Origin of the sequence: Pontibacter sp. E15-1 (assembly GCF_022601975.1) — a bacterium.
In the GTDB taxonomy this organism is placed as follows: domain Bacteria; phylum Bacteroidota; class Bacteroidia; order Cytophagales; family Hymenobacteraceae; genus Pontibacter.
On sequence record NZ_JAKVIR010000006.1, the window covers coordinates 57,672 to 115,342 of the forward strand.

Annotated in this window: 39 protein-coding genes (2 of these 39 cut by a window edge); 30 read left to right on the plus strand and 9 right to left on the minus strand. The window is 52.9% G+C overall.

Going from position 1 to position 57,671, the window contains the following annotated elements:
- The 26 genes from MKJ04_RS05575 to MKJ04_RS05700 form a co-directional block, all read left to right on the plus strand.
- Window positions 1-117: the final stretch of a DUF5013 domain-containing protein gene (locus MKJ04_RS05575; protein ID WP_241640071.1), read on the plus strand. It extends 930 nt beyond the left edge of the window; 117 of the gene's 1,047 nt are visible here — the last part of the coding sequence; the start codon falls outside the window, past its left edge; it ends in the stop codon at window positions 115-117.
- 3 nt (window positions 118-120) lie between these two features.
- Window positions 121-387, plus strand: coding sequence for a hypothetical protein (locus MKJ04_RS05580; RefSeq protein ID WP_241640072.1), 267 nt, complete (start codon window positions 121-123; stop codon window positions 385-387).
- A gap of 633 nt (window positions 388-1,020) precedes the next feature.
- The gene (locus MKJ04_RS05585; protein WP_241640073.1) at window positions 1,021-3,231 is read left to right on the plus strand and encodes a family 43 glycosylhydrolase; all 2,211 of its coding nucleotides are present in this window, start codon (window positions 1,021-1,023) and stop codon (window positions 3,229-3,231) included.
- Between the two features lie 39 nt (window positions 3,232-3,270).
- Entirely contained in the window at window positions 3,271-4,329 is a 1,059-nt protein-coding gene (locus tag MKJ04_RS05590) for a glycoside hydrolase family 43 protein (RefSeq protein WP_241640074.1), read from the plus strand.
- Window positions 4,330-4,582: 253 nt separating this feature from the next.
- On the plus strand, window positions 4,583-4,843 hold the full coding sequence (locus MKJ04_RS05595; protein ID WP_241640075.1) for a glycoside hydrolase family 30 beta sandwich domain-containing protein: 261 nt from the start codon (window positions 4,583-4,585) through the stop codon (window positions 4,841-4,843).
- A 200-nt stretch (window positions 4,844-5,043) separates the two neighbouring features.
- Window positions 5,044-6,894, plus strand: coding sequence for an NPCBM/NEW2 domain-containing protein (locus MKJ04_RS05600; RefSeq protein ID WP_241640077.1), 1,851 nt, complete (start codon window positions 5,044-5,046; stop codon window positions 6,892-6,894).
- A gap of 373 nt (window positions 6,895-7,267) precedes the next feature.
- On the plus strand, window positions 7,268-9,487 hold the full coding sequence (locus MKJ04_RS05605) for an ATP-binding protein (RefSeq protein WP_241640078.1): 2,220 nt from the start codon (window positions 7,268-7,270) through the stop codon (window positions 9,485-9,487).
- A 735-nt stretch (window positions 9,488-10,222) separates the two neighbouring features.
- Window positions 10,223-10,474, plus strand: a complete 252-nt coding sequence (locus MKJ04_RS05610; protein WP_241640079.1) for a hypothetical protein — start codon at window positions 10,223-10,225, stop codon at window positions 10,472-10,474.
- Between the two features lie 1,160 nt (window positions 10,475-11,634).
- The gene (locus tag MKJ04_RS05615; protein WP_241640080.1) at window positions 11,635-14,892 is read left to right on the plus strand and encodes a SusC/RagA family TonB-linked outer membrane protein; all 3,258 of its coding nucleotides are present in this window, start codon (window positions 11,635-11,637) and stop codon (window positions 14,890-14,892) included.
- A 21-nt stretch (window positions 14,893-14,913) separates the two neighbouring features.
- The gene (locus tag MKJ04_RS05620) at window positions 14,914-16,926 is read left to right on the plus strand and encodes a RagB/SusD family nutrient uptake outer membrane protein (RefSeq protein ID WP_241640081.1); all 2,013 of its coding nucleotides are present in this window, start codon (window positions 14,914-14,916) and stop codon (window positions 16,924-16,926) included.
- Between the two features lie 26 nt (window positions 16,927-16,952).
- Window positions 16,953-18,179, plus strand: coding sequence for a DUF4959 domain-containing protein (locus MKJ04_RS05625; RefSeq protein ID WP_241640082.1), 1,227 nt, complete (start codon window positions 16,953-16,955; stop codon window positions 18,177-18,179).
- A gap of 67 nt (window positions 18,180-18,246) precedes the next feature.
- Complete coding sequence (locus MKJ04_RS05630) at window positions 18,247-19,449, plus strand: DUF4998 domain-containing protein (RefSeq protein WP_241640083.1); 1,203 nt, start codon at window positions 18,247-18,249, stop codon at window positions 19,447-19,449.
- A 433-nt stretch (window positions 19,450-19,882) separates the two neighbouring features.
- Window positions 19,883-20,962: a LacI family DNA-binding transcriptional regulator gene (locus MKJ04_RS05635; RefSeq protein ID WP_241640085.1), complete on the plus strand. Its 1,080-nt coding sequence runs from the start codon at window positions 19,883-19,885 to the stop codon at window positions 20,960-20,962.
- Window positions 20,963-21,667: 705 nt separating this feature from the next.
- The gene (gene kduI / locus MKJ04_RS05640) at window positions 21,668-22,510 is read left to right on the plus strand and encodes a 5-dehydro-4-deoxy-D-glucuronate isomerase (RefSeq protein WP_241640087.1); all 843 of its coding nucleotides are present in this window, start codon (window positions 21,668-21,670) and stop codon (window positions 22,508-22,510) included.
- 20 nt (window positions 22,511-22,530) lie between these two features.
- Entirely contained in the window at window positions 22,531-23,325 is a 795-nt protein-coding gene (locus MKJ04_RS05645; protein WP_241640089.1) for a gluconate 5-dehydrogenase, read from the plus strand.
- A 285-nt stretch (window positions 23,326-23,610) separates the two neighbouring features.
- Window positions 23,611-25,989, plus strand: a complete 2,379-nt coding sequence (locus MKJ04_RS05650) for a glycoside hydrolase family 127 protein (protein ID WP_241640091.1) — start codon at window positions 23,611-23,613, stop codon at window positions 25,987-25,989.
- Window positions 25,990-26,227: 238 nt separating this feature from the next.
- Window positions 26,228-27,448, plus strand: a complete 1,221-nt coding sequence (locus tag MKJ04_RS05655) for a DUF2264 domain-containing protein (RefSeq protein ID WP_241640095.1) — start codon at window positions 26,228-26,230, stop codon at window positions 27,446-27,448.
- A 397-nt stretch (window positions 27,449-27,845) separates the two neighbouring features.
- Entirely contained in the window at window positions 27,846-29,186 is a 1,341-nt protein-coding gene (locus MKJ04_RS05660) for a BNR repeat-containing protein (RefSeq protein WP_241640099.1), read from the plus strand.
- A gap of 369 nt (window positions 29,187-29,555) precedes the next feature.
- Window positions 29,556-30,827, plus strand: coding sequence for a sulfite oxidase (locus MKJ04_RS05665; RefSeq protein ID WP_241640100.1), 1,272 nt, complete (start codon window positions 29,556-29,558; stop codon window positions 30,825-30,827).
- Window positions 30,828-30,892: 65 nt separating this feature from the next.
- On the plus strand, window positions 30,893-31,408 hold the full coding sequence (locus tag MKJ04_RS05670) for a hypothetical protein (protein WP_241640102.1): 516 nt from the start codon (window positions 30,893-30,895) through the stop codon (window positions 31,406-31,408).
- A gap of 558 nt (window positions 31,409-31,966) precedes the next feature.
- Entirely contained in the window at window positions 31,967-32,977 is a 1,011-nt protein-coding gene (fbp, locus tag MKJ04_RS05675) for a class 1 fructose-bisphosphatase (protein ID WP_241640104.1), read from the plus strand.
- Window positions 32,978-33,443: 466 nt separating this feature from the next.
- Window positions 33,444-34,304, plus strand: coding sequence for an amidohydrolase family protein (locus tag MKJ04_RS05680; RefSeq protein ID WP_241640106.1), 861 nt, complete (start codon window positions 33,444-33,446; stop codon window positions 34,302-34,304).
- Window positions 34,282-35,064, plus strand: coding sequence for an SDR family oxidoreductase (locus MKJ04_RS05685; RefSeq protein ID WP_241640108.1), 783 nt, complete (start codon window positions 34,282-34,284; stop codon window positions 35,062-35,064). The genes MKJ04_RS05680 and MKJ04_RS05685 overlap by 23 nt, the downstream gene beginning before the upstream one ends.
- Window positions 35,065-35,080: 16 nt before the next feature.
- A complete protein-coding gene (locus MKJ04_RS05690; RefSeq protein WP_241640110.1) occupies window positions 35,081-36,100 on the plus strand; it encodes a zinc-binding alcohol dehydrogenase family protein in 1,020 nt (339 codons plus the stop codon).
- 10 nt (window positions 36,101-36,110) lie between these two features.
- Window positions 36,111-37,472 (plus strand): L-fucose:H+ symporter permease, encoded by a 1,362-nt coding sequence (gene fucP, locus MKJ04_RS05695; RefSeq protein ID WP_241640113.1) that lies wholly within the window; start codon window positions 36,111-36,113, stop codon window positions 37,470-37,472.
- 143 nt (window positions 37,473-37,615) lie between these two features.
- The gene (locus tag MKJ04_RS05700; RefSeq protein ID WP_241640115.1) at window positions 37,616-38,698 is read left to right on the plus strand and encodes a formylglycine-generating enzyme family protein; all 1,083 of its coding nucleotides are present in this window, start codon (window positions 37,616-37,618) and stop codon (window positions 38,696-38,698) included.
- A gap of 76 nt (window positions 38,699-38,774) precedes the next feature.
- Here MKJ04_RS05700 and MKJ04_RS05705 read toward each other — a convergent pair whose 3' ends face one another.
- Complete coding sequence (locus MKJ04_RS05705; RefSeq protein WP_241640116.1) at window positions 38,775-39,671, minus strand: LysR family transcriptional regulator; 897 nt, start codon at window positions 39,669-39,671, stop codon at window positions 38,775-38,777.
- A gap of 102 nt (window positions 39,672-39,773) precedes the next feature.
- On the opposite strand from MKJ04_RS05705, the gene MKJ04_RS05710 reads away from it, so the two are divergent.
- From MKJ04_RS05710 to MKJ04_RS05725, 4 genes are all read left to right on the plus strand, one after another.
- Entirely contained in the window at window positions 39,774-40,415 is a 642-nt protein-coding gene (locus MKJ04_RS05710; RefSeq protein ID WP_241640118.1) for an NAD(P)H-dependent oxidoreductase, read from the plus strand.
- A gap of 199 nt (window positions 40,416-40,614) precedes the next feature.
- Complete coding sequence (locus MKJ04_RS05715) at window positions 40,615-42,792, plus strand: glycoside hydrolase family 97 protein (RefSeq protein ID WP_241640120.1); 2,178 nt, start codon at window positions 40,615-40,617, stop codon at window positions 42,790-42,792.
- A 519-nt stretch (window positions 42,793-43,311) separates the two neighbouring features.
- Window positions 43,312-44,694, plus strand: coding sequence for a DUF6351 family protein (locus tag MKJ04_RS05720; protein WP_241640122.1), 1,383 nt, complete (start codon window positions 43,312-43,314; stop codon window positions 44,692-44,694).
- A gap of 656 nt (window positions 44,695-45,350) precedes the next feature.
- Window positions 45,351-48,029, plus strand: a complete 2,679-nt coding sequence (locus MKJ04_RS05725) for an MGH1-like glycoside hydrolase domain-containing protein (RefSeq protein WP_241640124.1) — start codon at window positions 45,351-45,353, stop codon at window positions 48,027-48,029.
- 213 nt (window positions 48,030-48,242) lie between these two features.
- On the opposite strand, the gene MKJ04_RS05730 is transcribed toward MKJ04_RS05725, so the two are convergent.
- The 8 genes from MKJ04_RS05730 to nuoG all read right to left on the minus strand — a co-directional run.
- Window positions 48,243-49,703 carry an NADH-quinone oxidoreductase subunit N gene (locus tag MKJ04_RS05730; protein ID WP_241640126.1) on the minus strand — a complete coding sequence of 487 codons (1,461 nt, stop codon included), beginning with the start codon at window positions 49,701-49,703 and terminating at the stop codon, window positions 48,243-48,245.
- Window positions 49,700-51,478 (minus strand): NADH-quinone oxidoreductase subunit M, encoded by a 1,779-nt coding sequence (gene nuoM / locus MKJ04_RS05735; RefSeq protein WP_241640129.1) that lies wholly within the window; start codon window positions 51,476-51,478, stop codon window positions 49,700-49,702. Before nuoM ends, MKJ04_RS05730 begins: the two co-directional genes overlap by 4 nt.
- The gene (nuoL, locus tag MKJ04_RS05740; RefSeq protein ID WP_241640135.1) at window positions 51,475-53,361 is read right to left on the minus strand and encodes an NADH-quinone oxidoreductase subunit L; all 1,887 of its coding nucleotides are present in this window, start codon (window positions 53,359-53,361) and stop codon (window positions 51,475-51,477) included. The genes nuoM and nuoL overlap by 4 nt, the downstream gene beginning before the upstream one ends.
- 5 nt (window positions 53,362-53,366) lie before the next feature.
- On the minus strand, window positions 53,367-53,675 hold the full coding sequence (nuoK, locus tag MKJ04_RS05745) for an NADH-quinone oxidoreductase subunit NuoK (RefSeq protein WP_241640137.1): 309 nt from the start codon (window positions 53,673-53,675) through the stop codon (window positions 53,367-53,369).
- Window positions 53,672-54,208, minus strand: a complete 537-nt coding sequence (gene nuoJ / locus MKJ04_RS05750; protein WP_241640139.1) for an NADH-quinone oxidoreductase subunit J — start codon at window positions 54,206-54,208, stop codon at window positions 53,672-53,674. Before nuoJ ends, nuoK begins: the two co-directional genes overlap by 4 nt.
- 6 nt (window positions 54,209-54,214) lie before the next feature.
- Window positions 54,215-54,730, minus strand: a complete 516-nt coding sequence (gene nuoI, locus MKJ04_RS05755; RefSeq protein WP_241640143.1) for an NADH-quinone oxidoreductase subunit NuoI — start codon at window positions 54,728-54,730, stop codon at window positions 54,215-54,217.
- 386 nt (window positions 54,731-55,116) lie between these two features.
- Window positions 55,117-56,079 carry an NADH-quinone oxidoreductase subunit NuoH gene (gene nuoH / locus MKJ04_RS05760; RefSeq protein WP_241640144.1) on the minus strand — a complete coding sequence of 321 codons (963 nt, stop codon included), beginning with the start codon at window positions 56,077-56,079 and terminating at the stop codon, window positions 55,117-55,119.
- Window positions 56,049-57,671: the 3' portion of an NADH-quinone oxidoreductase subunit NuoG gene (nuoG, locus tag MKJ04_RS05765; RefSeq protein ID WP_241640145.1), read on the minus strand. Its footprint extends 1,107 nt past the window's final position; the window shows 1,623 of its 2,730 coding nt (coding positions 1,108-2,730); its start codon lies off the right edge, out of view; its stop codon occupies window positions 56,049-56,051. Before nuoG ends, nuoH begins: the two co-directional genes overlap by 31 nt.

The window sequence follows — 57,671 nt, forward strand, 5'->3', positions numbered from 1 at the left end:
GTTGTAGAGTTTACTTTGGAGGAGCAAAAAGAAGTGTCGATAGGCATTGTGGTAAACTTCCCTGCCTCCGGACAGGGCTTCAAGGTCAAACGGGTACAGCTTACCAGGCTGGAGTAGTTGTTGAAGCTACTGGATCAAAAAATAAACAAATACCGGAAACTTGACAAGGGTGTGCTTATACACTTTGCTTCCAGTGCTGGCCGTCGATGGCATGAGCCAACACAGGCGGTGCAGAAGCAGGTAGACTCAGAAGGTGAATGGCAACCGCTGTTTAACGGTAAAGATATTGTCACCTGGATTGTGAAAATCTATCGTAGTACCGTTAGGGTAGAAGACGACTTGCTGAAGGTAAGCTATGATGGCTACAGTAAATTTAAGGAGGTATAATTTAAACTGTGTCATTTCCATACTTCAATTCACTGGCCCTTTTACTGTTAAAGCTTTAGCCTAACGGTAAAAGGGCCATACCCATGAGGTGCTTCTCACTTCAAGTCCAGGGGTATCCTCTCGCCAAACCAAATGGCCAGCTGCTGGGCCGTCAGGCTCCGGTTGGAGAGCGGCATGACCCATTTTTTGCTGGTGTGCTGGTGGAAGATATATATTAGTTTTAATGGTTCATCTCCTCATTCAGTGCGGCCTCGAGAAAGTGTTTTAAAATAGGGACGAAGGCTCCGTCTTTGCCGAATGTGGGTTTTGCCGCTCCTGCACTTTTCCAGAAACTAGCGCTTGATCTTTTCCAGATCCAGCGCATCTCACATAGCCTTTTCAGAAAAACACTACCCTTCTGCAAATGTCTGTAGCTGCGTATTATTTAGGGATTAGTAAAGCGCCGATTGTGTGCTGTAGTCGCATCTTTTAGCAATTCCCCCCTCTTTATGACAGTTTAGCCCCCTTTTGATTCCTCAGGCTCATTTTATTTTAGTAAATTGTTATTGTGACACTTAATAATTGATAAATTGCAAGTTGAGCGTTTTTCATGATTTGATCTGGCTCATTTTCATCTGCTTAAAAAAATTATATATGCGTGTTAGAATTGGAAAATGGTGCGGGTATTTTGCCTGCTGCTTCGTTTTAAGTTTAGTAGTGTCTGCCTGTTCTACTGTGGGCAACACAGCAAAGGAAGAGAGCAGCGTGGCTGATGGTGTGGAGTCCGGCGAGACCAACACAGCCTATCTGTTTACCTACTTCACCGGCAACAGCAAAGACGAGGAAGCGATCCGCTTTGCCCTGAGCACCGATGGCTATACCTACAGAGCCCTGAATAACAACAAACCGGTTATTCTCTCCGAAAAGATCAGCTCCACAGGCGGCGTGCGCGACCCGCATATTCTGCGTGGTGCTGACGGCAAGACTTTTTACATGGTCGTGACAGACATGGTGTCGGCCAACGGCTGGGACTCTAACCGCGCCATGGTGCTGCTTAAGTCCACGGACCTGCTCAACTGGACCTCCAGTGTGGTGAACATCCAGAAGCGGTTTCCGGGCAACGACGACCTGCTGCGGGTATGGGCGCCGCAAACCATTTACGACCCCGAGGCCGGGAAATACATGGTTTACTTCTCGATGAAGCATGGCAACGACCCGGATAAAATCTACTACGCCTACGCCAACAAAGATTTCACTGATCTGGAAACAGAGCCAAAGCAGCTCTTTTACAGCCCCACCAACAATGGCGCCATTGATGGCGACATCATCTTTAAAGACGGCAAATATCACCTGTTTTTCAAAACGGAAGACGCTGGCTCGGGCCTGAAGGTAGCCGTGTCGGCTAAGCTGACGGGTGGGTATGTGTTGCGGGATAAATTCGTGCAGCAGACCAAAGACCCTGTAGAGGGTTCAGGCGTTTTCAAACTCAACAACGGCGAAGGCTACATCCTGATGTATGATGTGTATACCAAGGGCAAGTACCAGTTCACAAAATCGAAAGACCTGGAAAACTTTGAGGTGGTGGACGATGCCATCAGCATGAACTTCTATCCCCGCCACGGTACGGTGTTGCCGATCACGACAAAAGAAGCCGAAGCGCTCATGGGCAAATGGGGAACACTGGATGCAGCCACCCTGACTCCGAAAGCTGAGGAAATTAAGAAAATAAATGTGGTGGTAGACACGGCGGAGCACAAGGTATACCTGCCTGTGAAGCCGGGCACCGATTTAAAAGCGCTGAACCCGGAGTTTCATACATTGCCCGGGGTAACTGTTTCGCCGGAAGGGGCGCAGAACTTTGCGGCCGGACCGGTAACATACACTGTTGCCATGAAAGGGAAAACACCCCAGATGTATCAGGTAATTGCCAAAGAAGACCACAACGCGATATTGGGAGGCCTGTACGCCGACCCCGACATTATATATGCTGAGAAAACGGGCAAGTTCTACATCTACCCCACCAGCGATGGCTTTACCGGCTGGGCAGGCACCTACTTTAAAGCTTTCTCCTCTACAAACCTGGTCGACTGGAAAGATGAGGGCGTGATTCTGGATCTGCACAAGGATGTGAGTTGGGCCGACCGGAATGCCTGGGCGCCCTGCATCATCGAAAAGAAAGTGAACGGACAGTATAAATACTTCTACTACTTCACGGCGGCGCAAAAGATTGGCGTGGCCACAGCCGACAACCCGACCGGGCCGTTTGTGGATTCCGGAAAAGCCCTGATCGACAAGTTTCCGGAAGGTATAACCCGCGGCCAGCAGATTGACCCCGATGTGTTAACCGACCCTAAAACCGGCAAGAGCTACCTGTACTGGGGCAATAGCTATATGGCTGCTGCCGAGCTGAACGACGATATGGTTTCCCTGAAGCCCGGCACGACGAAAATTCTAACGCCAGTCAAGTCGTACAACGAAGGCACGCACGTATTCTACCGCATGGGCAAGTACTATTTTACCTGGTCTGAGAACGACACCCGCGACGAAAACTACCAGGTGCGCTACGGCACTTCCGACTCGCCTACAGGCAAAATAAGTGTGCCGGAGAACAACCTGGTCATCGTGAAAGACAAGGAAGCCGGCATCTACGGCACCGGTCACCATTCCACCATTCAGCTGCCGGGCACGGACGAGTGGTATATTGTGTATCATCGCTTCAATTACCCCAAAGGCATTGCCATGGGAAGCGCCGCCGGCTACAACCGTGAAGTATCCATTGATAAAATGGAGTTTAACCCCGATGGCAGCATCAAAGAGGTGAAGCCGACACATGAAGGTATAAAAGCTGTCGTTGTACAGCAGTAATAGTGTGATAGCATCGGGAATAATAATAAAGCTATTATCATGAAGAAAACATTATTGCTCTACCTGCTGGCCCTGCTGTTAGTGCCGGTTGCCGGAATGAGTCAGAAGCGGGCGAAGGTGCCACGCGAAAAGGACATGAGCGCCTACCTGATGGTGTACTTCAAAGACGACACCCACGGGCTGTACATGGCCCTGAGCCAGGATGGCTACAGCTTCACGGATGTGAACAGTGGCCTACCGGTGATAGCAGGCGATACCATTGCTGAGCAGCGCGGCATACGCGACCCCTACATCATGCGCGGTCCGGACAATGTGTTCTACATGGCCATGACCGACCTGCATATCTATGCCCAGAAAGCAGGCTACCGCGATACCGAGTGGCAGCGTGATGGGGAGCAGTATGGCTGGGGGAACAACCGGGCACTGGTACTAATGAAGTCAAAAGACCTCGTACACTGGACCCACTCCATCCTGCGGGTAGACCAGGCATTTCCAGAGCTGGACGATATTGGCTGTGCCTGGGCACCCGAAATCATCTACGACGAGGCGAAAAAGAAAATGATGCTCTATTTCACCATGCGCTTCGGAAATGGCCAAAACAAGTTGTATTACGCCTACACGAACGACGACTTCACCGAACTCGAAACAAAGCCGGAGCTGCTGTTTAAGTATCCGAAAGATGTCTCATACATAGATGCAGACATTACAAAAGTTGGTGACAAATACCACATGTTCTATACCCCCCATGATGGCACGCCGGGTATAAAACAGGCTGTGTCCGGCTCCGTTAATAGCGGCTATGTATATGATCCGGAGTGGTATGACCCGGATCCCAACGCCTGTGAGGCGCCCACCGTGTTCAAGCGCATCGGACTGGAGAAATGGGTGCTGGTATATGATATCTACGGCATTAACCCGCACAACTTCGGCTTCAGCGAAACAACAGACTTTAAAAATTTCACTCATCTCGGGCACTTTAACGAGGGTATGATGAAGGCAACGAACTTCACTTCGCCCAAGCACGGGGCTTTTATACATCTTACCAAAAAAGAAGCGCAGAAACTGGCCGATCATTGGGGGTATAAAACAAAGTTTTGAAGAACGAGCGGACATATAAGTTTTATATGACAGCTGTTTAAGTGCGCAAATCGCTCTTCTGTACTACCTGTGCTGGCAGCAGTGGCTGTGGTGGTGAACCAACGCTTGCCGCATGTATAGGTTGGGCAGATGGAGTTGCCAGCCTATACCTGCACGGTCGTTGGGATGAAAGAGAGGTAGGGGGCATTGCAGTTACTTTATCAGGCCCGGTATGCACCGTCTGCAAATAGGGCGAAGCGATAACTTAAGTGCAATGGACGCCGATCAGCATATCATGGTTTCGGCCTATGCCGATGACAGCGGGAAAACGGTTGTGGTGGCTATAAATTACCAGGCACAGGAGCAGCAACTGAAGCTAAAAGGGATCGGAACAGCGAAAACATACCGCAGCTACAGCACCACTGCCACCCCAGATGATAATCTAAAGGCGCAGCCGGTGCAAAAAATAAAGGACGACAGCGTCAGCCTTCCGCCCCGGTCTATTACTACGCTTGTTATTGATGGGACTAATTAGCAGATGGCTTTTTGTAGCCCATACTTGAAATATGATACGCATGAAGAAGTTAACCCTTGCCCCTGTAGTAGCAGCCCTAACCCCGCTTGGCTTTACTCCGTGCATCGTGCAGGCCCCGCGGCAGGTACAAAACATTTCCGTACTGGTCACTAAACCCACTGCTACGGTACATCTTCAGATCATACCATTATCCTAAGCATATGAAGAAGAAAGTTATTGGGCTATCCCTCGCGCTTCTGAGCCTGACCGCAGGTATAAGTATGGCGCAAAAAGACGTGAAGCAGCAGGCATTCCATAAGTGGGCAGCCACACCGTCTATGGGTTGGAACAGCTGGGATAGCTACGGGCCAACCGTAACGGAAGAAGAGGTTAAAGCCAATGCCGATTATATGGCAAAACACCTGAAGTCATCGGGTTGGGAGTATGTGGTGGTGGACATCCGGTGGTATGTAAGTAACGACAAGGCTCACGGCTACAACCAAACCGACCCGCAGTTTAACATGGATGAGTACGGCCGTTTGATTCCGGCGACGAACCGTTTTCCTTCCGCTGCAAACGGGAAAGGCTTCAAGCCGCTTGCAGATTACATTCACAGCAAAGGCCTGAAATTCGGTATTCACATGATGCGGGGTATACCGGTGGTGGCCGTTGAGCAGAAAATGCCGATAAAAGGCAGCAGCGCCCGCGCGCAGGATATCTATTCGCCGGATGACCAGTGCCGCTGGCTCCGCGACATGTATACCATTCTGCCAGATAAAGAAGGAGCACAGGCCTACTACAACTCTCTCTTCGAATTATATGCCGACTGGGGCCTTGACTTTATAAAGATAGACGACCTCTCCTCTCCCATCTATTTTGAAGGAGAGATAGAAATGATCCGCAAAGCAATTGACCGCACCGGCCGCAAAATTCTGCTCAGCACCTCACCCGGCGAAACACCCATTAACAAGGCCGCACACGTGCAGCAGCATGCCAACATGTGGCGTACCGTAGGCGATTTCTGGGATAGCTGGCTGCAGCTGAAAGAGCACTTCGACGTGTTTGCCCGCTGGAACGAATACCGCATGCCGGGCGCATGGCCCGACGGCGACATGCTGCCAATGGGCCGCCTGAGCATCCGCGGCGAGCGCGGCGATGACCGCATGACCGCTTTTACCAAGGACGAGCAGTATACCCTCATGACCCTATGGACCATTTTCAAGTCGCCGCTGATGTTTGGCGGCGACCTGCCCAGCAACGACGCGTTTACCAACGCGCTCCTTACCAATAAAGAGGTGCTGCAGGTGCTTAACTCCAGCACCAACAACAAAGAGCTTTTCCGCACCGAAGAGCAGGTGGCCTGGGTTGCCGACGACCCCAAAACCGGAGATAAGTACCTTGCCCTGTTTAATATAGCCGACCAGGTAGAAGCGCAGGAAAACAAAGCGGTGTGGAAAAGCGCCATCATCAGCAGAGATACAAAAGGTGGCGGACAAGCTGTAAGCGTGGACATAACCGGAGCGAAAAAGCTTTACCTGGTTGTAACAGACGCAGGCGACGGGATTGAATGGGACCATGCCAACTGGATCAGGCCGACCCTTTACAATGGCAAGGACTCGCTGCAGCTAACCTCCCTGAAGTGGGACAAGGCAAAGGCTGGCTGGGGGAAAGCGCAGGTAAACAAAGGCGTGGCCGGTGGTCCGCTGGCGGTAAATGGCAAACAGTACACCGATGGCATCGGGACCCACTCGAGCTCTGTGTTAGAGTACACACTGCCCGAAGGGTATAACCGCTTCAAAGCATTTGCTGCCCTGGATAAAGCCGGAGCAGAGCAAAATGTGGGTGCCACAGTGAAATTTATGGTGTTCACCGAAGAGCCTGCAGGCCCAAAGCCGCCTGCCTCCGCCAAAGTAGTGGTGCAGCTGAAGGAGTTGGGCTTTGATGCCGCCAACGTGAAAGACCTCTGGAGCGGCAAAGACCTGGGAGAGTTTAGCGGTGAGTTTGCGCCGGAACTGAACCAGCATGGCGCCGGACTCTATCGGTTGAAAGCGGTGAAGCGGAAGAAAATATAAGGGAAAAGTATGCTGGCACGAACGATAGCAGCCTGATGGAGAAGTATAAAATCCGGTATGAGCAGAGGAATATTATAAAATTGCGACTAATAACTTCTTTGCCAACCAAAACGGACGGAAATAAAGCAGCCTTACACTTCATACCTTAGGCTGTAATAGCTTTTTAAAAGCTGGCAGGAGGTTATTGTTCTCTCCCCAACAGTGCAAAAAAGAGAATGACATTGTTAAATTTTACACAGCGTTATGATATTAATTTAAAAAGTGTAATATTAACAGTTATTCTGGCATCTATTGTAAACTACCTACTGAAATTGCATGTTCGCCAGCGGTTGCTCTAGCGTGTATTATGAGATTGTTGTTATCAATAATTTGCTTGCTTTCGTTTGGTGGCATCAAAGGATTTAATATTTTTTATCCGGATAGCATACAGTCGAGCCATGCCTTCCCGAATCTGCTGATTACCGGAATTCGGATATTCAACAAGCCTGTTACCCCGGCAGACAATATTCTACAAGAGGAGCAGAGCTTATACTTGGCGGATAATGTCATTCTGCCCTACGACAAAGCGTTTATCTCTATTGATTTTGGCGCGCTGGAGTTTACGGCCCCCGAGAAAATTTCATACGCTTACAAACTGGAGGGATGGGACAAAACGTGGAACTACACCGACAAGCACCGCACCGCCAGTTACTCTAACTTAAGAGAGGGAAATTACACGTTACGAATCAAGTCTACCAACGCTGCGGGCATCTGGAACAAGCGGGAGCGGGTCGTGCATCTTCAGGTGCTGCCGCCCTGGTACAGAACCTGGTGGGCGTATGGCGTTTATGCTGCCCTCGTGGCCGGGCTTTTATATGCCTGTAATTATTACCGTACAAACCATAACCGCCTGAAATTTGAACTCAGTATTGCCGGTGTAAAAGCCGATAAAGAAGCGGAGCTCAACGAGAAAAAGATTTCTTTTTTTACCAATGTGTCACACGAGTTCCGCACGCGCTTAACGCTTATCATAAACCCGATCAAAGAGCTGCTGGAAAGGAAGCAGGAAAGAGTTAATATCCAGGAGTTGGCTGCGGTATACCGGAACGCCCACCGCCTGATGAGCCTGGTAAACCAGGTGTTACTTTTCCGGAAGGCGGATAGTGGAGAAGATGTGCTGAAAGCCGGCCGGCTCAACATTGCTGCTGTCTGCGAAGAGGTATACCGGAGTTTTGTGCATCAGGCAAAAACGAAGAAAATAGAATATGTGTTTGCGTGTGCAACCAAAGAGATCGAGCTCTATGGCGACCGTGAGAAACTGGAAATATTGCTTTTTAACTTACTTTCCAACGCCTTTAAGTTTACCCCCGCTTCCGGAAAAATAGCCTTGCGTGTGCAGGAGGAGGAGCAGGTAATGCTCTCGGTAGAGGATAGCGGTTGCGGCATTCCTGCTGAGACCGGAGATAAACTGTTCGATAAATTTTACCAGGTATATGGTTCCGGCAAAACCAACACTGGCGGCTTTGGCATTGGGCTATACCTGGTTAAAAAGTTTGCCGAGATACACAATGGCGAGGTTTCCTACCAAAGCGAACCTGGTAAGGGCACCATTTTTAGGGTTTTGCTGCCGAAGGGCAAAGAGCATCTGCCAGCAGCGTGTAATGCAGAGGATAACGTGGAACCATCTGCTATCTTAAACGAACTGCGGGATACCCCGATTGTGGTAGACGAAGCAACTGAAAATAGGTCTGAGAATCTATTGAAAGGAGCATTAGTGACGGATAAGGACTCGCTGTTGCTGATAGAGGATAACGGTGAGATACGGCAGTATGTGAAGCAGATTTTCAGGAGCAACTATACCATCTATGAAGCCGCAAACGGGGAGGACGGCCTGGCGCTTGCCCAGGAGCACGTGCCGGATGTAATCATCAGCGACCTTAGGATACCGGGTATGGACGGCCTGGAGCTGTGCAGCAAAATAAAGAAAAACCCCTCGCTTAATCACATTCCTATTATCTTATTGGCGGCCAGTTCATCGCCTGAAGTCAAGCTGAAAGGTATAGAGAGTGGCGCGGTAGCCTATATCACAAAGCCGTTTGAGAAGGAGATGCTCATAGCCAGAGTAGAGAGCGTCTTGAAAACCCGTGACAGCCTGCAACGCTACTTCTACAACGAAGTAACGCTTAAAACCAATAAGCTGAAGATTTCAGCCGAGCACAGCGATTTTCTTGCCGCATGCATCGAAATTATTGAGCGAAACATGGAAGACCCTAACTTTAAGGTCAAGGCATTTGCTCGGGAGATGGGTATGAGCCAGTCGAACCTTTACATAAAAGTGAAAGAAATCTCTGGCAGATCAGTAAACGATTTTATGCGCCTTATCAGGTTACGCAAAGTCGCACGCCTGCTCATTGATAAGGATTACAGAATAAATGAGGCTGCATTTGAGGCGGGATTTAGTGACATAAAACATTTTAGAGAGCAATTTAAAAAGTTGTTTGGACTAAACCCCTCGGACTTTATAAAAAAATACAGGAAAACACTGCATAAGCGCTATACGCTAAAGGGCCAGGTTATCGAAGGAAAAGACAAGGCTGATGACGAAACAGTATAAGGTGTACTCTAATTTTTGAATGTCTACAGAAGTTACTGTGGGTATAAGCTCGTGTTTATCCTTTCAAGGTTGTAGGTAAACTGACCCTCTCAGTTCTTCGTGCCTCTACTACCCGCGGATGAAATTATTCTAAAACGCAGCATAAATATGCTGAATTTTGATGGAGAAACCTGCCCTGCTGTATCTGTAAAGCGGGATGAGGCAAGATGATTAATGTGTAATCGGTCTACCAAAATAGGCACCTGTAGCTATTTCCTGGGATATATAAGTGTATGGCGTTCGGTTGCTTCGCAGAATTGTATTCAATTTATTCTGTAGCGTAAATTTTTTTCTTCAAAAGTTTTATATTGTCAAATATACACTTATATTTGATTAGTCACTCACTTAGCAGAAGGTATTGGGTATGCTGTTAAGCTGTGCGGTTTTATCAGGTCTGAGTATAGCTTGAGAAGACGCCTCAAAATACTAGTCCTGAATAATTCATTGCGGATACGCCGGCATGGCTCGGATGTTTGAGAAACGATTTGCAGTTTCAGCAGTAAAGCCTAACTGTTGACCTGCAGCGTGATAACCAGAATCAAAGCAATCCTTTTGAGAATTACAGGAGAATTATTCCTGAGTAAAGCGGATATAAGAAACACCAAGACCAAGCTTCACAAGCTTTTAGGCTTGCTTCAAAATACATTTTGAATTTATATGTAATTGATTACTTACATCTCTTCTCATACTTTGGATATGACAAAGCTAAGTAACGATAAAGAAATACAAAATGCCCTTTTTAGTGGCTTCATGATGCTATTAGGTATTATTGGCAACATGGCATTGTATACTAGCTGTGCGCTACTTATAGAACCTCAAGAAGAAGTGTCAATTACAGCTCGTGAACATGAAGGGCTGCAAAAAGCTGCAGTTTTCATCTTGTCCGGCTATGCAACGGAGAGTCCTTCGTGGTATGTTTCTACTAAAGCAAAGTATAACTCGATATAAATAAGGCAGGCCGCTGGCTAAGCTTTCGCTTAATAGATATAAAGCAGTCCCCTTTCCAAAAATAGGACTGTACCACAAAATGATTTAAAAGGCATTTTGTATAGTCTTTCGAAAGGTCGTGTTTCAACAAACCCGGCTTATTCAATTAGTAGAAGAGCTATGCGCGGCACTGTTTAGAAATGCTTTTTCAACTAAAAGTCATAATAGGAGGCAAAAAGGGCCGGATCAATCGGAGCTTGTGCAAGCCTGCCATTCCAGTAGGAAAACACAATGCCAATTAGGGTGCTTTTCTCCTTACAAATAGAATTACACAATAAGATCTTTTCTCAAATTTCCGCCACCTGGCAAGTAGTGGACAATGTATGCCTAAAATAGCTGGGCACTTACAGCTATGGCGCATTTATAGGGCGTCCATAGCAACACTATACCTAAATAGAATATTGCATAAATAACCTATACATGCAGGGGCTTCATTAGATGCTATATAATTGTAATTTATTTAGGAAGTGGTATGTGGATTTAGTTGCCATGAAAACTTTATAGCAGACATTTTGCGCGGTAGTTGAATTAAAAACTTGGAAGCGGAAGCACAAGCTTAACAAATGTCTGATATAGGCCTGTTTACTGGTAAAATAAGCTTTTAAAACACGATTAATACAGATTGGTGTAAGCATGCCCCCCTTGATTTAGAAAATTCCCCCCTATCATTAAGGAGGAAGAGTCGCAGTTTTGTCTATGATTATTAGAGAATATTCCCTCTGATTATACGATTTAAGTATCTATGTGTGTTGGTATTATTTTGTGATGACCTGTAGCGTGATAAGTTCGAAAATGTAGCAATAGGCGATACCCTTAAATAAAGCAAGGGTACTGGCAATACAAGCTTCGCCAAAGGCTGATGCCGATCACAGACATACGGAGTTAAGGGATTTGATGCAGGCAGAAAATACAGTTGGATGAAAGGGGGAGGAGATAGGGAAAAACAAATTTATGTGAAAGCTGCGGTTCTGCCTGAGGAGTTTTAAGAAAAGAAATTTGAATCACGATTAGTCAAAAAGTAACCACGTGCAATTATGGGAATAAGTTTACAAAAAAAGAAGTGGCTACTGGTGGCCATGGGGCTAAGTTTAAGCTTTGCTCCTTCATATGCTCAGCGTAGCATGTATGCAAGCAGCACTCCCAGTAAGGCTGCTGAAAATAGCAGGGCGCAAACCATTGTGCTGAAAGAAGTGCCAAGAAAGCCCGAAAGAGAAGTAGGAGGCACCAGACAAACCCAGGTAACCGTTAGCGGAAATGTAGTCTCTAAGGAAGACGGCTCTGCGCTGCCCGGAGTAAATGTGGTACTCAAAGAAAACCCAGGGATTGGCGCTATCACAGATGGGAATGGAGATTTCTTGGTGTCAGTGCCTAACGGAACAGGTACACTTGTTTTCTCCTTTATTGGCTTCCTGACGCAGGAGGTGCCTATCCAGAATAAAAGTCAGATCAATATCGTATTGGCCACTGACACCAAATCGCTTGAAGAAGTGGTGGTGGTGGGTTTTGGGGAGCAGCGAAAGGCCAGTATGGTTAGCTCCATCACTTCAGTAAGAGTAGGAGATCTTAAAACGCCATCAGCAAACCTGACAAACGCCATTGCCGGACAGGTGGCCGGTGTTATCTCCTTCCAGCAAAGCGGCGAGCCAGGTATGGGAACTGACAACTCAACCTTCTATATCCGTGGTTTATCCACGTTTGGTAGCGGAAAGCGCGACCCGCTTATCCTGATTGACGGTATTGAGTCTACCCAGACAGACATGGCCCGCTTGCAGCCCGACGATATATCCGATTTCTCGGTGCTGAAGGATGCCGCCGCCAGTTCTATTTATGGGGCCAGAGGCGCAAACGGTGTGGTATTGATTAACACCAAATCCGGTAAAGAAGGCCCCGTACGCTTAAACTTCAGGGTAGAGAACCGAATATCTACCAACACGAAAAACTTTAAGTTAGCAGACAACATTACTTATATGGAGCAGGCAAACGAGGCTGCCATTGCCCGCTCTCCTAACGCAATTCCAATCTATTCGCCAAACAAGATCAATAGCACGCGCGCTGGTGAAGACCCATTCCTTTTCCCGGACAATAATTGGCTCGATCAGCTGATAAAGCCATACACCATTAATCAGGGGTATAACCTTAACCTGAGCGGAGGTACACCCAAAGGCCGCTATTATATAGCAGGTACTTATAACAGGGATACCGGAGTGCTAAAGGTGGATCCGATTAACAGCTTTAACAGCAATGTCAGGCTGAACAACTACTCCATCCGATCCAATGTTGAGTTAGATGTTACCCCATCCACGAGGCTGATTGCCAGGTTTTACGGGCAGTTTGATGATTACAGCGGCCCTATCGGAACCAGGGATGCTTGGGGTAGGCTGAGAAGCGGTGGCGAGACCACTTTTGATAATGCCTTACGAGCAAACCCGGTGATGTTTCCGGCAGTGTATCCCAAAGATAAGCTCCCTTATGTAGAGCACCCCCTCTTCGGTTCGTCTCGTACCCTGGACGGCGACGCGGTCGAAACCTCTACGCTCTTTATGAACCCTTACGCCGAAATGGTAAAGGGCTACCAGACGTATAAAAGCTCTAACTTAAATCCGCAGCTTGAGCTGAAGCAGGATCTGAATTTCCTGACAGAAGGATTGAGCGCCCGTGCGATGACTTATGTGAAGAGAACATCGTTCGTTGCCCTCGATAGGTATTATAATCCGTTTTTTTATTCTGCTACGATCAACCCGGAAGATGGAAACTATAGCATTGGCGTGCTTAATGACGGTTCTTCCACTTCTATCGGAACGGTAGGTACAGAATACCTCAACTATAACGAAATCGACAAAACGATTTCATCACAATTCTGGCTACAGGGCGCTTTGGATTACAACAGGACCTTTAACCAGAAACACGCGGTTGGCGGTTTGTTGGTGTCCTACATATCAAGCTTTGAAGCAAGCAACGCCGGAACCTTAATCCGCTCCCTGCCCAACAGAAACCACGGTGTATCCGGTAGGTTTACGTACGGCTACGACGATCGCTATTTGGCTGAGTTTAACTTTGGCTACAACGGTTCGGAGCGTTTTGCCCAGAAAAAGCGGTATGGATTCTTCCCCTCTGCAGGCATTGGCTATCGCATCTCAAATGAAGGCTTCTTTGAGCCTTTGTTAGGTGCGATACCAAACATGAAGCTGAGAGCAACCTACGGCCTTGTTGGCAACGACCAAATCGGCAATTCAGATCAGCGGTTCCTGTATATGTCTAATGTCAACCTGAACGATGGTGGGTATGGCGCTTCATTTGGTAGAAACGATGGAGCCGCAACCTATTACAGACCAGGTGTTTCCATCTCAAGATATTCTAATGATAACATATCCTGGGAGCAGTCCAGGCAGATAAACCTGGGTATGGACCTGAACTTAAACCTGTTCAGTGGAGATCTGGAACTGATCGTTGATGCCTTCAAGCAGTACAGGTCAAACATACTGCAGCCTGTTACCTACATCGATAATGCCTCCGGTTTAATGGCACCGCTTTTTTCCAACTATGGCAAGGCCGAAACTCAGGGGGTCGATTTATCAATGCGGTATAACAAGAGTGTCTCCAGAGACCTGAGCGTCGAGATGAGAGGGACGTTAACCTTCGCCACCAGCAAAGCAGTTAAGGTTGATGAATTGATTTACCCGAGCGAGCTCATGCATTTAACCAGAAGAGGGCATTCGTTGGGCCAGGAATGGGGATTTATTGCAGAGCGTTTGTTCATTGACAACGAGGAAGTGGCAAACGCGCCGGTGCAATTCGGCGATGCCGGACTGCAGGCCGGTGATATCAAGTACCGCGACATTAACGGTGACGGTGTGATCAACAACGATGACATGGTGCCGCTCGGCTACCCAAGGCAACCTGAGCTTCTCTATGGCTTTGGTACCAATATACGGTACAAAAAGTTTGACATGAACGTGTTCTTCCAGGGGTCTGCCCGCTCTACTTTCTTTATCAACCCCGCTGCCATTCAGCCCTTTGTCCAGAGTCGCGGTTATCAGAACGGTCTGCTACAGGTTGTTGCAGACGACCACTGGTCAGAAGACAACAGAGACCCTTATGCTTTCTGGCCCCGCCTGAGCACTTGGCAAATAAACTCCAATAATGTTCAGTCCACCTGGTGGATGCGTAACGGCGACTTCCTGAGACTGAAAAACGTTGATTTCGGCTACAATGTGGGCAACATAGAAAGGCTGGGGCTGCAAGGTGCCCGGGTATACTTCTCCGCTACCAACCTCTTCGTGCTTAGCAAATTCAAAATGTGGGATGTTGAGATGGGAGGTAACGGCTTGAATTATCCGATTCAGTCAGTGTATAACCTTGGTGTTAATTTTAATTTTTAATTCAGGTAATTCAAGAATACCATGAAAAAAGAATCTATACTCCTAAAAATAGCACAGCTTAAAAAGGTGATGCGCGTAACGCGGCTCCGGATGCATAAACCCGCAGGCGGAGCGAAGCGATTGAGCTGCCTTGCCATCATACTGGCGCTGTCTTTCACTTCCTGCAACGATTACCTGGACGTAGTGCCGGATAATGTTGCCACCATGGAGCATGCCTTTAAACTGCGCAATGAGGCAGAGAAGTATCTGTTCACCTGTTACTCCTTTCTGCCAAAGAACGGCGACGGGTGGTTTAACGGCGGGCTGATGTCTGGCGATGAAATCTGGCTGCCGCAGTCGAGTCAGGTGCACTGGCACCCGGCATTCAGGATTGCCCAGGGGCAGCAGAACAAAGACGCTCCCCTGTTTGATGAATGGGGAGGAGCCCGCAAAGGAAACGACGGCAGATCCAACTACCTGCGGATATGGGTAGGCATCCGTCACTGCAATATTTTCCTGGAGAACATCCGGGACGAGGACAAGGTGCCCGACCTGACGCTCGACGAGCGCACCAGATGGATTGGCGAGGTAGAGTTTCTGAAAGCCTATTACCATTTCTACATGATGCGCATGTATGGTCCAATTCCGATCCTGGATGAAGCCCAGCTTGAAGAGGAGCCAACGGCAAAGCGCATGCCCATCAAGGATTGTGTGAACTACATTTCTGACCTGCTGGACAAGTCTGTGGAGAAGCTGCCACAACGCATTGTTGACGGAAACAACCAGTTGGGCAGGGTTACCCAGCCCATTGCACTGGCCGTTAAAGCGAAATTATGGTTGTATGCAGCCAGCCCCCTGTTTAACGGAAACAGCGATTTTGCCAACCTCAGAGACAAAGAGGGAGTGGCGTTGTTTGATCCCGCTTACGATCCGACCAGATGGGTAAAGGCCCGTGATGCGGCTAAGGCTGCCATAGAGGCCGCCGAGCAAAACGGACACGGCTTGTACGAGTATCGGAACGATGTGCTGAACCTGAGCGAAGAAACGAAAACCCAGCTGAATATCCGGAATGCGGTAACAGACCGATGGGGCAAAGAGCATGTATGGGCATTGTCTAACTCTTATTTTGTAAACGAGGCGCTCTGCATGCCCCCACTGGAGAGAAGCAGCAACAGCAATCGGTTTCAGATGCAGGGAGCATGGTCAGCACCTTTGAAAATAGCTAAAATGTTCTACACCAAAAACGGTGTGCCAATCGAGGAAGACAAGACGCTGGACTATAGCAACTACATGGATCTTAGAAAAGGCGGTGCAGAAGAACGCTTCTATATTGAGCCTAACCAGACGACGGCCCGACTCAATTTTGACCGTGAACCCCGTTTTTATGCTGATTTAGGCTTTGACGGCGGCATCTGGTACATGAAAGACGGCAACGAAACCGGCAGCGATGTCAACACCTTTTTTGTGAAGAGCAAAAACAACGAGAAAGCCGGGTTTGGCCACTTCACGAACTGGAGCGAAACCGGTTACTTCATCAAAAAACTCGTGCACTGGGAATCGACTACCAGAAGCAGTAACGCGCCAACCTGGAAACAGTATCCCTGGCCAGAAGTAAGGCTGGCGGATTTATACCTGATGTATGCCGAAGCGCAAAATGAAGTAGAAGGGGGCTCGCCCTTAGCCATCGAATACCTGGATAAAATACGAACCAGAGCCGGCCTGATGGGTGTGGTAGAGTCGTGGAGCAATTTTTCCAAGAACCCCGCTAAGTATACCACTCAAGACGGGTTGCGTCAGATTATTCAGCGCGAGCGGTTGATTGAGCTCTGCTTCGAAGGCCACCGCTTCTGGGATTTAAGAAGATGGAAACTGGCGGCCGAGGAGTTGAACAAAGACATCACCGGAATGAATATTTTGGGGAAAACCGTGGAAACCTACAACAATGAGCGGGTAGTCTTCAGCCAGAAATTCATTACGCCACGCGATTACTTCTGGCCAATCGGCAACTGGGATATCAGAAGAAACCCGCACCTGGTGGAGAATTTAGGATGGTAATTAAAGAAACTGTTACGATGAAGAAAATGAATCTACGAAATATAAAAACAGCGTTGTTCCTGTGTCTGGGAATACTGGCAACAACAGCGATGGTTTCCTGTGAGGACGATCTGGAGTTTAGAGAGCCCATAGGTACGGATACGACCGTTCCGGGCAAGGTAACAAACGTAGGTGTGGAAAACATGGCAGGCAAAGCGAAAATCACCTACTCACTGCCCGACGTAAAAGACCTGCTATACGTGAAGGCTGTGTATGAACTTGCTTCGGGTAAGTCAAACGAAGTAACCTCTTCTTATTACAGCAACAGCATCCTGGTAGAGGGTTTTGCTGATACCGTTGCGCATGAGGTAAAGATTTATGCCGTTAGCCGGAGCAATGTTTCTTCTGAGCCTGTTTCCGTCACCGTTAAACCTCTGGAGGCGCCTATCTGGAAGGTGTTCAAAAGCCTCCAGATTGCGAATGCTTTTGGTGGCTATAATTTGTCTGCCGCGAACACTGATGCAGACAACGTTTCCATCATCATCATGAAAAAGAATGTTTTTAGAGAGTTTGAAGTAGACAACCAGAAAAGTGTGTTTACCTCCACAAAAAACATTCTCTCCAAGATAAGAGGCATGGACACGCTAACCCATGAGTTCAAAGTGTTTGTAAAGGACAAATGGGGGAATTCAACCGACACAAGCACACATACTATAAAACCTTTGTTTGAGGCGGAGCTTCCCAAGTCCGCATTCAGGGCTTTGGTTTTACCGGGAGATGCACCGCAGGTAACCAATGGTGCCCGTCTGGAATATGCCTGGGATGGGCGTTTAGGATGGCCATGGGTAAGCTTTACAAACCAGTTTACAGGAGGGAGCGATCCCCACATGATCACCTTCGACACCGGTAGACTATCGAAGCTAAGCCGGCTCTGGATTCGTGCTTTCCCGGAATGGGTACCGACAGAACAATTCTATTACCTGACCACCATGAAAAAGTTTGAGGTGTATGGTTCGGAAAACCCATCGCTAAGCGGCGCTCTGGACGAAAGCTGGGTATTACTGGGGTCTTACGAAGTGGTGAAACAGTCTGGCACCCCCTACGGGCAGGACACGCCAGAAGACAGGCAGAGAGGCGCTGCCGGTTTTAACTGGGAACTGGACCTGGACGCGCCGAAAGTGAGATACATCAGAATCAGATGCCTCGAAAACTTTGCAGGCGGTACAGCCCAAAGTATCAATGAGTTATCGGTGTATGGCGATACACGCGACTAGGTAAAATCATTTCCTGCTATACCTGGCAACCGACGGGTGCAGCAGCAACGGCTAAAAACAACATATCATGAGAATAATTTCTAATATACATAAGCTAGGCATAGCAGTAATCGTGTTGCTGTGCTCTGTTACCCAATTTTCCTGCTCGAAGTGGGACGACTTTAAAGAATACACCAAAGATGGGGAGATCGTTTATACCGGTAAGCTGGACTCGGTAGAGGTGTTTTCAGGTAAAGGCCGCGTAATGCTCCGGGGAGAGTTTAACGCCGATCCCAAAATCAGGATGACAAAGATTTACTGGAACGACTACAAGGATTCTATTGAGTTTCAGACTGAGGAGGTGTCGAAGGGGGCTATTTTTGAGAAAACATTTGCTGTGGACGAAGGCGTGAAAAGCTTTGTGATATACAATTATGATGGTGCCGGAAATCGCTCAGTTGCCGTAAACGCGGTAGGCACCTCTTTCGGAAGTGCTTACCGAAGAAAGATAAACAACCGTCTTGTTTCCTTGGTTAATTTCGATGCGGATGGCGTCACTATTAATTGGGAGGCCATGGATTTGTCTACCGGACCTCAGTATACCGAGCTTGAATATGCGTTGAATGGGGAGACAAAGCATATGATCATCCCTATTTCCGAAGCCAGCACAAGACTTGAAGGACTGAGCACTACGACACAAATCAAGTACAGAACCATCTTCAAACCTGAAGAGTCCAGCATTGATACATTTGCAGTCGCTTACAAAAATTATGAGATCAAATTCATCCCAAGGCTTAAAAACAACAGAGTGCCCTTTATCGCAGCCTCCAGAAAGGACAGGTGGGGTACGCTGGCCGATTGGATAACCAACGATGCCGCGAAAATACACGCTGGCGGACATGGGGGTTGGGATGATTGGAATGGCAACATCTTTAACCTGGAATCAGGTTGGGGAGCACCTGCCATCATAAATGGCAAAGTATACCAGAGCCTTGAGTTGGAACCCGGTACGTATACCTTCGAAATTTCTGATCTAATGAATACGAACTTAACGCAGGATGATAATGCCTACCTGGTTGTCGCGCTTGGAAATACATTGCCTGATGTGGAACTGGTAACTACTGCTATAGGGTATGTAAAAGTAGTTGAAGGAAAACCTGTTGGTGAGCTTCACGTGAAATTCACCCTTACGGAGACATCGTTGGTTAGTATGGGCTTTTTGACCACACAACCAGGGGACACGCCAGGCAGATTCTGTAACATCCGGGCCTTTGACTTTTATCAGAACTAATAATTGGCCAATATAGCATTGCACCTGCTTATTGAGTAAGAGCATGTTTAAAATTCATCTTTTGGGCTACAAAACGTCCATCAAGGAACCTGACTTCACCTTTTTATTGCCCCATAGCGCTGCTATGCGGCTCAAAAAACGCCTCGTCAGAACCCTTCCTGAACATTTTTCGCTTCCAAAAATGAAATTTAAACATGCTCTAAGCTTAGGAACTGCGCCTATGTAGAAGTAAGCTATAATACCACTATCAATTGATGAGCGCATCCAGCCCTGCCTTTCATTAGTGCAATTAGCCTATTGAAAGGCGCTGGGGTGGGTTGTTCTGCACAAACGCTTCCACATGCGCAGAGTCTATTTGATAACGGCATAAATACGTACCTTGGATGAGGTAAGCCTGACAGGCCCAGGCTAGCCGCCCCGAACAGTTGACAGCATGAGCAGACAGCCGCAGTACACGATTAAAGATATAGCGCAGGCGTTGGGCGTGTCTGCCTCCACCGTTTCCAGGGCGCTTAGCGATCATCCCCACATCAGCGACGAAACCAAGATTAGGGTGCGCGAGCTGGTGCAAAAGCATGATTACCGGCATAATGCCCTGGCCTCAAGCCTGCGCAACAGCAAATCGAACACCATCGGCCTGATCCTCCCACGGTTGTCGCAGTACTTCCCGTCCACGGTGGCTACGGCTATCCAGAACAAGCTGCACGGATACGGCTATAACCTCATGATCTGCCAGTCGAACGACTCGCCGGAGATGGAGCGGGAGCTGGTTAACGCGCTGTACGCCTCCAGGGTAGCTGGGCTAATTGTTTCCACCACGCTGTATACCAATGATTTTTCGGCCTTCGATATTTTTGCGAAGAGCAATATCCCGCTCGTTTTTTATGACAGGGTACCCCAGAACTATCCGGCCCATGTGGTGCTGGGCGATGATTATGCAGGGGGGTATGCGGCAACCCTGCACCTGTTGCAGCAAGGCTGCCGCCGAATCGCCCTGCTCAGCGGGCCCCTGACATGCAGAATATACCAGGACAGGTATAACGGCTATCTGGCCGCGCTGAAAGAATATGCCGTGCCGTTTGACCAGAGCCTTGTATACTCTCATGAGCTGACAAAAGAAAATGCACTAAAATCCAGTGAGGCGATCTTGTCTGGGACTGCATTGCCAGATGCCGTTTTTGCCTGCAACGACACGGCCGCCATTGCTGTTGTAAAGACTGCCAAGCAGCATCAGCTACGCATCCCGGAGGACCTGCTCGTGGCAGGCTACTCCAATGATCCCCGCGCTGAAATCATCACACCGTCTATCACGTCGGTAGAGCAGTTCCCTTATGAAATGGGCGAAAAGGCTACTATGTTAATGATGGACCTGCTTCAGAACAAAATCACGCAACAAGGCCGCTACATCTCGCTAAACACACCGGTAAAGTTGATTGCGCGTGAGTCGAGCAGGAGGGCAGGCGTGGGCGCTGTTGCCGAAAGCGGTGAGGATATGGACTCGTCAGCACAGTAGCCCAAACAGAACAGATCGAAACGACAGACAGCCGCTTAACAGGCGATGAGAATGCACCGATCTTGTCCCGAGTTGCTGTAAGGATCCGTTAGCATGGCTTTGATATCCCTCAGATTTTTATTATAATGCACTTATACCGATATCAACACCTAAGCACGCATAACACGCATTCATACTTAAGTGACTTAAGTGAAATTTCCTTCTTGAGAGGGGTGGGGTGTTTTTTGCTTCTTCCGGATGAGCGGGGCCAAAGTGTAAATACTGCTAGTGGTACTATAAAGCAGCAAAACAGGGTAGAACTGAGTCATTCGGAGGAACAGAATGCTTTTGCCACCCATGTGCTTTGTAACTGCAGCCAAGGGAAAAATGAGTGTATACTCGTTTAATTTTTTGGAAAAAGTCGGTAAAATTATTTGGTGTCAAAAAACATTTTATAATTTTAAAGAGCCAAAGCTTCAGATAATCAACAGTTTTCCTTTAAAAGGAAGCACTTTTCGGCAAAAACGCATTTCCATAACGAGGTATGATGCATTATTCAAAACAGCCTTACGCATAACGGTAGGGAACAGAAAAATTTATTCTGACTGTAGTATGCAAACGTTTGCAGGTTTTGAATAGCCACGTTTGGCGAACGCTTTCTAAGGTATTTTTTTAACACTATATGCAATCGTTTGCAGGAGTCTTTTATCATTAACAGAACAACCAATGAACAACGAAAACAACACCCGCTACGCCGTGAGCGCAGCCGAAACCAAACAAATGGACACAGCCGCCTTGCGGGAGAATTTCCTGATTGAGGAGGTGTTTGTGCCTGGCCGCGTGAGCCTCACTTATACGATGTATGACCGCTATATCGCCGGGGGGGCAATGCCGGTGGGCGAGCCAGTGGCCCTGGAGACTATGGATAGCCTCAAGGCATCTTACTTTCTGGAGCGGCGCGAGATGGGCATCATCAACATCGGCGGTACCGGCACGGTGCAGGCCGATGGCGCATACCATACCCTCCAGAACAAAGAAGCGCTATACCTCGGGCGCGGCACAAAAGAAGTGGTTTTCGTGAGTGAGGATGCCCAGAATCCAGCCAAGTTCTATATCAACTCGGCACCTGCGCACCACGCATACCCGGCCAAAAAGGTGACGCGTGAGCAGGCCGAAGTCGTGCAGCTCGGCAGTCCGGAAACCTCGAACCAGCGCACCATCACCAAGCTGCTGGTAGCGGGCGTGATCGAGACCTGCCAGCTGCAGATGGGAATGACGGAGCTCCAGAGTGGCAGCGTCTGGAACACCATGCCAGCCCATACCCACGACCGCCGGATGGAGGTATACCTCTACTTCGATGTGGCAGCGGAGCAGTCGGTGTGCCATTTTATGGGGCCACCCTCCGAAACGCGACATATCTGGATGCAGAACGAGCAGGCCGTGATTTCCCCGCCCTGGTCTATCCATTCCGGCGCAGGTACCACCAACTATACCTTTATCTGGGGTATGGCCGGCGAAAACCTGGACTACAGCGACATGGACGGCTGCAAAGTAACAGACTTAAGATAGGCATCAGACAAAAGCAGAATATGATATTACAGCAATTTGATCTCACAGGAAAAATCGCCTGGGTAACCGGCGGCACGCACGGGTTGGGTATGGCCATGGCCAAGGCATTGGGGCAAGCCGGGGCCACGGTGGTGGTCAACGGCAACTCCTCCCGCGAGAAACTGGACCAAGCCGTGAAATATTACGAGGCAGAGGGCATCAAAGCCCACGGCTTTATGTGCGACGTGACAGACCAGCAGCAGGTGCGGGCCGAGGTGGCAACCATCACTCAGGAGATCGGCCCGGTGGATATCCTGGTCAACAACGCCGGCATCATCAAGCGCACCCCGCTGGTAGACATGGAGCTGGCAGACTGGCAGCAGGTCATCGATGTGGACCTGACCTCCCCCTTTATTGTGTCGCAGGCCGTGGTGCGGGGTATGATCGAGCGCCGAGAGGGCAAGATCATCAACGTTTGCTCGATGATGAGCGAGCTGGGCCGCCAGAACGTGGGGGCTTATGCAGCTGCCAAAGGAGGCCTGAAAATGTTGACGAAGAACATGGCTACGGAGTGGGCGAAGTTCAACATTCAGGTAAACGGAATCGGGCCGGGTTACTTTGCCACCAGCCAGACCGCGCCCCTGCGCGTGGAGGGGAACGCTTTCAACGAGTTTATCCTCAACAGGACGCCGGCTGGCAAATGGGGCGACCCAGACGAGTTGGGCGGCGCCACGGTGTTTCTGGCCTCGCGCGCCAGCGATTTCGTGAACGGCCAGATCCTGTATGTTGATGGCGGCATTCTGGCTACCATTGGCAAGCCGCACGGCGAGGGGTAAAGACTGGCATCGGGTTTTTCAGACAGGCTTTGCCTGCTCTTATACCAATAGGAATACTGTATAAGTATGTATGGCTGACAGGAGCCATACCATGCCGAATGTTAGGTAGCATCTTTATAAAGATCATTAATGTTTCATCATGTACACAATGAGGAGCCAAACGCACTGTTTGGCTTTTCTTTTATTTTGTGTATATTATACACTTATTGCTAGTGTGATCTTTTACCTGATGCTTTTCTATACTGTGATTGTGTAGAGCGCACCAGATTTTATACCTGTTTATCAATGAAAAAGCCCGACTTCCTGTATAAAACCCTGAGCCTGCTGTGCTGCGCTTTGGCACCTTTTTTTGGGCTTGCCCAGAACCATACCCTGGAAAGCTTCCCGCTTTCGTCGGTGCAGCTGCTGGAGAGCCCTTTCCGGCAGGCGCAGCAGACGGATATGAAATACATCCTGGCCCTGGACCCGGACAGGCTGCTGGCTCCCTACCTGCAGGAGGCGGGTTTGCAGCCCAATGCCAAAAACTACGGCAACTGGGAAAACACCGGGCTGGACGGGCATATTGGCGGGCACTACCTCACGGCCCTCTCGCTGATGTATGCCGCCACGGGGAACACGGAACTGCAGCAGCGACTCACCTATATGGTCGATCAGTTGGAGCGATGCCAGCAGAAAAACGGAAACGGATACATCGGGGGCGTGCCGGGGGGCGAGGCCATGTGGCAGGAAATTGCCAACGGCAACGTGCAGGCGGAGTCGTTCTCGCTCAACGGCAAATGGGTGCCCTGGTATAACATCCACAAATTGTACGCCGGGCTGCGCGATGCCTACCTGATAGCCGGCAACGAAAAGGCCAAGGACATGCTCGTAAAGCTGTCGGACTGGAGCATCAGGCTCACCCACAACCTGACGGACGCGCAGATGCAGGACATGCTGCGCAGCGAGCACGGGGGTATGAACGAGGTGTTTGCCGACGTGGCCGCCATCACCGGCGACCAGAAGTACCTGGAGCTGGCACGCCGCTTCTCGCACCGCTCGGTGCTGGACCCGCTGCTGGCCGAAAAAGACGTGCTGAACGGCATGCACGCCAACACGCAAATCCCGAAGGTGATCGGCTACAAGCGGGTGGCCGAGGTGGCCGGCGACCCCGCGTGGGCAGCGGCGGCGGACTTCTTCTGGGGCACGGTGGTGAACAACCGCACGGTATCTATCGGGGGCAACAGCGTGCGGGAGCATTTCCATCCGGCGGATAACTTCTCGTCGATGGTCGAGTCGAAGGAGGGGCCGGAGACCTGCAACACCTACAATATGCTGAAGCTGTCGAAACAGTTATACCTCTCCAGCGCCTCCACCGACTACCTCGACTACTACGAGCGCGGCCTCTACAACCATATTCTCTCGTCGCAGCACCCCACGCGGGGCGGCTTCGTGTACTTCACACCGATGCGGCCACGGCATTACCGGGTATACTCGCAGCCGGAGGAGGGCTTCTGGTGCTGTGTGGGCTCGGGGCTGGAGAACCACGGCAAGTATGGCGAGCTCATATACGCCCATCAGGACCAAAACCTGTTCGTGAACCTGTTCATCCCCTCCACCCTGAACTGGGAGGCGCAGGGGCTCGAGGTGACCCAGCAGACGCGGTTTCCGTTTGAGGAAGCCACAAAGCTGCTGCTGAAGCTGAAGAAACCGCAAAAGTTCGCCCTCTCCATCCGCCGCCCCGCCTGGGTAAAGCCGGGAGGTATGGCAGTGCGCGTGAACAATAAGGAGGTGAAGGCGCAGGACAACGCAGCGGCCTACGTAACCGTGGAGCGGAAGTGGCGCTCAGGCGATGTGGTAACCGTGTCGCTGCCAATGGAGACGAAGGCTGAGTACCTGCCCGATAACTCGCGGTGGGTGTCGTTTGTGCATGGCCCCATTGTGCTGGCCGCCGTCACCGACACCACCGATCTGCAGGGTTTGGTTGCCGATGGAAGCCGTATGGGGCATATTGCCAACGGCCCCCTGTACCCTGTGGAGGAAGCGCCGGTGCTGGTTACAGACAAACAAGACCTGGCAGCGGGTATAAAGCCGGTGGCAGGCAAGCCGCTTACCTTTACCGCCTCCAGCCTCATCGCATCCGACAGGTATAAAAACGTAGAACTGGTGCCCTTCTTCCAGGTACACGACGCCCGCTACATGCTGTACTGGCCGGTGGCGAGCCCCGAGGAGATGGAGGCCCGCAAGGCGGCGTTGCATGAGAGAGAGGCCGCCAGAATGGCGCTGGAAAGCATGACCGTGGACCAGGTGGCCCCCGGCGAGCAGCAACCGGAGTCGGACCACAACTACAAAGGCGACAAAACCGAATCTGGGGTATACCGCGACCGCCACTGGCGGCATGCCAGCGGCTGGTTCAGCTACGACCTGAGGGATGCCAGTCAAGAAGCACGGAAGTTGCGCGTCACATACTTTGGCCTCGACAAAGACCGCACGTTTGACATCCTGGTGAACGGCACCCTGCTCAAAACCGTGACATTGGACGGCTCCCACGGGGACCAGTTTTTTGAGGAGGATTATACCTTGCCAGAAAGCCTGCTTGCCAAAAAAAGCAAGATGCTGCAGGTGAAGTTCGTCGCGCACAAAGGCTCCGTGGCAGGCGGTATATACGAAGTGCGGTTGATGAAATAAGACTATATATAATCCTGAAAGAGGCTGCCTCTTTTGCTTTGCACCATCAACGCCACCCAGGTGAAGACCGTGAAAATTCTGAAAAAATACGGTATACCCATTTCTCCAAAGCGTGTCTCTAAAGGATGCGCTTTGGAGATTTTTTGTTTAGCTTGAGTTTTAAGCGCAACACAATAACCATACGATGATAAGGAAATATAGACCACGGCTAACCCCAGCCACCCGAACATACTGTCTGATGCTCTTTCTCTGCCTGCAAAGTATAATGCTCCACCCGGCATCGGCGCAGCGAAAAAAGCAAACCACGAAATCCGACCGGGAGGTATGGCTGCAGCACATGGACAAAGTGGCGCGGCCTGTGCTGGAAAACCTGGCGGCAGATCAGCTGAAGGAGAAAATGCCAGTAGCCCTCTCAGACCGGATCGATAACAAAGAATCGCGGACGCAGGTGGCTTATCTGGAGGCTTTTGGCCGCGTGATGAGCGGCATCGGACCCTGGCTGAATCTGGAAGGCGGCTCGAAGGAGGAAGTGGCCCTGCGCGACCAGTACCGCCAGTGGGCCCTGAAAGCGGTGGCCAACGCCGTGAACCCCGCTGCCAAAGACTATATGCGCTGGGACGGCGGACAGCCGCTGGTAGACGCCTCGTTTCTGGCTCTGGGCCTGATCAAGTCGCCCTGGCTGTGGGAGCACCTCGACAAGCAGGTGCAGGAGCAGGTGGTTACGGCTTTTTTAACCACCCGGAGCACCGTGCCGGTATACAGCAACTGGATCCTGTTCTCCGGTATGATCGAGGCGTTCTTTGCCAACTACGGCCTGGACTATGACCCTGTGCGGGTAGAGTTTGGCATCCGGGAGTTCTCGGAGCACTGGTATGCGGGCGATGGCATGTACTCGGATGGGAACAACTTCGCGCTGGACTACTACAACAGCTATGTGATCCAGCCTTATCTGGCCGTGATGCTGGACGTGGCCGGAAAGCAGAATAACCGCTACAAGAGCTATTCCCCCACGTTCGGTCAGATCAGCAAGCGCTACGCCGAGATACAGGAGCGCCTGATCAACACCGACGGATCATACCCTGTGCTTGGCCGGTCCATCGCCTACCGGGGCGGGGCCTTTCACCACCTCGCCGACATGGCCGCCCGGCAGCAGTTGCCGGAGTCCTTAAAACCTGCGCAGGTACGCAGCGCGCTGACTGCCGTGCTACACAAGACACTGGATGCGCCGTCCACTTTCACCAAGGATGGCTGGTTGCAGATCGGGTTGTATGGCTATCAGCCGGATGCCGCCGATTTTTATATCACCACCGGAAGTTTATACCTCTGCGCCGCTGTTTTCCTGCCGCTCGGCCTCCCCGAAACAGACACGTTCTGGTCGGCGCCGCCAGCCCCCTGGACGGCCGTGAAAGCCTGGGCCGGGCAGGATTTTCCGGCAGACCACGCGCTGCACCTGCACTAAGCCGGAGCCGCGGCAGCATCCTGATCCTTTGTTGCCCTGAAACCGGGCCCCGTGCAGTAGCGTGCCGGAACAAAGTGAAAGAATTTTGACAAACGAGGCCACGGTATAAATACATCATCATGAACCAGTTATGCGTTTTTTGCGAACCCAATTTATACCGCAGATAGCGGAACATAACACGTGTCCTGGGTGAAACAGGCGGGTCGTCAGGGTCGGTTAGAAAAATATTGCAAATTTCCAGCCTCGTCCGTCCAAAGGTAGCGAAACACGCCTCTACACAGATAACAAGCCGAACGTCAGCAACAGCTGTTCTTAAAGCGTGCTGCCAAAAGGGTATGGTAACGTTTTTTAGCTCTGCCTTGCCCTGAAATGCCTCAGATTGATGACTAATTTTCCCATGATAGACACGATACGCCAACAGGTATCAACGCTGCTGTGTGCCTTGCTGCTTTTATGCTTCAGCGTAACCTCCTGTACGAGCCCGCGCCTGTCGCAGCCCACCATCACAACCATCGCCGACGGCTGGGCCAACAACTCGGTGAATACGGTGGTCTTCCGGAAAAACTCGCTCGTGACGCACAAGGGTTCTCAGTATGCCGCCTGGTATGATGCCGACCGCCACGTGGTGCTGGCCAAACGCAAGAGCGGCAGCGACACCTGGCAAATACAAAGAACGGAGTTTACCGGCAACGCCTCGGATGCGCACAACGCCATCAGCATCATGGTGGATGGCGAGGGCTACCTGCACCTTTCCTGGGATCACCACAACAACAAGCTGAACTATGCCCGCAGCCTCACGCCCGGCTCGTTGCTGCTGTCAGAAAAGATGCCGATGACAGGCCAGCACGAAGGCGTGGTCTCGTACCCGGAGTTTTACAGATTGAAAAACGGCAACCTGCTTTTCTTTTACCGCGACGGTGGCTCCGGCCAGGGAAACCTGGTGATCAACAGCTTCGACACCCACACCCGGCAATGGACGCAATTGCACAGCAACCTGATCAGTGGCGAGGGCAAGCGCAATGCTTACTGGCAGGCCCACATTGACGGGAAAGGAACCATCCATGTGTCGTGGGTATGGCGGGAGAGCCCGGATGTGGCCAGCAACCACGACCTGAGCTACGCCCGCTCCTCCGACGGGGGGCTAACCTGGGAGCGAACCACAGGCGAGCCCTATACCTTGCCCATCACAGAGGCCGCAGCCGAAATCGCGCAGCGCATCCCACAAAACAGCGAGCTCATCAACCAGACCTCCATGGGGGCCGATGCTGAGGGGAATCCCTTTATCGCCACGTACTGGCGCGAGGCAGATTCGGATATTCCGCAATACCACCTGGTATACCACAACGGCGACACGTGGAACACACGCGAGCTGGATTTCCGCACAACGCCCTTTAGTTTGAGCGGGCAGGGTACCAAGCGCATCCCGATTGCGCGGCCGCAGGTGCTGGTGAAAAACGCCGGCGACGACACCTCCATCCTGCTGCTGTTCCGGGATGAGGAAAGGGGCAACAAGGCCTCCGCGCTGGTGATCGGCAAACTCTCTGACCCCGCCTGGACTATCCGGGACCTCACGCAGGAATCTTTGGGCGCGTGGGAGCCCAGCTACGACACCGAGCTCTGGAAAGAGAAAGGCATCCTGAACCTGTTTGTGCAGCGCGTGGAGCAGGTGGATGGCGAAGGGCAGGCCAACGTGCCGCCGCAGCCCGTGCAGGTGGTTGCCTGGAAGCTGGATTTCTAACAGGACAAAACCTGGCAGGCGACATGAGGGTGTCTGATTGCCAGAATCCATATCGATACCATCACTCAAACAACGTTACTTAGTTTTTTATTGCTGCAGCATTTTGTGTAGTTTGGCGTGTAGAATCATGTGCAAAATCAGTTCAGCGCTACTGCGCCTGGTATACCTGTTCTGGAACACAGAGAAGCAGCCGAAATGCTGTTGCGGGCAATTGTCTGTGTATTGGGAAACAGGCAAAAGTGAGACTTTTCGGCAAAGGGAAATTCCCTGTGGGCGGTGAGCCAGTAAACACGTTGCGCTAATCTGATAAAAGCATGCGATTTCGTAGAGGGATATTAATTTTGAGTCAGCCATACCATGGAGTACCGAATGCAACAGACACCGCCCAATCAAGATAAAGCGGATCATACTCCTGACGCAACAGGAAGGCGCACATTTTTAGCCAAAGGCTTGCTGGGCACGCTGGCCCTTGCCCTCGGCGGCAGTGCAGTAAATCTGAAGTCGCTGCAGGCTGCGGCCCAATCGGGCTCACTGAAGCCTGCGGCTTTCAGCATGCAGGGCAAGCACCCTGACCTGGTTGTGCTGAGTGACCGCCCGTGGAACGTGGAAACCCCGCCTCACCTTCTGGACGATCGGGTGACGCCCACAGACAGGGTCTTCATCCGGAACAACGGCCTGCCGCCCGGCAAGGTAGATGCCGCCTCCTGGACCCTGACCATCGAGGGGGAGTCGGCGCGCACCAAGAAAGTGTTCACCCTGGCAGAGCTTCAGTCTAAGTTCAAGCACTATACATACCAACTGCAACTGGAGTGCGGCGGAAACGGCCGGGCGGAGTTTAGCCCGCCGGGCAAAGGCAACCAGTGGGGAAACGGCGCTGTATACTGCAGCGAATGGACAGGGGTACGGGTGAAAGATGTTTTGGAAGCTGCTGGTATCAAACCAGACGCTGTTTATGTGGCCTATTATGGCAAAGACGTCCACCTGAGCGGCGACACGTCCAAAGTGCCCATATCCCGGGGCGTCCCGATTAAAAAAGCTTTGGAGGATGAATCGTTGATCGCCTGGGCGATCAACGGCAAAGCGATCCCGGAGATGCACGGCTACCCGCTGCGCGTGGTGTTTGGAGGGTGGCCTGCCTCGGCGAGTGGCAAATGGGTAGACCGCATTGTGGTGCGGAACAAGGTGCACGACGGTCCAAAAATGAACAAGGGCAGCTACATGGTGCCCGCACGCCCCATCCCGCCGGGAGCACCTGCCCCGGACGACAAAGACATGCGCATCATTGAATCTATGCCGGTTCGGTCGCTGATCACCTACCCTAAAACCGGGGCCATAGTGAAGGGCAAAAAAACGCTGCAGGTGCGCGGCCATGCCTGGGCCGGAGACCTGGAGGTAAAGGAAATACACGTCTCTACCGACTTTGGGGCAACCTGGCAGAAATGTGAACTGGAGAAACCCGTAAACAGGTTGGCCTGGCAACACTGGAAAACACAGGTGAAATTCCCGTCAACCGGCTATTTTGAGGTATGGGCGCGGGCCACAGACACAGCAGGGGCCTCACAGCCCATGGTGGTGCCCGCCTGGAACCCCGGTGGCTACCTGAATAATGCCTGTCACCGGATTGCCATTCAAATTGCTTAAAAAGCAGCCTGAACATCCGCTGACACAACAATTCCGAATCCGGAAGTTTAAAAATTATAGCTGATTTGAAAAAACAATCAAGAGACCAGGTGATTTTGGCAGCGGCCGCTTTTGCTACGAGAAGCCGTGGCTGCGCAAAGTGGCTGCTGCAAGCTTTGCTCTGTTTGCTCCTGCTGTCTGAAGTTAGTTGCCAGGGGAAACAGGAGGAAAACCGACAGGCAACAGCGCAATCTGATCCGGCTGCCCTGGCGGACTCGGTAGAAGCTGCGGCCCTTCCCCCTCCAGACAGTGACGTGGTGGATGGCATCCACGTACCCACCGGCCTGATTGCCGATGAGGGGTATGTGTTGGTGCGCAACAACTGCATCAGCTGCCACTCCCTGAATCTGGTAAAGAACAAGCGCGCCACGCGCGAAGGCTGGCTCTCTACAATCCGCTGGATGCAGCAGACGCAGGGCCTCTGGGATTTGGGGGAAAACGAAAAGCCGATTTTAGATTATCTGGCCAGAAACTACGCTCCCGATGACATGGGAAGGAGAAAGCAGCTGACAGAGGTAGAGTGGTATATCCTGAAAGAGTAAAAGCCTGATATTCCCAAGTTTACATTAGGCCAACGCCTCAGCGCCCGACGAAGCAGGAGAAAGCGAAGTGGAAAAACATAGCCATGGCTACAGAGACATTCCTGGACTGACATTTTTGTAAATCAGGTATGATTCCCATATCAATTGCTCATCACGTATAGTCTTTCCTTTTAGGTTAGTGATATTCCTTATTTGGGAGGGTAAATTATTATTAATTGCTCCTTCCGGATGAGCAAGCCGAACTGCGCAAAATCCGTTTGATGTCGGTTTTATATATGCCTTGGCCAGCAGGCACTTCCAGATACGGGCTAGGGTTGTTTGCACGAAGGTGCCTGCCAGGAAATCCAGGTGCACAGGATTGGATACCGGGTATGGCCGGGGCAAATAAAATTCAGAAAGACTGTGGGATAGCTAACCCAGAGTGCTTACATTTACCTGTAAGAGCCGGAGCGACAGGCAAAAAAAACCCATCATTTAGGGCAAAGCTGATTTTCGCAGCTTTTGCAGGCGTCCGGCCACAAATTATCCTTTTCAAAAAAAGAAGACACTTTTAACAACATGGATGATCAATTAGCCCTACCTGTAGGCACGACGCTGGACAGGTTCATCATGAGAAAACAGGAAGAGTTCGCGTATGCCACCGGCGAGCTGTCGCAGTTGCTCCGCGACATCGCTCTGGCCACCAAGATCGTGAACCGGGAAATTAACCGGGCAGGCCTGCTGGGCGTGCCTGGCACGTATGCGCACCAGACCGTTAGAGGCGAGGAGCAGCAGAAGCTCGACATGATCGCCAACATCCGCTTTATCCGGGCGCTGCGCAACGGCGGCGAGGTATGCACCGTTATCTCGGCCGAGGATAAGCACCTGATCCAGACGGGCAATACCAAGGGCAAGTACATCGTGGCCATCGACCCGCTGGACGGCTCCTCTAATGTGGACGTGAACGTGGCCATCGGCACGATCTTCTCCGTGTACAGGCGAGTGTCTGAGGCTGGCGACGACGGCACGCTGGCTGACTGCCTGCAGAAAGGCGCGAAGCAGGTGGCCGCAGGCTATATCATCTATGGTTCCTCCACCATGCTGGTGTATACCACCGGCTGCGGCGTGAACGGCTTTACGTATGAGCCCTCACTGGGCGAGTTTTTCCTTTCGCATCCGCTCATCAGTACCCCGAGGCAGGGAAGTATATACTCCTGCAACGAGGGCAATATCGACAGCTTCCCGGAAGGGGTGCAAGCGTATGTCCGCCACTGCAAGGCGCAGCGTTACACCGGCCGCTACATCGGCTCGCTGGTAGCCGACTTCCACCGCAACCTGCTCAAGGGCGGGGTATACATCTACCCGGTTACGTCTGACTACCCGGACGGCAAGCTGCGCCTGGTATATGAGTGCAACGCATTGGCCATGATTGTGGAGCAGGCGGGCGGCAAGGCCTCCGACGGCTCCGGGCGCATCCTCGACAAGACCCCAACCGATATGCACCAGCGCACCCCACTAATCATCGGCTCCCGCGACATGGTGGACAAAGTGCAGGAGTTTATGGCGAAAGAGTCCGCGAATTTGAAATAAGCCTGAAGAAGAGGCGAAAATATCGCCACAATTGATAAGCTACGCCATACCCCTGTTTCTTTTGAATGCTCGCCCCAGAGGCGCACGTCCAGAAGAAACAGAGGTATGGCGTAATTTCGTTTAGGGGGATATGCCATGTTTCCCGGGTATGCAATCGCGCCGCCCGGGGCAGACAGCGTATGGTATGGTTTCGCTGCCGTGCCATACCCCCTCACCAACTCCAAGTTCCTGCAAGGCCACCAGCAGGGTATACCAGCATCACCTTGGCCGAAGAACTGCGCAGCAATGCTGTGTTCTAGACTCCCCTACCAGAAGGTTAGGATTTTTGCTCAAAGATTTTCAATTTACTGAAAGGTCCATCTGTCTGATTTTCAGCAGCAACAGCATGCACAACCGTTTGCCTTGAACCATTGGGTATTTCCTGCTTACTTGCTTTTATCAGATCGTGAATTTTAGCAAAACCGCTATGTTACTTGATTCTCACCAGCACTTTTGGGTATACGACCCGCAGGACTTTCCCTGGATCTCAGATGAAATGAGGACCATCCGAAGGGATTTCCTGCCGCAGGACCTGGCCCCGGAGCTGCAGGCTGCCGGGTATGCGGGGTGCATTGCCGTGCAGGCGCGGCAAAGTTTGGAGGAGAACAATTTCCTGCTTGGGTTAGCCGCCGAAAATGACTTTATAAAAGGAGTAGTGGGCTGGGTTGACCTGCGGAGCGCGGAACTGGACAGCCAGCTAAGGCAGTATGCCGCCTTCCCGAAGTTTAAGGGTGTGCGGCATGTAGTGCAGGACGAGCCGGATGATTCCTTTATGCTGCTGGAGCGATTCACGGAGGGCATCGCCCGCCTCTCGGCCTATAACCTGACCTACGACCTGTTGGTTTTCCCCCGGCAGCTGCCGGCCGCCATCCAGCTTGTAAGGCAGTTTCCGGAGCAGCCTTTCGTGCTCGACCACATCGCCAAGCCTGACATAAAAAACCAGCAGATCGAGACCTGGAAAGCACTGCTGCAGGAGCTGGCCAGGAACGCGAATGTGTCCTGCAAACTGTCGGGCATGGTAACCGAGGCCGCCTGGCACCAGTGGGAGAAAAGTGATTTTGACCCGTTTCTGGACGTGGTGCTGGACGCGTTCGGGGAAGACCGGCTGATGGTGGGGTCTGACTGGCCGGTGTGCCTGCTGGCCGCCGACAGCTACAGTGACGTGATGCATCTGGTGGAGGAGAAAATCGGGCAAAAGAACTTTTCCGCAGCCAAGATACTGGGCGGCAACGCATGTGCCTTTTACAACATAAACCAAAGCTTACATGGACTTAAATCTGAAAGATAAAGTAATCTTGGTTTCCGGGGGAGCCGGGATTCCGGGGAGTATCGGCGAGACGATTGTGCGCGAAATCGCGAAAGAAGGCGGCATCCCGGCCATCGTGGACAGAAATGCGCGCGGGTATGGTATGGAGGAGGAGCTGCAAAAGCAGGGTATAGACGCGTCGTTCCTGCAAACCGACCTCACCAACCCCGACCAGTGCCAGGCATCAATGGAGAAGATCATCCGGAAATACGGGCGGATTGACGGTCTGGTGAACAACGTGGGCGTGAACGACGGCGTCAGCCTCGACGCTTCGTACGAGGCATTTATGGATTCGCTGAAGCTGAACCTGGTCAGCTACTTTTTGCTGGCGAAATACGCCGTTCCGCTGCTGAAAGCATCTAAAGGCAGCATCGTCAATATCGGCTCCAAGGTGGCGATGACCGGGCAGGGGGGCACCTCTGGCTATGCGGCGGCGAAAGGAGGCGTGTTGGGGCTTACCCGGGAGTGGGCCGTTGAGCTGCTCAGCAGCCAGGTGCGCGTAAACGCGTTGGTTATTGCCGAGTGCCATACCCCCGCCTACGACACCTGGCTGCAAACCCTGCCAAATTCCGAGGAGAAACTGAAGTCCATCGCCGATAAAATCCCGCTGGAGAACCGGATGACGAGGCCCGAGGAAATCTCCAACATGGTGCTGTTTCTGCTCTCTGGGCTCTCGTCGCACACCACGGGCCAGTTTTTATTTGTAGATGGCGGCTATGTGCATCTGGACAGAGCCTTATAACCCCAAAGCTAAATTTATGAAGACGATCATTTTAACGAAACCCGGGCAATTGCAGCTGCAGGAAACAGCGCTGCAGGAAGACGTTGCAGCCGACGAAGCGCTGCTGAAGGTACACCGCATCGGGGTGTGCGGAACCGACATGCACGCCTTTAACGGCAAACAGCCCTTTTTCTCCTACCCCCGGATTCTGGGGCATGAGCTGGGCGTGGAAGTGGTGAAGGTAGGCAGCGCGGTGACCCATGTGAAGCCCGGCGACAGATGCGCTGTGGAACCCTACTTCTATACCTCCGACGACTATGCCGTGCAACGCGGGAAAACGAACTGCGCCGAGAAAATCTCAGTGTTCGGGGTGCACGAAGACGGTGGGATGCGGGAGTACATCACCCTGCCCGCGAAGTTTCTGCACCCTTCCGGCAAGCTTTCCTACGACCAGCTGGCCCTGGTGGAAACCCTCGGGATCGGCTGCCATGCCGTGAACCGCGCCGAGGTGAAGAAAGAGGACACCGTCCTGGTCATCGGATCGGGGCCAATCGGCCTGGCCACCATTCAGTTTGCGAAGGTGAAAGGCGGTAAAGTGGTGGTGATGGACATGAACGAGTCCAGGTTGCAGTTTTGCCAGGAGACGATGGGCGTTGACGGTACCATCAACCCCACGGGCGGAGACGTGGAGCAGAAGCTCAGGGAGGCGTTTGACGGCCACCTGCCTACCGTGGTATTCGACGCGACCGGAAACGCACAGTCCATGCACAACGCGTTCCAGTACCCGGACCATGGCGGGAAGCTGGTGTTCATCGGCCTTTTTCAGGGAGACGTGAGCTTTAACGACCCCCTGTTTCATAAGAAAGAGCTAACCCTGCTGGCAAGCCGCAATGCCCTCAGCGCTGATTTTGAAGAGATCATCAAGCTGATTGAGGCTGGGGAAATCGACACGATGCCCTGGATTACGCACAGGGCGCCATTTGCTGAGGTGGTGAACTCCTTCCCGGACTGGCTCAAGCCAGAGCATAAAGTGATTAAGGCCATGATTGAAGTCTAAACGAAGCGATATGGAAAATACCAATGATCCGATAACAGGCCCGGCGGCACCCGTGGCTGATGTATACAGGGCGGAAGAGCAGCCAGGCCGCGAGGCGGTGGTGGGCAGTAAGTACCTGGTTCCTTTTGTCATCGTCACATCGCTTTTTGCGCTCTGGGGCTTTGCCAACGACATCACCAACCCCATGGTTGCCGCCTTCCAGACGGTGCTGGAGATCAGCAATTTCAAGGCGTCGCTGATTCAGCTGGCTTTTTACGGCGGGTATTTCACCATGGCCATTCCGGCTGCCCTGTTCATCCGGAAGTATTCCTACAAATCGGGGATACTGCTGGGCCTGGGGCTGTACGCAACTGGCGCGATGCTTTTTTATCCCGCTGCCAAATACGAGATGTTCGGGTTTTTCCTGGCCTCGCTCTATATCCTGACCTTTGGGCTGGCCTTTCTGGAAACCACCGCCAACCCATACATCCTGTCTATGGGTTCGGAGAAAACGGCCACCAGGCGGCTGAACCTGGCGCAGGCATTCAATCCGATCGGGTCGTTGATGGGGATGTTTGTGGCGCAGCAGTTCATCCTCTCGCGCCTGCAATCGGATAGGGTAAACAGCCAGGGCGAGCTCATCTATACCACCCTCGATGCTGTGGAGAAGGCCGCCGTCCGCACCTCCGACCTGATGGTGATCCGGAACCCCTACCTGATGCTCGGCCTGATGGTGGTGGTGATGATGGCCATCATCGGCTTTTACAGAATGCCGAAGCGAAAGGAACCCACCTCCGCTTCTTCCAGCGCCATGGCCTCTTTCAGAAGGCTGATTAAAATCCGGCATTACCGCGAGGGGGTGCTGGCGCAGGCGTTTTATGTGGGGGCACAGATCATGTGCTGGACCTTTATCATCCAGTATGCCGAAAACCTGGGTATGGCAAAGGCCGAGGCACAGAACTATAACATCATCGCGATGGTTATTTTCCTGTGCAGCCGCTTCGTCTCCACGTTCCTTCTGAAGTATGTCCGGCCGGGCGTGCTGCTGATGTACTTTGCTTTCGGCGGCTTGGTTTTATCCCTGGGGGCTGTTTTCTTGCCGGGCATCACCGGTTTATACTGTCTCGTTGGCGTGTCGGCGTTCATGTCGCTGATGTTCCCGACTATTTACGGGATGGCCCTGAACGGGCTGGATGACGAGGACGCGAAGCTGGGCGCGGCAGGCCTGGTGATGGCGATTGTGGGAGGGGCGCTGATGCCGCCGCTGCAAGGGGCAATTATCGACCTGGGCACGGTGCTGGCCATGCCCGCCGTAAAGTTTTCGTTTCTCCTGCCAGCCATATGCTTTGTCGCCATCAGCCTATATGGCTACAGGGCTTCCAGAGCTCTCTAGCCAGGGCGAGACGGCAAGCGTTTTGCTGCAAATTCTCGGTTAAATGAGTTAAATTTGAGTGCGTGATTGTATTCGCCTCCAGATAGATATATATTCAGCATGCGCTCCGAGAGACTTGCGCGTGAAAACAACAAGTAAGAAAGATGCAAAGAGCACACACAATATCCTATAAGTTGGGCGCCTGCGTGGCGCTGGCAATCCTGTCTTTGGCGGGCTGCCAGCAAACCGACGAAAAATCCAGTTCCGCAGCCAATGCCACCGAAAGTGCCGTCAGCTCCACAGACGCGCCTGCTGCCATGTCCCTGATTCCGGGGGGCACTTTTGTGATGGGAGGCAAGTCGGAACAGGCCGACAAAGACGAGCTGCCACGGCACAACGTGACGGTGTCGGGGTTTTACATGGACCAGACGGAGGTGACGAACGCGCAGTTTGCTGAGTTTGTGGACGCGACGGGGTATGTCACCATCGCGGAGAAAGACATCGACTGGGAAGAGATGAAAACCCAGGTGCCGCCAGGCACGCCCAAACCGGATGACTCCGTGTTGAAGGCCGGCTCGCTTGTTTTCCAGCAAACCGCTGGCCCCGTAGACCTGCGGGATTACTCCAAATGGTGGAAGTGGACCATTGGGGCGAGCTGGAAACATCCGGAAGGGCCCGGAAGCTCCATCGAAGACCGCATGGATCACCCGGTGGTGCACGTGGCTTACGACGATGCCCTGGCTTACGCCGCGTGGGCCGGGAAGCGGCTGCCGACCGAGTCGGAGTGGGAGTGGGCCTCCATGGGCGGGCTGGAAGACCCGAAATACCCCTGGGGCAACAAGCCGATAGAGGATGCAAACGGCGAGGCCAACTTCTGGCAGGGGATGTTCCCGTTCAAAAACTACGCAAAAGACGGGTATGAGGGCACCGCCCCGGTAAAGTCATACCCCCCCAACGGGTATGGACTCTACGACATGGCGGGCAATGTATGGGAGTGGTGCAAGGACAAGTACCACGTGGATGCCTATGCCCAGGCCGCGGTGAACGGCATTTCAGAAGACCCTACCGGGCCCAGACAGTCGTATGACCCCACGGAGCCTTACAACGAGAAATTTGTGATCCGGGGCGGCTCTTATCTCTGCAACGAAAGTTACTGCAGTGGCTACAGGGTATCCAGGCGCATGCGCTCGAGCAAGGACTCCGGCATCAGCCATACCGGCTTCAGGTGCGTGAAGGATTTGGAGTAAGCGGTCTGTAACGTATACTGGTTTATTGTTAACGGGTGCACGCTATGCCTCGGGTTATGCTAAGGCTTAGCTATCGTTATACCATCTCTTTCAGGAAGATTTCTTCAATTTGGGCGATCTGCTCGGCATACATGGTTTTCTTTCGGGTGCCGAAATAGAGGGTGTTCTCGATCCTGCTATACCCTTCCCAGATGATTTTGATGTTTCCGGCGGCCAGCTCTTTTTTGGACAGGAAGTCCGGGATTACGGCGAGCCCTTGTCCAGCGCTCAGGCAACGGATGATGGAGCTCATGTTAGGAACGATGTAGTTCGGCTTGAAATCAGGCCGCTTCCCAAAGTTCAGGTGCCAGAAACGCCTCAGGTGCTCCATGTCCCCGGCTGTGCCATACCAGGTTTGCTGCTTCAGCCAGTGTTGAATAGCATCCAGGTCTTTATCTTTTAAAAGCTGGTCCAGTTCATCCGTTGGGGTTTTCGCTCCACCCACCACCACAATCCTCTCTTTGAAGAAGGGCTTGTAGACCACCCCCTTGTAATCCCCTTTCTGTGGCGTGATGATCAGGTCCAGAATGCCGTTCTCCAGGTCGCTCAGCATCTGCGGGTACTCGCCGAATTTGATGATAACGTTGAAGGCTAGTGTGGGCAGGTAGGCCTCCAGAGTGAACTGGAAGGTTTCAAAGCACATGCCGATGCTGATGGTCGGTTTTTCCTTCTCTGTGGTTTTATGAAAATGCTGCTCTGCCTCTTCCAGCTTGCAGAGTGCCTCCTGTATATAATTGTACAGCACCTTTCCCCTTTCTGTGGACACCATTTTCCGGGAGGTGCGGTCAAACAGCTTATGCCCCACATGCGCTTCCAGCGAACTCAGGTGCAGGCTCACGCCTGGCTGAGATATATACAAGGCTTCCGCGGCCCCAGTCAGGGTGCCGGTTTCATATATCGCCTTAAAAGTCCTGAACCACTCCAGATTCACCATAATCTAGCTATTATAATTATGATACAAAGGTATGATTTATCTTATTTTAATAGTAGCAGGCAGCACCGTAATTTTGTATCCGTTAATCAAAACGTAATCAAAATGGACAAGCAAAAAATATTTGTTATCAACGGCGGACAGGTTTTCGGTCACTCAGGTGGTCAGTTCAACAAGACGCTCCTCGATGCCACGGTGAGCTTCTTCCGCAGCCGTCCCGGCTTCGAGGTCAGGTCAACAGACATCAACGAGGACTATGACCCCGGGCGGGAAGTGGAGCAGTATGTATGGGCGGACGTTGTGATCTACCATACCCCCATATGGTGGTTCCAGGTGCCCCACGGGCTCAAAAAATACATTGATGTGGTTTTTACCGAGGGGCACCAGAAAGGTATATACCGAAGCGATGGCCGCTCTTCGGCAAACCCCGACATCAACTATGGGACGGGCGGCATGCTACAGGGCAAAAGCTATATGGTCACCTCCTCCTGGAACGCTCCGGCAACCGCGTTTACCTTGCCGGGGGAGTTCTTTAACGAGCGCAGCGTGGATGACGGCCCTTTGTTTGGTTTTCACCGGATGAACACCTTTACCGGCATGGAGCCTTTGGAGGGGATTCATTTCCATGATGTAGAGAAGAACGCAGACATTCAAAAAGACCTGCAGCGGTATCAGGAGCACTTGAGCAGGATTTTCATCACGGATGCACTCCAGGTAGAGGACCTGCTTAACTCCCATTCTCATTAAGCACCTGACCTGACCTGTCCCGAGTATAGGCTGAGCCGCATGGCGCCAGTTACGACATGCCATGACAGCCTGTTCTTTGGGTTTGCCAGGGCAATGGCAAATGCGGCCAAAAAAGTGTACTTTTACAAAAATTTTATAAAAGTATGGCTTGCTTGTTGCAGGCACCTTGCACCAAGTCTATCAAATAACGCTACCTTACATGCAACCAGAAAAAAAACGAGTACCCCATCTCTCCGGCCCTGGCAAGCGGCTGCTTTTGTTCCTTTGCTTCTTCGGCTTCGCCCCGTTGCTGTATGCGCAGGTCATCACCTCCCCAGACAAAAACCTGACGCTTACGTTTGAGCTGACGGACAACGGAACCCCTTCCTACCAACTGACTTACAAGAAGAAGCCCGTGATCAAGGCAAGTAAGCTGGGCGTGGAGACAAAGGATGTTCCTTCTTTTCTGGAGGGATTCACTATCTCAGATTCGAAGCAAAACTCCGTGAACGACACCTGGGACCCGGTGTGGGGCGAGCAGAAAACCATCCGCAACAACTACAACGAGTTGCTGGTTACCCTGACCCAGAAAGAGCAGAAAGACCGCCTGATCCGTATCCGCTTCCGGCTGTTTAACGACGGCCTGGGCTTCCGCTATGAGTTCCCGAAGCAGCAGGAGCTGAAGTACTTTGTTGTGCAGGACGAACACACCGAGTTCAACCTGGCCGGAGACCATAAGATTTTCTGGATTCCGGGCGACTACGACACGAACGAGTATGCCTATACCACCTCCAAAATCTCGGAGATACCGCAGTTAGTGGAAAAGGCCACCATTGATGTGCACGCCCAGACCCCGATCAAGACCCTGGCGGTGCAGACGCCATCGATGATGAAGTCCTCCGACGGGCTGTATATTAACATACATGAGGCGGCGCTGGAGAACTACCCGGCCATGCAGCTGAACGTAGACCCGAAAACATATAAGATGAGCGCGCACCTGGTGCCGGACGCCGTGGGAAACAAAGCCTACCTGCAGACCGACGCGCATACCCCCTGGCGCACGATTGTGGTGAGCGACAAAGCCACCGACATCCTGGCCTCCAAACTCATCCTGAACCTGAACGAGCCGACTGCCTACGAGGATGTGTCCTGGATCAAGCCGATGAAGTACATTGGCGTGTGGTGGGAGTACTTTGTGGCAGGCAAGAGCACCTGGGCCTACGGCACCGAAACCAACGTGAAGCTGGACCAGGATTTCACGAAGCTGACACCAAGCGGACGCCACGGCGCCACGAATGAAAACGTGAAGAAGCACATCGACTTTGCCGCAGCCAATGGCTTTGACGGCGTGTTGGTGGAAGGCTGGAACGTGGGCTGGGAGGACTGGTTCGGCAACTGGAAAGAGGAAGTGTTCGACTTCGTGACGCCATACCCTGACTTTAACGTGAAGCAGCTGAACCAGTATGCCGCTTCCAAGGGCGTGAAGCTCATCATGCACCACGAAACATCCGGTGCCGCCACCAACTACGAGCGCCACCTCGACCGTGCCTTCCAGTTTATGGTGGACAATGGCTACAACGCCGTGAAGACCGGCTATGTGGGCAAGATTATCCCGCGCGGCGAGCACCACGACGGGCAGTGGATGGTAAACCATTACATCCACGTGGCCGAAACCGCCGCCAAGTACAAGATCATGATCAACAGCCACGAGGCCGTGCGCCCAACGGGCCTGCACCGCACTTACCCGAACTGGTTTGCGCAGGAGTCTGCCCGCGGCACCGAGTTTGAGGCGATGGGCGGCCTGGCCCCCGAGCATACCACCATCCTGCCGTTCACGCGCCTGATGGGTGGCCCGATGGACTACACGCCGGGAATCTTCCAGACCGACCTGTCTTACTACGGCACTGGCAACCAGCGCGTGAACACGACGCTGGTAAAGCAACTGGCCTACTACGTGACCATGTATAGCCCGCTGCAAATGGCCGCCGACCTGCCAGAGAACTACAACCGCTTCCCGGACGCGTTCCAGTTTATCAAGGATGTGGCCGTGGATTGGGATGATACCTGGGTGCTGGAGGCAGAGCCAGGCGACTACGTGACGATTGCCCGCAAGGCGAAAGGCAAGAACGAATGGTATGTGGGCGGCGTGACGGACGAGAATGCCCGTACGGCCACCATCTCGTTCGATTACCTGCCGAAGGGTGAGCAGTACCTTGCTACCATCTACGCAGATGGTAAAGACGCCAGCTGGAACAAGAAGCCGCAGAGCTACGAGATCCGCAAGGTGATCGTGACGTCTAAAAGCGTGCTGAAGCAGCGTTTGGCTCCCGGTGGCGGTGTTGCCGTCAGCATCAGAGAAGGCAGCAAGTCGGACCTGAAAGGCCTGAAAAAACTATAAGCTTTTGTAACGCAATTATCCGGCCCTCCAAGCGGCTGGTATATCCAAAACCTGCACTGACGCGATCTTGTCAGTGCAGGTTTTTGCTTTTGGTAGAGCAGTTATACCCCTATTTCCCTCCATACCTATAACCCCCTTCCACTGCCGCTTCATCTATTCTTCTTCAACTAAAAAACAGGTTAAGGCCACAAGCGCCTCCCAGCGGAGAAAGTATGGCGTTCCAGGCAAATCTCTTCCTCAAGGGGGTATAAATAAGCCTGATAATCGCTGGAAGCTACATGTTGACCCAGTAGGTATGGGGCCTCTAAACAGAGACGGAAAAGGCATATAAAAATACTTATACCTAAAAAAACTAATTTTAAATTTGATTAATAATATTCATTAGCGTATAAAGCATAAATTACCTGTCCTCACCTACAAATTCCTTTGCGGCTTTTTGCTTGCCCTATCTGCTGCTTCATACTTCCTGCCATTACCGATTCGGCTTACATAATTTATCATTTCAAAAGATTAACGCCTATGGAAACGCGCTACAATTTGTCATTTGCTACTGGCGTGTCCGGCGCTACGGCAACGCTTTGGGTAACTCTGGCCCGCAGGTGGGGTATAAAACGGAGGCTTCTGAAATCACTTAGTGCCAATACATGCCTGCTGTGTATGCTGCTCTTGTTCTCGCGGTGCGATAGCACGCCAGATATGGGGCCAGCGCCCGGCAGCGGAAAGGAAGCGGCTGAAAACAAAGGTGTCCTCACCAGCGTCAAGACGGTGACGACGGTGGATGGGGCGACTGCGCAAGTCACCTGTAGCGAGGAGGTGTTGCCTTCTGGGGAAATCATCCAGATCTGCGTACCTGCCCTCTGGAACGGCGAGTTAATACTGTACGCGCACGGCTATGTGCCCGCGTTTCTGCCCCTGAGTTTACCGGACGAGGTGACGGCCTATATGCCGCTCTTCACCAGTATCGGGTTTGCCTTTGCCACCACTAGTTTCGACCGAAACGGCATTGCTATCCTCACCGGCATTGACAACATGCTTGCGTTGCGCGCAAAGTTTATAGCGCAGTATGGCGAACCGAAACACACTTACCTGACGGGCGGCTCGCAGGGAGGCATCATTACCACGCTCGCTTTGGAGCGCTATCCGGCACTGTTTGACGGCGGCTTGTCTTTGTGCGGCCCGTGCGGGTATTTTCAGGGGCAGGTGAATTATTATGGCAACTTCCGAGTGCTCTTCGATTATTACTTTCCGGGGGTGCTGCCAGGCAATGCCATCCACATCCCGTTGGAGCTACAGCAAAACTGGGAGAGCAAGTATGTGCCGCTGGTGCTGCAGGCCATCAACCAGAACCCCAATGCCACTATCAAGCTTCTGAAAACAGCCCTGGCGCCATTCGACCCAGACAATCCTGCCACCATTGCCGAAACGGTAATCGGGGTGCTGACCTATGACGTGCTGTACACCGAGAACGCGCAGCGCGTGCTTGGAGGGCAGCCATTCGACAACACAAAGCAGGTATACTTTGGTACGGGCAACTTCCGGGAAGACCTTCGGCTGAACCTGCGTGTGCAGCGTTTTTCCGGAGACAAAGCCGCGCTCCGGACCATACGCGAGAACTATGAAACCAGCGGTGACCTGGCCAGGCCATTGGTGAGCGCTCATACTACCAAAGACCCCATCGTCCTGTTCTGGAACATGCCGATATACCATGCGAAAACCATATATCAGGGGAAAAGCCACTACTTCACACAGATACCAGTGTCACGGTATGGCCATTGTGCGTTTATCGAGCAGGAAATTATGCTGAGCTTTACCACGCTTGCCTTCAAGGTGCAGGGGCAAGCGCTTTTCGCCAAAGCCAGCGACGCCGAGGGACGCATCGTGCGTTCCGTTACATCGGACTGACAACCCCATCTTCTCCATACACAAACAGGCTGGCCCTGCCGCACCATGCGGCAGGGCCAGCCTGTTTGTGCTATACCCCCGTTGCTCATAAGAACAATAAAAAATGCCTGCGAGGGAGGTGCAGCGAGGCTTTTGCTATAAAAGGAAATCTGTTTTGAACGTTTTACTCGTAGAGGGGTTATAATATAAATATTTTGGTATCAGGGAATTGTAAGTGTAAATACGCCAATTAAGCTATGTTTGTAATTTTAGGGAGTAGATGATTGTGATTTAAATAAATTTTTATTAAAATGTTAGTTAATTTCTTGCGTGGCTAATAAAGTCATAATAGATTGGAGTATTTTAAGGTGTTATCTGCTATTGTGTTTTTTATAGTATTTATCTGAGGATAAGTTGTCTGGAAATCCTAAGTTAAAGCCCGGCTTTAAGGCTTTGCAAAACAAGTGGATACGTTTAGATTTGGGTATGGACCTGAGCAAATATTTACTCCTTTAAAAATAGCACCAGTACCGGTTGACATGTTACCTTTGAGAAATTTAACGTGCTCCTAAATCTACTATTAGCTGCTTCTACACACATGGTCGCACCACGATAGACACTTATTTTTTTAACACGCGCCGGCTATTTGCCAGCGTGACACGATTGAGTTTACGCGTATGCATAGATATACAACAGAGGAGGAGCGCCTGGCGCTCTCTACGAGTAACAGAACCTGGAAGAAATGGGGCACCTACATGTCGGACCGCCAGTGGGGAACCGTGCGGGAAGACTATAGCCCGGACGGAGAAGCCTGGCGGTATATCTCGCACGACTTGGCCCAAAGCAACGCCTACCGCTGGGGCGACGAGGGCATTGCCGGCTTCTGCGACTACCAGCAGATTCTTTGCCTTGCCCCGGCCTTCTGGAACGGGAAAGACACGATCCTGAAAGAGCGGCTTTTCGGGCTCACCAACGGGCAAGGCAACCACGGCGAGGATGTGAAGGAGCTCTACTATCACCTCGACGCTTCGCCCACGCACTCCTATACCAAGTTCCTGTACAAATATCCGCAGGGGGAGTTTCCGTATCAGGAGCTGGTGGAGAAGAACCGCCGGGGACGCCATCAGCCGGAGTTTGAGATTCTGGACACAGCCGCCTTTCACGAAAACCGTTATTTTGACATCTACATCGAGTGCGCCAAAGCCGACTCCAATGACATCCTGATGAAGATCACGGTGTATAACCGCGGTCCGGAGGCATCCACCATCCACGTTTTGCCGCACCTGTGGTTCCGCAACTACTGGAAGCACAACTCGCGCTATACCCGGCCCAACATGTCAGCCCCCTCCGACGATTGCATCCGGACGAGCTCTGACCGTAACGGGCGCTTTTACATGTACCATCAGGGAGGGGAGCAGCTTTTCTGCGAAAACGAAACCAACAACCAGCGCATCCATCACCGGGAAAACGATTTCCCTTATGTGAAGGACGGCATCAACAACCATGTGCTGCACAGGCAAGACACCGTGAACCCGGACAAAGTAGGCACCAAGGCCGCCATCTGGATGCAGGAGGAGATTCCGGCAGGAGGCCATGCGACCTTTAGAGTGCGCCTGAGCAACAAGAAGCTGCAAGACCCCTGGATGGGGTATGACAGCGTATTTGATCTGCGGAAATCTGATACAGACGATTACTACAAAAATCTGCTGCCGGCAAAGCTGACCAAGGAGCACGCCGGTTTGGCCCGCAATGCCTTTGCCGGTATGATCTGGACCAAGCAGTTCTACTACCTCGACATGTATAAATGGCACTTCGGGGAGTCGCATGAGCAGTCGCCGGACCGCAACCTGAAACGCAACTTGGATTGGCAGCACCTGACCTGCCGCCACATCATCTCGATGCCCGACAAATGGGAGTACCCGTGGTTCGCCGCCTGGGATCTTGCCTTCCATGCCACCACGCTGGTGCACGTAGACCCGGACTTTGCCAAGCACCAGATGCAGCTGATGCTACGGGAGTATTACATGCACCCCAACGGCCAGATCCCGGCGTATGAGTGGAACTTCAGCGACGTGAACCCGCCGGTGCATGCCTGGGGGGTATGGCAAGTGTATGAGGCAGACAAAAAGAAGACTGGCATCCCTGACTATGACTTTTTGGAGCGTGCTTTCCAGAAGCTGCTAATGAACTTTACCTGGTGGGTGAACCAGAAAGACGCGAACGGCACTGACCTATTTGAGGGAGGCTTCCTTGGCCTGGACAACATCGGCGTTTTCGACAGGAGCCATTTGCCGACCGGCATCAAGAAAATGCAACAGGCCGATGCCACTAGCTGGATGGCCATGTATTCGCTGAACATGCTGCGCATGTCGCTGGAGCTGGCGCAACAAAACAGGTCCTACGAGGAATCGGCGGCTAAATTCTTCCGCCACTTCCTCAACATCGGCAAGGCCATGCACCACATCGGTAAAACAGATATCTCGCTCTGGGACGATCAGGATAACTTTTACTACGACGCAGTGCAGTATGAAAACGGCACAAGCGAGCGGCTGCGTGTACGTTCGCTGGTAGGGATCATCCCGCTGATGGCCGTAGAGGTGATTGACAGCAGCCTGTTTGACCGGATGCTTGAGTTTAAGATACGGGCCGTCAGCATTATCCGCACCCGCCCTGAAATGGGCCAGCTTATTTCGGATATCGAAGAGAAGAGCAAGGACGGCAACTACCTGTTCTCGATCATGCGCGGCTTCCGCCTCGACCACCTGCTGCGGCGCATGCTGGACGAGAAGGAGTTTTTGTCGGACTTCGGTATACGCTCCCTGTCTAAGTTTCATGAGGAGAACCCGTTCCAGTTTGGGCACAACGGCAGCCACCATACCATCCAGTATGAGCCTGGCGAAAGCTCCAGCCCTATGTTTGGCGGCAACTCCAACTGGAGAGGCCCTATCTGGCTGCCGCTGAATTACCTGATCATCCAGTCGCTGCGCAAGTACCACAAGTATTTCGGAGATGACTACAGGTTCGATTTCCCGACAGGAACGGACAACAAGCTGAACTTGAAAGAGATTGCGAATGAGCTGACCAAGCGACTGCTGCGCATTTTTGAGCGGGATGAGAACGGCAAGTACCAATACCACCCCGACCATGCCCAATATGCCGAAGATGAGCACTTCCGGAGCCATCACCACTTCTATGAGTTCTTCCACGGGGATACCGGCCAGGGGCTGGGCGCCTCCCACCAAACCGGCTGGACCGCCCTGGTGGCGAACCTGCTGCTGGAAATGGAAGACTATGACGCCAGCGAGTTTGAAGACCTGAAGCGCCAGATGGAGACAGCCGACGCCGGCGTTTTCTAAGGAAAGCCAACTGTAACTTGTGTTGATTACAAGGCCTCCCTGCCCTAGCTGTTACTTCACAGCCGGGGCAGGGAGGCCTTTTTTAGGGTAGCGCCATCCCGGCAACCGAGCTATCTATACCGGGCGCAGCACATCAGGGCAGGGTATGAAATAGCCGCTCAGGGCCGGAGGCGTTGGAAGATTAAGCTTGCCTGGCTGGTAGTGTGTGCAGGGTTATCGCAGGGCCACGGGATGGAAGGTTTCGAGCATGCTGCTGATGAGCGAGACAAGCGCCGTAGGGTAAACGCCGATGCCCACCAACAGCAGCACGAGTAGAGAGAGCGTGCCCACGCTGGCAAACAGAATAGACGGGCGCAGTTTCTGGAGTGGCTCCTGCCCGGCCTCGGTCTGCTGAAACATTACCGCGATGATCTTAATGTAGTAGTATAAACCGATTACACTGTTCAGGACGAGCATGACCACCAGTAGCCAGAGCTGCGTGTTCACGCCCGCCGCCAGGATATAAAACTTGCCTACAAAACCCGCCGTCAGTGGAATGCCCGCCAGCGAGAGCAGCATGGCCGTGAAGACTGTCGCCGTCCAGGGGCGGCGCCAGAGCAGGCCGCGGTAATCGTCCATCAGCTCGGCGTCGCGCTCTTTGTCAGACAGCATCGCCACAACCCCGAAGGCTCCCACCGTGGTGATAAAATAGGCCACAAGGTAAAAAGTGACCGCCTCCACGCCCATCTGGTTGCCAGCCAGGAAAGCCACCAGCAGGTAACCCAGGTGCGAGATGGAGGAGTAGGCCAGAATGCGCTTCACGTTTTGCTGCATCAGCGCCAGCAGGTTGCCGGCAAACATCGAGGCGATGGCCACGATCGTGAAGATCAGCATCAGGACAGGATATCGGAAACCATCCACCTCCATAAAGAAACGGATCAGCAGCCCCAGCACGCCGCCTTTGGATACGGTGGCGATGAATGCCGAAACGGGGGCTGGCGCGCCTTCATACACATCGGGTGTCCACATATGGAAGGGCACTACGCTCAGTTTAAACCCGATGCCGATGATCATCAGTCCGAACCCGGTGAGCAGCAACAGCGGCAACTCCTGAAAACCAGCCATGGCAGCGGCGATACCGCTAAAGGTCATGGTGCCGGTGCTGAAGTAAACCAGGGCCATGCCAAAGAGGAGGAAAGCAGAGGAGAAAGCGGCCAGAATGAGGTACTTGATCCCGGCCTCGTCGGAGCGCTCCCGGGAGCGGAGGTAGGCGATCAGGGTATACAGGGCTACGCTCAACACCTCCAGACCCAAAAACAGCGAGGCAAAGTGCGTGCTGATGACGAGCGTACAGGCGCCGAGCGACGACAGGATAAGCAGGATGTAATACTCCTCCTTCTGCTCTTCGCGCTGCTCGAAATAGGCATAAGAAAGCATGCTGATGAGCAGCGAGGCAAGCAGGATCAGGCCAATGTAAAACACCGCAAACCCATCGATCACAAACAGGGGCGCGATGGCATACGCCTGCACGTCCTGCAACTCATACAACGACAGGAAAGCCGCCACAAACGAGATGGCCGTGATGGCATATATGATTTTGTGGTTGCGCCACGCCGCGATCACCAGCATGATGATGAGTGCCGCAAAAGTGAGGATGAGCAGTGGCATCAGGTGTAAAAAATCATTCTGGGTCATGGTCGGGGCTTTATTTTCCTAATCATTTTTAAGTCCCCCTTTGAAGTTTTAAGTCCCCCTTTGAAGGGGGTAAGGGGGATGTTTACATCAGTGAGCAATGTATTTTGAGGGTAAGTATTTTGAGGATAGGCTTTCATGTTTTCCTGCCGGCCTTTCATCCCCCTGCCCCCTTCTTTGTCGAGGGCCCCTATCCCCAAGGGGGACTTTTGGCTATTACTTGTGGATGGCCATACCATCGCTTTGGTGAAATTACTATCAACTGGAATCACATTTAAGGCAACCTCTATCTGCTGTTCTGGCAGCGGCGTATAGGCTTCCAGTTGCTTTATCAAGGCGGGGCGGGCGGTATCCAGAACCGGCTGTGGGTATAAACCGAGCCAGAGAATCATGACAACCATCGGAACGGCAATCAACATCTCGCGGGTATTCAAGTCCGGGAACGGGCGATCGGTGGGGGCGGACTCGTAGAACACCTTTTGCATGATGCGCAGCGAGTATACCGTGGCAAGTACCAGGCCGGTGGTGGCAAACACCGTGAGCCAGTTGTTGGCCTGCCAGGAGCCCACCAGCGTCAGGAACTCGGCGATGAAGTTGCCCAGGCCGGGTAGTCCGAGCGAGGCCATGACGAAGACCAGCGCGATCACGCCCATTTTCGGTGCCTTTGCCCAGAAGCCACCCATCTGCCGGATGTCGCGGGTATGGAGGCGCTCGTAAAGAAAACCGGCGATGATGAAGAGCGCGCCCGTGCTGAGGCCGTGGGCAATCATCTGCATCACCACGCCCTGCAGCGCCCACTCGTTAAAGGCAAACACGCCCAGAATCACGAAGCCCATGTGGCTCACACTGGTATAGGCCACCAGCCGTTTCAGGTCGGTTTGGGAGAAAGCCAGAATCGCGCCGTAGATAATGCCAACTACCCCGAGCAGCATCGCCCAGGGCGCAAACTCCACTGCAGCCGTCGGGAAGAGAGGCAGCACGAAACGCAGCAGGCCATAGGCCCCGGTCTTCAGCAGCAGCCCGGCCAGAATCACGCTGCCTGCGGTGGGCGCTTCGGAGTGCGCGTCGGGCAGCCAGGAATGGAACGGTACCACGGGCAACTTGACCAAGAAGGCAGCCAGGAAGCCAAACATCAGCAGGCGTGCCGCCAGCGGGGCCAGCGGCGTGTTCAGCAACTCAAAATAGTTGAAGGTATACGTGCCCGTCTGGCTACCATGGATGAAGTATAAACCGAGTATGGACAGCAACATGAGCAGCCCGGATGCCTGCGTGAAGATGAAGAATTTATAGGCGGCGTAATTGCGGTTGGCGTGCCCCCATACCCCGATCAGGAAGTACATCGGGATAAGCATCACCTCCCAGAAAAAGTAAAACAGGAACAGGTCCATGGTGAGGAACACGCCCGTGATACCGGCCAGCACCCACAGCAGATTGAAGTGGAAGAAGCCCGTTTTGGTGGTAATCTCGCGCCAGGAAATCAGCACAGCCAGTATCCCCAGGAAGAACGTGAGCATCAGCATCAGCAGACTCAACCCGTCCAGTGCCATCGAGAAGCCCACGCCCCACTGCGGAATCCAGGGGATTTCGAGGCGGATGAGCCAGGGCGAAGTACCCAGCGTGGCGGCTGGCGTGCTGAGCCAGATCCATACGGCAAGCGCCAAATCGGTAAGGAGGGCGAAGAGCGCGATCCAGCGGGGCAGCACGGGGTGCCACTTCTTAGAGAGCCACGCCAGCAATCCGCCAGCCATCAGGAGCACGATCATCCAGAGCAGTATCATAGCAGTAGACTTATGGTTAGTATCATGATCGCGCCCACCACAATGCCCATCACGTAGTTGCGCAGCATCCCGCTTTGGGTCTGGGAGAATATCACATGGAAGCCCTCGGCCATGCGGGCAAGGCCGGTATAAAAGCTGTCGATGATGTCGCGCTTGTTGAGGTTGGAGAAAAACACATAGGGCCGCACGAGCAGGTTATCGTACAGCGCATCGAATCCCCAGCCCGAAAACCAGAAACGGTGGAGGCGCATAGCGGCAGGGGAGCGCTCGAGGCTGTGCAGCAGGTGCGGGCTTTTGATATAGAAGAGGTATGCCACAAACACGCCGCCCAACGAAACTACCGCCGCCAGCAACTGGAACAGCCACTCGTTTGCCGCCAGCACCTCGCTAGCCGAGATGCCGGGCAGCACCGGGGCCAGCAGGTCGGAGAACAGCACGACGTGCCCGAAATTATGCGGCAACTCGATAAAGCCACCCACCAGCGACAGCACAGCCAGTATGATGAGCGGTATGGTGATGCGCCTGCCCGGCGGGTGCTCCAGGTGCGTTTTACTTTCGCCATAAAACGTGAGGAACACCATCCGGAAGGTATAAATCGATGTGAGAAATGCGCCAGCAAGTCCGGCCGCGTAGAGCCAGATATTGCCGTTCTCCCCCGCCAGCGCATACCACAGGATCTGGTCTTTGCTGTAGAAACCGGCGGTGATAATAGGCAGTGCCGCCAGCGAGGCCGCCCCAATCAGGAAAGTCCAGAACACGACAGGCATTTTGTGGCGCAGGCCGCCCATTTTGCGCATGTCCTGCTCGTGGTGCAATGCCAGAATAATGGCCCCGGCACAGAGGAAAAGCAGCGCCTTGAAAAAGGCATGGATCATGAAATGGAAGATGCCCGCCGACCAGGCCCCCACGCCCAGCGCCAGGAACATATACCCGATCTGGCTGATGGTGGAGTAGGCGAGCACGCGCTTCAGATCATACTGGGTGAGGGCCGAGAAACCCGCAATCAGCAAGGTTACGGCACCGATAATAGCGACGGTTAGTTGCGCCACCGGTGCCAACTCAAAAATGACAAACATGCGCGTGATCAGGTATACCCCGGCCGTAACCATGGTGGCGGCATGTATGAGCGCCGAAACAGGCGTTGGTCCGGCCATGGCATCAGGGAGCCAGGTTTGCAGCGGCAATTGCCCCGACTTACCCACCGCACCGCCCAAGAGCAGCAGCGCTACCAGCAAAGCCCCCTCGGCACCCACCGGCCATACCTGCGGCGCATCCGAGAGGATGCTTTGGATGTTGAGCGTGCCGAAAAGCTGGAAAAGCATGAATAGCCCGATGGCCATCGCCGTGTCGCCCACGCGGGTGATGATAAAGGCTTTTCGGGCGGCATACCCGTTGGCTGGCTCTTTATACCAGAACCCGATCAGAAGGTAGCTGCACAGGCCCACGCCCTCCCAGCCGAGGTATAAAAGCAGCAGATTATCGGCCATCACCAGCACCAGCATCGAGCCCACAAACAAATTCATACAGGCGAAAAAGCGCGAGAAGTCGGCCTCGTCGGCCATGTAGGCGGTGGAGTAGAGGTGGATGAGAAAACCCACGAAGGTGATCACGAAAATGAAGACCAGCGAGAGCGCATCGAGGTGAAAGCCAATAGACGGACTAAACCCCGCCACGCTAAACCACTGCCATACCTCCTGCTGGTAAAAAGCCGGTCGGGTAGCCAGGAAATCCATCCCCAAAATAATCGTGACCAGTGCTGAAATGCCTACGCTGCCCACCCCGACGAGCCCGGCCACCGTGCGCGGGAGTTTCGTGCCGAAGAGCACCAGGAGCACGGCGCCTAAAAAGGGGAGGGCGGGAATTAACCAAAGTAGATCTGCCATAGCGTTTATCCTTTCATAACATTAGCCGCGTCGCTGTCGAGCGTCTTGAGTTGGTGATAGATCTGCATGATGAGCGCGAGGCCCACCGATACCTCGGCGGCAGCCATGGTCAGGATGAAGATGAACATCACCTGGCCATCGGGTTGCACCCAGCGCGTGCCCGCCACGATAAAGGCAAGCCCGGCGGCGTTCAGCATGATCTCCACCGAAATCAGCATAAAGATGATGTTGCGGCGAATAAGCACACTGAGCAGGCCCAGCATAAAAAGTATACCTGCCAGCAAGAGGGCGGCTTCCATGGATGCGGTGCTCATGCGGCTGCGCTCCTTTCCTGTAAAAACCGGTGGATGACTTTTTTCTTCTGCCTGCCCAGATGGTAAGCGCCCACAATGCCCGCCATCAGCAGGATGCCGCATAACTGCACGCCCAGCAGGTATGGCCCGAACAGCGCCAGGCCCACCAGCTTTGCATCCACGGCTACTAGCGCCTCTGTTTGTGCGGGGTTCGAGGTGGTCAGAATATGGACCAGCTCAGCCAGTAAAATGGCGGAGAGCATGGCGGGCCCCACCCATACCGAGGGCTTCAGCCATTCCTTTTCGCGCTGTATATCCTCTTTGGTCATGTTCAGCATCATGATCACGAAGATGATGAGCACCACGATGGCCCCGGCGTAAATGATGATCTCCAGGGCGGCCATAAACGGGGCACCCAGCGTGAAGAACACCACGGACACGGACATGAAGGACACCACGAGGTAGAGCAGCGCATGAATCATGTTGTAGCGCGTGATGACCATGATGGTGGAGAGTATGGCCACCGCTGCGGCGATGTAAAATGTGAGTTCCATAGGCGTTTAGGGGATTAAACTTTTGATGTCTACTGGCGGGGATTCGTTCTCGGCCTCGCCTTTTCCTTTGCCCCCAATGGCCATACCTGCTACTTTGTAGTAGTTATACCCTGGGTACTTGCCCTCGCTGTTGATCAGCAAATCCTTTTTCTCATACACCAGATTCTGGCGGTTATACTCACCCATCTCAAAGTCAGGTATAAGCTGGATGGCGTAGGTCGGGCAGGCGTCCTCGCAGTAGCCGCAGAAGATGCAGCGCGAGAAGTTTATCCGGAAAAAATCGGGGTAGCGGCGGCCGGTCTCATCTTCGGTGGCTTGCAGCGCGATACAGTCCACGGGGCAGGCCACGGCGCAGAGGTTGCAGGCCACGCAGCGCTCGCCGCCATCCGGGTCGCGCGTCAGTACGATGCGGCCCCGCCAGCGCGTGGGTAGGAAGGGCTTTTCCTCGGGGTACAGAATGGTTTCTCGCTTATGAAATGCGTGCAGAAACGTGAGCCACATACTGCGCAACAAACTAAACATAGCTAGCTCCTTTCGTTATAGGGTTCCTTTATCTTGTTATCTGTCACCTTAGACAGTAGGAGGAATCTGGGTGATTTTGGTTTCAGATTTCTCACGCTGATAGAGATAACAGTTGTAATCAGTGCCGGGTCCAACCACCCCCTGCCCCCTCCTTGTCTAAGGAGGGGAGTCTTTTTACTCTTTCTTCTTTTTTGCTCCGTAGTCTGGGCATTTGATATATGATTACTTTCAACTACTTAAGCTATCCTGAAAACCTTCCCGAACAGTAACTCCAACTCCCCGCCTTAGAAAAGGAGGGGCCGGGGGTGGTTGGATACTCCAAGCCTTTATTCCCTCATTCCCCTCATTCAATCATTCAGTCATCCAATCATTCAAAATTCCAACCCTCACCCCTCCAGCCAAAGCACCACCGCGGCCGTCACCATCAAATTCACAAGCGTGAGCGGCAGCAGGATCTTCCAGCCGAACTCCATCAATTGGTCATACCGTGGCCTTGGCATGGAGGCGCGGAGCAGGATGAAGATCATCAGGAAAAAAACCGTTTTCAGGATAAACCATACCACTGGGGGCAGGAAATCCGGGCCGAGCCAGCCGCCGAAATACAGCGTGACGAGCATGCAGGAAATGAGCGTGATGCCCATGTACTCGCCGATGAAGAACATGCCGAACTTCATACCCGAATACTCCGAGTGGAAGCCTGCGACCAATTCGCTCTCTGCCTCCGGTATGTCGAAGGGCAGGCGGTGCGTTTCGGCTATGCCGGCGATGAAGAAGATGATGAAACCGAGGATTTGGGGGATGAAAAACCAGAGCTCTTCCTGCGCCAACACGATCTCCCGCAGACTAAACGAGCCGCTCAGGAGCACCACGCCCATCAGCGACAGGCCCATGAACACCTCGTAGGAGATCATCTGCGCCGCACCGCGCATGGCACCCAGCAAGCTATACTTGTTGTTCGAGGCCCAGCCTCCGAGGATAATGCTGTAAGCGCCCATCGACGACATGGCCAGGAAAAACAGCAAGCCGATGTTCAGGTCAGCCACAATAACACCGGGCGCAAACGGGATCACGACAAAGCTCATCAGCACCGTGACCACCACGATGGCCGGGGCCAGCACAAACACCGGCTTGTCGGCGAAGGGCGGGGTCCAGTCTTCCTTGAAAAAGAGCTTGATGGAGTCGGCGGCCACAATAAACAGGCCCAGCGGACCGGCTCTGTTCGGGCCATACCGGTCCTGGAACAGAGCTAGCAGGCGCCGCTCGACCCAGATAAGTGCCGCCGCCACGTTGAGCATGACGAAGAGCACACCGCCGATGATTAAAAAGTAGTTTGGGGCTGCTGTTTCCATTTGATGTCTCGGTTAAGTATGGCCCAGGCGGGAAGCTCGGCAAAAGGCACCCCCGGCAAGCCGTTGGGCATGCCGGCAGTACCGCTCGGAATCGTCTGGCTTATTTTCGCTGGTAGCTGGTAAACCTGCCCCTCGATCGAGAAGCTGAGCAGTTGGCCATCGCTGAGTTTCAGCTGCACGGCGTCGGCTGCGTTGATAGCAACATAAGGCTCGGGGATGCGCTGCATGATGCCGGCGGCCTGGTTACTGAGTTCCTCGGAGCCGAAAGTGTGGTGCAGCGGCAGCATGTATAAATGGCCCTCCAGGGGTATAAACCGCTGCGGCACGGCCACGGAAAAAGGCGCTGTGCCGGTGGGCTCGAGCAACCGAAGTCCGGGGTCGCCGCCTTTCAGGTGGCCGCCCACTTCCTGCTGGTATTTGGCCGTGGACTGCACCGAGTTCCAGCCGGGTGCCCAGAAGAACGGGATAGCGGCAGACGGTGGCTGCCCGCGGTAGCCCTCCATGGTATAGGAAAGCGGCGAGTCGGGGTCTACGGGTGGTTTGGGTTCGCTGACATTGAAGCCCGCGTGCATGGAGGTGCGCCCGCTGAAGCGGTGCGGCTCGCGCGGTATGCGTTGCCCGGCAATCCGGAAGTCGGAGGGAGGGGACACTCTGTTTATACCCTGCAGCGCCGGCACTTCATGCGCCATCGCTTTTTGCACATCGTCGAAGCCGACCCAATTGCTGATTTCCTCCTCCTTCATGATCGTGCCCAGTTCCGTCAGCCAGCGCCAGCTTTCCTGCAGTTCATCGGATGTGGCATGCACCTGGTAAAAGCGCTGCGCCCGGCCTTCGTTATTCACGAGCGTGCCGTCTGCCTCCGAGAAAGTGCCTGCCGGGAGCAGGATGTCTGCCTGCTCGGTGGTGGCGTTGTGCAGGTGGTCCAGCACAATCACGTGTTCGCACTTCTCAAAGAACCGTGTAAGGGCTACCGTATTGGCCCGGCGGTATAAATCGTTTTCCAGGATGATGACCGTATCAGCGTAATCATTCAGCACCGCGTCAAACGCCGATTCCAGTTTATGGCCTCCGAGCATGGCCAGCCCGAGGCTGTTGCACTCCGGCATCACCAGGCTTATACCCGCCGACTTCTCTTTTGCGGCCAGCGCCTGAGCTATGTTGGCGGCGGCTTTCAGCACCCGCTCGCTGCCCGACGATGTGCCGGAAATGATGAGCGGGTTGTTGGCCTTCATGAGCGCATCTGCTATCTGCTGTGCCAGGGCCTGCTCCTGGTCGCTTATTTCACGCACTTCCGGCGAATCGGGGTGAATGAGGTTGGCAACCGCAAAGCCCAGCCGGGCAATGTCATCCGGCGAGTCGAAATGGGTATGGGTGGCCAGTTCGTCGAGCTTGGAAGGGGTATAATGCGCGATAAAAAGGGGGCCTTTGTCCTGCTGCACCAGGCCTCGCGCAGCGGCATCCTGCCATACCGGTATGTTGGCTTTGGATACCTGCTCAAGCAGGGGCTCCTGCCGCACCGACTGTCGCACGGCAAGGGCCAGCATCGGGGCAGTGTTGGTGAGGTCCTCACCCAGTATAAACACGGCATCGGC

What these genes read in the sequence shown, in the direction of transcription:
- MKJ04_RS05585 (WP_241640073.1), top strand. Translation starts at nt 1,021, where the DNA reads ATGCGTGTTAGAATTGGAAAATGGTGCGGGTATTTTGCCTGCTGCTTC.
- MKJ04_RS05590 (WP_241640074.1), top strand. Translation starts at nt 3,271, where the DNA reads ATGAAGAAAACATTATTGCTCTACCTGCTGGCCCTGCTGTTAGTGCCG.
- MKJ04_RS05595 (WP_241640075.1), top strand. Translation starts at nt 4,583, where the DNA reads ATGGACGCCGATCAGCATATCATGGTTTCGGCCTATGCCGATGACAGC.
- MKJ04_RS05600 (WP_241640077.1), top strand. Translation starts at nt 5,044, where the DNA reads ATGAAGAAGAAAGTTATTGGGCTATCCCTCGCGCTTCTGAGCCTGACC.
- MKJ04_RS05610 (WP_241640079.1), top strand. Translation starts at nt 10,223, where the DNA reads ATGACAAAGCTAAGTAACGATAAAGAAATACAAAATGCCCTTTTTAGT.
- MKJ04_RS05615 (WP_241640080.1), top strand. Translation starts at nt 11,635, where the DNA reads ATGTATGCAAGCAGCACTCCCAGTAAGGCTGCTGAAAATAGCAGGGCG.
- MKJ04_RS05620 (WP_241640081.1), top strand. Translation starts at nt 14,914, where the DNA reads ATGAAAAAAGAATCTATACTCCTAAAAATAGCACAGCTTAAAAAGGTG.
- MKJ04_RS05625 (WP_241640082.1), top strand. Translation starts at nt 16,953, where the DNA reads ATGAATCTACGAAATATAAAAACAGCGTTGTTCCTGTGTCTGGGAATA.
- MKJ04_RS05630 (WP_241640083.1), top strand. Translation starts at nt 18,247, where the DNA reads ATGAGAATAATTTCTAATATACATAAGCTAGGCATAGCAGTAATCGTG.
- MKJ04_RS05635 (WP_241640085.1), top strand. Translation starts at nt 19,883, where the DNA reads ATGAGCAGACAGCCGCAGTACACGATTAAAGATATAGCGCAGGCGTTG.
- kduI (WP_241640087.1), top strand. Translation starts at nt 21,668, where the DNA reads ATGAACAACGAAAACAACACCCGCTACGCCGTGAGCGCAGCCGAAACC.
- MKJ04_RS05645 (WP_241640089.1), top strand. Translation starts at nt 22,531, where the DNA reads ATGATATTACAGCAATTTGATCTCACAGGAAAAATCGCCTGGGTAACC.
- MKJ04_RS05650 (WP_241640091.1), top strand. Translation starts at nt 23,611, where the DNA reads ATGAAAAAGCCCGACTTCCTGTATAAAACCCTGAGCCTGCTGTGCTGC.
- MKJ04_RS05655 (WP_241640095.1), top strand. Translation starts at nt 26,228, where the DNA reads ATGCTCTTTCTCTGCCTGCAAAGTATAATGCTCCACCCGGCATCGGCG.
- MKJ04_RS05660 (WP_241640099.1), top strand. Translation starts at nt 27,846, where the DNA reads ATGATAGACACGATACGCCAACAGGTATCAACGCTGCTGTGTGCCTTG.
- MKJ04_RS05665 (WP_241640100.1), top strand. Translation starts at nt 29,556, where the DNA reads ATGCAACAGACACCGCCCAATCAAGATAAAGCGGATCATACTCCTGAC.
- fbp (WP_241640104.1), top strand. Translation starts at nt 31,967, where the DNA reads ATGGATGATCAATTAGCCCTACCTGTAGGCACGACGCTGGACAGGTTC.
- MKJ04_RS05680 (WP_241640106.1), top strand. Translation starts at nt 33,444, where the DNA reads ATGTTACTTGATTCTCACCAGCACTTTTGGGTATACGACCCGCAGGAC.
- MKJ04_RS05685 (WP_241640108.1), top strand. Translation starts at nt 34,282, where the DNA reads ATGGACTTAAATCTGAAAGATAAAGTAATCTTGGTTTCCGGGGGAGCC.
- MKJ04_RS05690 (WP_241640110.1), top strand. Translation starts at nt 35,081, where the DNA reads ATGAAGACGATCATTTTAACGAAACCCGGGCAATTGCAGCTGCAGGAA.
- fucP (WP_241640113.1), top strand. Translation starts at nt 36,111, where the DNA reads ATGGAAAATACCAATGATCCGATAACAGGCCCGGCGGCACCCGTGGCT.
- MKJ04_RS05700 (WP_241640115.1), top strand. Translation starts at nt 37,616, where the DNA reads ATGCAAAGAGCACACACAATATCCTATAAGTTGGGCGCCTGCGTGGCG.
- MKJ04_RS05705 (WP_241640116.1), bottom strand. Translation starts at nt 39,671, where the DNA reads ATGGTGAATCTGGAGTGGTTCAGGACTTTTAAGGCGATATATGAAACC.
- MKJ04_RS05710 (WP_241640118.1), top strand. Translation starts at nt 39,774, where the DNA reads ATGGACAAGCAAAAAATATTTGTTATCAACGGCGGACAGGTTTTCGGT.
- MKJ04_RS05715 (WP_241640120.1), top strand. Translation starts at nt 40,615, where the DNA reads ATGCAACCAGAAAAAAAACGAGTACCCCATCTCTCCGGCCCTGGCAAG.
- MKJ04_RS05720 (WP_241640122.1), top strand. Translation starts at nt 43,312, where the DNA reads ATGGAAACGCGCTACAATTTGTCATTTGCTACTGGCGTGTCCGGCGCT.
- MKJ04_RS05725 (WP_241640124.1), top strand. Translation starts at nt 45,351, where the DNA reads ATGCATAGATATACAACAGAGGAGGAGCGCCTGGCGCTCTCTACGAGT.
- MKJ04_RS05730 (WP_241640126.1), bottom strand. Translation starts at nt 49,703, where the DNA reads ATGACCCAGAATGATTTTTTACACCTGATGCCACTGCTCATCCTCACT.
- nuoM (WP_241640129.1), bottom strand. Translation starts at nt 51,478, where the DNA reads ATGATACTGCTCTGGATGATCGTGCTCCTGATGGCTGGCGGATTGCTG.
- nuoL (WP_241640135.1), bottom strand. Translation starts at nt 53,361, where the DNA reads ATGGCAGATCTACTTTGGTTAATTCCCGCCCTCCCCTTTTTAGGCGCC.
- nuoK (WP_241640137.1), bottom strand. Translation starts at nt 53,675, where the DNA reads ATGAGCACCGCATCCATGGAAGCCGCCCTCTTGCTGGCAGGTATACTT.
- nuoJ (WP_241640139.1), bottom strand. Translation starts at nt 54,208, where the DNA reads ATGGAACTCACATTTTACATCGCCGCAGCGGTGGCCATACTCTCCACC.
- nuoI (WP_241640143.1), bottom strand. Translation starts at nt 54,730, where the DNA reads ATGTTTAGTTTGTTGCGCAGTATGTGGCTCACGTTTCTGCACGCATTT.
- nuoH (WP_241640144.1), bottom strand. Translation starts at nt 56,079, where the DNA reads ATGGAAACAGCAGCCCCAAACTACTTTTTAATCATCGGCGGTGTGCTC.